The sequence below is a fragment of the Streptomyces sp. NPDC045678 genome (assembly GCF_056432085.1).
Genome location: NZ_JBWKJS010000008.1, coordinates 199844 through 254708, shown reverse-complemented (window position 1 = coordinate 254708; position 54865 = coordinate 199844). Strand labels below are relative to the sequence as shown.

General features: G+C 68.0%; 63 protein-coding genes and 2 pseudogenes (2 of these 65 cut by a window edge). 53 read left to right on the top strand and 12 right to left on the bottom strand.

The genetic code is table 11. From position 1 onward, the window contains the following. From AC07DO_RS27765 to AC07DO_RS27745, 5 genes are all read left to right on the top strand, one after another. Window positions 1–29: the 3' end of an SCO4651 family lipoprotein gene (locus AC07DO_RS27765; RefSeq protein WP_479063444.1), read on the top strand. It extends 961 nt beyond the left edge of the window; the window shows 29 of its 990 coding nt (coding positions 962–990); its start codon lies off the left edge, out of view; the stop codon is at window positions 27–29. A 261-nt stretch (window positions 30–290) separates the two neighbouring features. After that, the gene (gene rplJ / locus AC07DO_RS27760) at window positions 291–821 is read left to right on the top strand and encodes a 50S ribosomal protein L10 (protein WP_479063443.1); all 531 of its coding nucleotides are present in this window, start codon (window positions 291–293) and stop codon (window positions 819–821) included. 110 nt (window positions 822–931) lie between these two features. Next, complete coding sequence (rplL, locus tag AC07DO_RS27755) at window positions 932–1315, top strand: 50S ribosomal protein L7/L12 (protein ID WP_479063442.1); 384 nt, start codon at window positions 932–934, stop codon at window positions 1313–1315. Window positions 1316–1888: 573 nt separating this feature from the next. Then, complete coding sequence (rpoB, locus tag AC07DO_RS27750; RefSeq protein WP_369211178.1) at window positions 1889–5374, top strand: DNA-directed RNA polymerase subunit beta; 3486 nt, start codon at window positions 1889–1891, stop codon at window positions 5372–5374. 96 nt (window positions 5375–5470) lie between these two features. After that, a complete protein-coding gene (locus AC07DO_RS27745; protein WP_479063441.1) occupies window positions 5471–9385 on the top strand; it encodes a DNA-directed RNA polymerase subunit beta' in 3915 nt (1304 codons plus the stop codon). A 63-nt stretch (window positions 9386–9448) separates the two neighbouring features. Here the strand turns inward: AC07DO_RS27745 and AC07DO_RS27740 are convergent, their stop codons facing one another. The 6 genes from AC07DO_RS27740 to AC07DO_RS27715 all read right to left on the bottom strand — a co-directional run bounded on the left by AC07DO_RS27740 (window position 9449) and on the right by AC07DO_RS27715 (window position 16052). Then, the gene (locus tag AC07DO_RS27740; protein ID WP_479063440.1) at window positions 9449–10411 is read right to left on the bottom strand and encodes a M48 family metalloprotease; all 963 of its coding nucleotides are present in this window, start codon (window positions 10409–10411) and stop codon (window positions 9449–9451) included. Window positions 10412–10613: 202 nt separating this feature from the next. Further along, window positions 10614–11111 carry a Pycsar system effector family protein gene (locus tag AC07DO_RS27735; protein ID WP_479063439.1) on the bottom strand — a complete coding sequence of 166 codons (498 nt, stop codon included), beginning with the start codon at window positions 11109–11111 and terminating at the stop codon, window positions 10614–10616. Beyond that, window positions 11108–12286: a hypothetical protein gene (locus AC07DO_RS27730; protein WP_479063438.1), complete on the bottom strand. Its 1179-nt coding sequence runs from the start codon at window positions 12284–12286 to the stop codon at window positions 11108–11110. Before AC07DO_RS27730 ends, AC07DO_RS27735 begins: the two co-directional genes overlap by 4 nt. A gap of 18 nt (window positions 12287–12304) precedes the next feature. Next, window positions 12305–14449: a hypothetical protein gene (locus tag AC07DO_RS27725; RefSeq protein ID WP_479063437.1), complete on the bottom strand. Its 2145-nt coding sequence runs from the start codon at window positions 14447–14449 to the stop codon at window positions 12305–12307. Further along, window positions 14446–15195, bottom strand: coding sequence for a hypothetical protein (locus tag AC07DO_RS27720; protein ID WP_479063436.1), 750 nt, complete (start codon window positions 15193–15195; stop codon window positions 14446–14448). Before AC07DO_RS27720 ends, AC07DO_RS27725 begins: the two co-directional genes overlap by 4 nt. A gap of 125 nt (window positions 15196–15320) precedes the next feature. Further along, the gene (locus AC07DO_RS27715; protein WP_479063435.1) at window positions 15321–16052 is read right to left on the bottom strand and encodes a Crp/Fnr family transcriptional regulator; all 732 of its coding nucleotides are present in this window, start codon (window positions 16050–16052) and stop codon (window positions 15321–15323) included. 386 nt (window positions 16053–16438) lie between these two features. Between AC07DO_RS27715 and rpsL the strand changes: the two genes are divergently transcribed. From rpsL to AC07DO_RS27690, 5 genes are all read left to right on the top strand, one after another. Further along, the gene (gene rpsL / locus AC07DO_RS27710; protein WP_003948652.1) at window positions 16439–16810 is read left to right on the top strand and encodes a 30S ribosomal protein S12; all 372 of its coding nucleotides are present in this window, start codon (window positions 16439–16441) and stop codon (window positions 16808–16810) included. Between the two features lie 2 nt (window positions 16811–16812). Next, the gene (gene rpsG / locus AC07DO_RS27705; protein WP_003974303.1) at window positions 16813–17283 is read left to right on the top strand and encodes a 30S ribosomal protein S7; all 471 of its coding nucleotides are present in this window, start codon (window positions 16813–16815) and stop codon (window positions 17281–17283) included. A 39-nt stretch (window positions 17284–17322) separates the two neighbouring features. Further along, the gene (gene fusA / locus AC07DO_RS27700; RefSeq protein ID WP_479063434.1) at window positions 17323–19449 is read left to right on the top strand and encodes an elongation factor G; all 2127 of its coding nucleotides are present in this window, start codon (window positions 17323–17325) and stop codon (window positions 19447–19449) included. A gap of 144 nt (window positions 19450–19593) precedes the next feature. Next, window positions 19594–20787 carry an elongation factor Tu gene (tuf, locus tag AC07DO_RS27695; RefSeq protein WP_150171078.1) on the top strand — a complete coding sequence of 398 codons (1194 nt, stop codon included), beginning with the start codon at window positions 19594–19596 and terminating at the stop codon, window positions 20785–20787. A gap of 154 nt (window positions 20788–20941) precedes the next feature. Beyond that, window positions 20942–21346, top strand: coding sequence for a hypothetical protein (locus AC07DO_RS27690; protein WP_479063433.1), 405 nt, complete (start codon window positions 20942–20944; stop codon window positions 21344–21346). A 12-nt stretch (window positions 21347–21358) separates the two neighbouring features. Here AC07DO_RS27690 and AC07DO_RS27685 read toward each other — a convergent pair whose 3' ends face one another. The 3 genes and pseudogenes from AC07DO_RS27685 to AC07DO_RS27675 all read right to left on the bottom strand — a co-directional run bounded on the left by AC07DO_RS27685 (window position 21359) and on the right by AC07DO_RS27675 (window position 23007). Then, window positions 21359–21616, bottom strand: coding sequence for a hypothetical protein (locus AC07DO_RS27685; protein ID WP_479063432.1), 258 nt, complete (start codon window positions 21614–21616; stop codon window positions 21359–21361). Next, a complete protein-coding gene (locus tag AC07DO_RS27680; RefSeq protein WP_479063431.1) occupies window positions 21613–21960 on the bottom strand; it encodes a hypothetical protein in 348 nt (115 codons plus the stop codon). Before AC07DO_RS27680 ends, AC07DO_RS27685 begins: the two co-directional genes overlap by 4 nt. Window positions 21961–22048: 88 nt before the next feature. Then, a pseudogene (locus AC07DO_RS27675) lies at window positions 22049–23007 on the bottom strand (helix-turn-helix domain-containing protein). A gap of 486 nt (window positions 23008–23493) precedes the next feature. Between AC07DO_RS27675 and AC07DO_RS27670 the strand changes: the two are divergent. The 33 genes and pseudogenes from AC07DO_RS27670 to truA all read left to right on the top strand — a co-directional run bounded on the left by AC07DO_RS27670 (window position 23494) and on the right by truA (window position 42168). After that, window positions 23494–24360: pseudogene (locus tag AC07DO_RS27670) on the top strand (helix-turn-helix domain-containing protein). Continuing rightward, window positions 24357–24566, top strand: a complete 210-nt coding sequence (locus AC07DO_RS27665; RefSeq protein ID WP_479063430.1) for a DUF397 domain-containing protein — start codon at window positions 24357–24359, stop codon at window positions 24564–24566. Before AC07DO_RS27670 ends, AC07DO_RS27665 begins: the two are co-directional and overlap by 4 nt. A 466-nt stretch (window positions 24567–25032) precedes the next feature. Further along, entirely contained in the window at window positions 25033–25341 is a 309-nt protein-coding gene (gene rpsJ, locus AC07DO_RS27660; protein WP_003948644.1) for a 30S ribosomal protein S10, read from the top strand. 14 nt (window positions 25342–25355) lie between these two features. Beyond that, window positions 25356–26000, top strand: coding sequence for a 50S ribosomal protein L3 (gene rplC, locus AC07DO_RS27655; RefSeq protein WP_030782583.1), 645 nt, complete (start codon window positions 25356–25358; stop codon window positions 25998–26000). A gap of 8 nt (window positions 26001–26008) precedes the next feature. After that, window positions 26009–26662: a 50S ribosomal protein L4 gene (gene rplD / locus AC07DO_RS27650; RefSeq protein WP_150171088.1), complete on the top strand. Its 654-nt coding sequence runs from the start codon at window positions 26009–26011 to the stop codon at window positions 26660–26662. Beyond that, window positions 26662–27081, top strand: coding sequence for a 50S ribosomal protein L23 (gene rplW, locus AC07DO_RS27645; protein ID WP_055564827.1), 420 nt, complete (start codon window positions 26662–26664; stop codon window positions 27079–27081). The genes rplD and rplW overlap by 1 nt, the downstream gene beginning before the upstream one ends. Before the next feature lie 39 nt (window positions 27082–27120). Beyond that, window positions 27121–27957, top strand: coding sequence for a 50S ribosomal protein L2 (rplB, locus tag AC07DO_RS27640; RefSeq protein WP_055698225.1), 837 nt, complete (start codon window positions 27121–27123; stop codon window positions 27955–27957). Between the two features lie 12 nt (window positions 27958–27969). Continuing rightward, entirely contained in the window at window positions 27970–28251 is a 282-nt protein-coding gene (gene rpsS, locus AC07DO_RS27635) for a 30S ribosomal protein S19 (RefSeq protein ID WP_125514475.1), read from the top strand. A 41-nt stretch (window positions 28252–28292) separates the two neighbouring features. Then, window positions 28293–28640: a 50S ribosomal protein L22 gene (gene rplV / locus AC07DO_RS27630; protein ID WP_004571827.1), complete on the top strand. Its 348-nt coding sequence runs from the start codon at window positions 28293–28295 to the stop codon at window positions 28638–28640. Beyond that, on the top strand, window positions 28640–29473 hold the full coding sequence (rpsC, locus tag AC07DO_RS27625; protein WP_055564829.1) for a 30S ribosomal protein S3: 834 nt from the start codon (window positions 28640–28642) through the stop codon (window positions 29471–29473). The genes rplV and rpsC overlap by 1 nt, the downstream gene beginning before the upstream one ends. A gap of 5 nt (window positions 29474–29478) precedes the next feature. Then, window positions 29479–29898: a 50S ribosomal protein L16 gene (gene rplP, locus AC07DO_RS27620; protein ID WP_055698227.1), complete on the top strand. Its 420-nt coding sequence runs from the start codon at window positions 29479–29481 to the stop codon at window positions 29896–29898. Next, a complete protein-coding gene (rpmC, locus tag AC07DO_RS27615; protein WP_006347226.1) occupies window positions 29898–30122 on the top strand; it encodes a 50S ribosomal protein L29 in 225 nt (74 codons plus the stop codon). Before rplP ends, rpmC begins: the two co-directional genes overlap by 1 nt. Next, window positions 30122–30409, top strand: coding sequence for a 30S ribosomal protein S17 (rpsQ, locus tag AC07DO_RS27610; RefSeq protein ID WP_150171090.1), 288 nt, complete (start codon window positions 30122–30124; stop codon window positions 30407–30409). The genes rpmC and rpsQ overlap by 1 nt, the downstream gene beginning before the upstream one ends. Window positions 30410–30515: 106 nt before the next feature. Next, the gene (gene rplN / locus AC07DO_RS27605) at window positions 30516–30884 is read left to right on the top strand and encodes a 50S ribosomal protein L14 (RefSeq protein ID WP_003974257.1); all 369 of its coding nucleotides are present in this window, start codon (window positions 30516–30518) and stop codon (window positions 30882–30884) included. Between the two features lie 2 nt (window positions 30885–30886). Then, a complete protein-coding gene (gene rplX / locus AC07DO_RS27600; protein ID WP_016645174.1) occupies window positions 30887–31210 on the top strand; it encodes a 50S ribosomal protein L24 in 324 nt (107 codons plus the stop codon). Then, window positions 31210–31767, top strand: a complete 558-nt coding sequence (gene rplE, locus AC07DO_RS27595; protein ID WP_055564831.1) for a 50S ribosomal protein L5 — start codon at window positions 31210–31212, stop codon at window positions 31765–31767. The genes rplX and rplE overlap by 1 nt, the downstream gene beginning before the upstream one ends. Window positions 31768–31772: 5 nt before the next feature. Then, on the top strand, window positions 31773–31958 hold the full coding sequence (locus AC07DO_RS27590; protein ID WP_003956452.1) for a type Z 30S ribosomal protein S14: 186 nt from the start codon (window positions 31773–31775) through the stop codon (window positions 31956–31958). 211 nt (window positions 31959–32169) lie between these two features. After that, the gene (gene rpsH / locus AC07DO_RS27585) at window positions 32170–32568 is read left to right on the top strand and encodes a 30S ribosomal protein S8 (protein ID WP_018528360.1); all 399 of its coding nucleotides are present in this window, start codon (window positions 32170–32172) and stop codon (window positions 32566–32568) included. Window positions 32569–32589: 21 nt separating this feature from the next. After that, window positions 32590–33129, top strand: coding sequence for a 50S ribosomal protein L6 (gene rplF / locus AC07DO_RS27580; RefSeq protein ID WP_055527119.1), 540 nt, complete (start codon window positions 32590–32592; stop codon window positions 33127–33129). 3 nt (window positions 33130–33132) lie between these two features. After that, window positions 33133–33516 (top strand): 50S ribosomal protein L18, encoded by a 384-nt coding sequence (rplR, locus tag AC07DO_RS27575; protein ID WP_055564833.1) that lies wholly within the window; start codon window positions 33133–33135, stop codon window positions 33514–33516. 41 nt (window positions 33517–33557) lie between these two features. Beyond that, window positions 33558–34163, top strand: coding sequence for a 30S ribosomal protein S5 (gene rpsE / locus AC07DO_RS27570; protein ID WP_055564834.1), 606 nt, complete (start codon window positions 33558–33560; stop codon window positions 34161–34163). Further along, entirely contained in the window at window positions 34163–34345 is a 183-nt protein-coding gene (rpmD, locus tag AC07DO_RS27565; protein WP_005481207.1) for a 50S ribosomal protein L30, read from the top strand. Before rpsE ends, rpmD begins: the two co-directional genes overlap by 1 nt. A 1-nt stretch (window position 34346) precedes the next feature. After that, window positions 34347–34802, top strand: a complete 456-nt coding sequence (rplO, locus tag AC07DO_RS27560) for a 50S ribosomal protein L15 (RefSeq protein ID WP_055564835.1) — start codon at window positions 34347–34349, stop codon at window positions 34800–34802. A 224-nt stretch (window positions 34803–35026) separates the two neighbouring features. Continuing rightward, window positions 35027–36340: a preprotein translocase subunit SecY gene (gene secY / locus AC07DO_RS27555; protein WP_479063429.1), complete on the top strand. Its 1314-nt coding sequence runs from the start codon at window positions 35027–35029 to the stop codon at window positions 36338–36340. Next, on the top strand, window positions 36340–36993 hold the full coding sequence (locus AC07DO_RS27550) for an adenylate kinase (protein ID WP_479063428.1): 654 nt from the start codon (window positions 36340–36342) through the stop codon (window positions 36991–36993). Before secY ends, AC07DO_RS27550 begins: the two co-directional genes overlap by 1 nt. Before the next feature lie 98 nt (window positions 36994–37091). Next, a complete protein-coding gene (map, locus tag AC07DO_RS27545; protein WP_479063427.1) occupies window positions 37092–37928 on the top strand; it encodes a type I methionyl aminopeptidase in 837 nt (278 codons plus the stop codon). A 161-nt stretch (window positions 37929–38089) separates the two neighbouring features. Next, window positions 38090–38311, top strand: a complete 222-nt coding sequence (gene infA, locus AC07DO_RS27540) for a translation initiation factor IF-1 (protein ID WP_003948620.1) — start codon at window positions 38090–38092, stop codon at window positions 38309–38311. A 58-nt stretch (window positions 38312–38369) separates the two neighbouring features. After that, entirely contained in the window at window positions 38370–38483 is a 114-nt protein-coding gene (gene rpmJ / locus AC07DO_RS27535; RefSeq protein ID WP_003948619.1) for a 50S ribosomal protein L36, read from the top strand. Between the two features lie 190 nt (window positions 38484–38673). Continuing rightward, window positions 38674–39054 carry a 30S ribosomal protein S13 gene (gene rpsM, locus AC07DO_RS27530; protein WP_127912744.1) on the top strand — a complete coding sequence of 127 codons (381 nt, stop codon included), beginning with the start codon at window positions 38674–38676 and terminating at the stop codon, window positions 39052–39054. 65 nt (window positions 39055–39119) lie between these two features. After that, complete coding sequence (rpsK, locus tag AC07DO_RS27525; protein ID WP_003948617.1) at window positions 39120–39524, top strand: 30S ribosomal protein S11; 405 nt, start codon at window positions 39120–39122, stop codon at window positions 39522–39524. A 120-nt stretch (window positions 39525–39644) separates the two neighbouring features. Beyond that, a complete protein-coding gene (locus tag AC07DO_RS27520; RefSeq protein WP_016645160.1) occupies window positions 39645–40667 on the top strand; it encodes a DNA-directed RNA polymerase subunit alpha in 1023 nt (340 codons plus the stop codon). 81 nt (window positions 40668–40748) lie between these two features. Further along, on the top strand, window positions 40749–41237 hold the full coding sequence (gene rplQ, locus AC07DO_RS27515; protein WP_479063426.1) for a 50S ribosomal protein L17: 489 nt from the start codon (window positions 40749–40751) through the stop codon (window positions 41235–41237). Window positions 41238–41313: 76 nt separating this feature from the next. Beyond that, complete coding sequence (gene truA, locus AC07DO_RS27510) at window positions 41314–42168, top strand: tRNA pseudouridine(38-40) synthase TruA (protein ID WP_479063425.1); 855 nt, start codon at window positions 41314–41316, stop codon at window positions 42166–42168. Between the two features lie 16 nt (window positions 42169–42184). On the opposite strand, the gene AC07DO_RS27505 is transcribed toward truA, so the two are convergent. After that, window positions 42185–43051, bottom strand: a complete 867-nt coding sequence (locus AC07DO_RS27505; protein ID WP_479063424.1) for a hypothetical protein — start codon at window positions 43049–43051, stop codon at window positions 42185–42187. 74 nt (window positions 43052–43125) lie between these two features. Between AC07DO_RS27505 and AC07DO_RS27500 the strand changes: the two genes are divergently transcribed. From AC07DO_RS27500 to glmM, 4 genes are all read left to right on the top strand, one after another. Further along, the gene (locus AC07DO_RS27500) at window positions 43126–44331 is read left to right on the top strand and encodes a glycosyltransferase 87 family protein (protein ID WP_479063423.1); all 1206 of its coding nucleotides are present in this window, start codon (window positions 43126–43128) and stop codon (window positions 44329–44331) included. A gap of 210 nt (window positions 44332–44541) precedes the next feature. Then, window positions 44542–44985, top strand: coding sequence for a 50S ribosomal protein L13 (rplM, locus tag AC07DO_RS27495; protein WP_150171106.1), 444 nt, complete (start codon window positions 44542–44544; stop codon window positions 44983–44985). A gap of 42 nt (window positions 44986–45027) precedes the next feature. Continuing rightward, window positions 45028–45549, top strand: coding sequence for a 30S ribosomal protein S9 (rpsI, locus tag AC07DO_RS27490; protein ID WP_306332666.1), 522 nt, complete (start codon window positions 45028–45030; stop codon window positions 45547–45549). 132 nt (window positions 45550–45681) lie between these two features. Next, window positions 45682–47040 (top strand): phosphoglucosamine mutase, encoded by a 1359-nt coding sequence (gene glmM / locus AC07DO_RS27485; protein WP_479063422.1) that lies wholly within the window; start codon window positions 45682–45684, stop codon window positions 47038–47040. On the opposite strand, the gene AC07DO_RS27480 is transcribed toward glmM, so the two are convergent. Together AC07DO_RS27480 and coaA are read right to left on the bottom strand one after the other, a co-directional pair. After that, window positions 47037–47984: a DUF389 domain-containing protein gene (locus AC07DO_RS27480; protein ID WP_479063421.1), complete on the bottom strand. Its 948-nt coding sequence runs from the start codon at window positions 47982–47984 to the stop codon at window positions 47037–47039. The genes glmM and AC07DO_RS27480 overlap by 4 nt on opposite strands. A gap of 27 nt (window positions 47985–48011) precedes the next feature. Next, window positions 48012–48992: a type I pantothenate kinase gene (gene coaA, locus AC07DO_RS27475; RefSeq protein WP_150188386.1), complete on the bottom strand. Its 981-nt coding sequence runs from the start codon at window positions 48990–48992 to the stop codon at window positions 48012–48014. An 88-nt stretch (window positions 48993–49080) separates the two neighbouring features. Here coaA and AC07DO_RS27470 point away from each other — a divergent pair, with 88 nt between their 5' ends. The 6 genes from AC07DO_RS27470 to tsaE form a co-directional block, all read left to right on the top strand. Beyond that, window positions 49081–49449 carry a holo-ACP synthase gene (locus AC07DO_RS27470; RefSeq protein ID WP_479063420.1) on the top strand — a complete coding sequence of 123 codons (369 nt, stop codon included), beginning with the start codon at window positions 49081–49083 and terminating at the stop codon, window positions 49447–49449. 48 nt (window positions 49450–49497) lie between these two features. Continuing rightward, entirely contained in the window at window positions 49498–50934 is a 1437-nt protein-coding gene (locus tag AC07DO_RS27465; protein WP_479063419.1) for an NAD(P)H-hydrate dehydratase, read from the top strand. Between the two features lie 114 nt (window positions 50935–51048). Next, the gene (locus AC07DO_RS27460) at window positions 51049–51945 is read left to right on the top strand and encodes a L,D-transpeptidase family protein (protein WP_479063418.1); all 897 of its coding nucleotides are present in this window, start codon (window positions 51049–51051) and stop codon (window positions 51943–51945) included. 76 nt (window positions 51946–52021) lie between these two features. Continuing rightward, window positions 52022–53173: an alanine racemase gene (gene alr / locus AC07DO_RS27455; protein WP_479063417.1), complete on the top strand. Its 1152-nt coding sequence runs from the start codon at window positions 52022–52024 to the stop codon at window positions 53171–53173. A 68-nt stretch (window positions 53174–53241) separates the two neighbouring features. Further along, on the top strand, window positions 53242–54468 hold the full coding sequence (locus AC07DO_RS27450; protein ID WP_479063416.1) for an alpha/beta fold hydrolase: 1227 nt from the start codon (window positions 53242–53244) through the stop codon (window positions 54466–54468). Window positions 54469–54557: 89 nt separating this feature from the next. Further along, window positions 54558–54865, top strand: the 5' portion of a protein-coding gene (gene tsaE / locus AC07DO_RS27445; RefSeq protein WP_479063415.1) for a tRNA (adenosine(37)-N6)-threonylcarbamoyltransferase complex ATPase subunit type 1 TsaE. Its footprint extends 244 nt past the window's final position; 308 of the gene's 552 nt are visible here — the first part of the coding sequence; it begins with the start codon at window positions 54558–54560; the stop codon falls past the right edge of the window.

Genomic DNA, 54865 nt, shown 5'->3' with positions numbered 1-54865 from the left:
CGGGCGCCGGTTCGGACAGCGCCTTCTGACCGGATTTGCTTGACGCGGACCCGTTCGCGTACTCTTCCACAGAAGCCAAAGACCGCTGGTCGTTGCCGTGTTCTCGCAAGAGGGTGCGGTGGCCGAAGGATCCGCTGAAACGGCGGACGACCCGCGCAGGTGACTGTGGATGTGCTCCTGAATCGCATGCGATTCGGTTGAGCTCACGCCCCGTGCGCCTGCGCCGGGGCGTTTCGTTTTGTCGGCCCCTTCTGAGCGGTCCTCATCACCCGGAAGGAGGCCGACGCTCTATGCCGACGCCCGACAAGGCTGCCGCGGTAGCCGAGCTCACGGACAAGTTCCGCAGCTCGAACGCCGCCGTGCTGACCGAGTACCGGGGTCTCACCGTGGCCCAGCTCAAGCAGCTGCGCCGTTCCCTCGGTGAGAACTCCGAGTACGCCGTGGTGAAGAACACGCTGACCAAGATCGCGGCCAACGAGGCCGGGATCAACACGCTGGACGACCTTTTCACGGGTCCGACGGCGGTTGCCTTCGTCACCGGTGACCCGGTGGAGTCGGCGAAGGGTCTTCGTGACTTCGCCAAGGACAACCCGAACCTCGTCATCAAGGGCGGTGTCCTTGATGGCAAGGCGCTGTCCGCCGATGAGTTCAAGAAGCTCGCGGACCTCGAGTCCCGCGAGGTTCTGCTCGCCAAGCTGGCGGGCGCCATGAAGGGCAAGCAGTCGCAGACTGCCGCGCTCTTCCAGGCGCTTCCCTCGAAGTTCGTCCGCACCGCGGAGGCGCTTCGTGCCAAGAAGGCCGAGCAGGGCGGTGCCGAGTAATTCGGCTCGCACATTGATCGCCGCCTGAGGCGACGGTCACAGCGGGCCCAACGTACGCCCGCCTTCATATACACCCGGCACCAGCCGAATTAGTGGAAGGATCGCCCATCATGGCGAAGCTCAGCCAGGAAGACCTGCTTGCCCAGTTCGAGGAGCTCACGCTCATCGAGCTCGCCGAGTTCGTGAAGGCCTTCGAGGAGAAGTTCGACGTCACCGCTGCCGCTCCGGCCGCCGTTGCCGTCCAGGGTGGCGCTGCCGCTCCGGCCGAGGCCGAGGCCGAGCAGGACGAGTTCGACGTCATCCTCACGGGCGCCGGCGAGAAGAAGATCCAGGTCATCAAGGTCGTGCGTGAGCTGACCTCCCTGGGCCTGAAGGAGGCCAAGGACCTCGTCGACGGCACCCCGAAGCCGGTCCTCGAGAAGGTCGCCAAGGACGCCGCTGAGAAGGCCGCCGAGGCCCTCAAGGGCGCCGGCGCCTCCGTCGAGGTCAAGTGACCTCACGAGTCGTCTGACTCTCTTTCCCGTCCGTACGGCTGAGGCTGTAACGCACGGGTCGCCAAAGGCGATCACCCATGTGGGTGGTCGCCTTTCGGCGTTCACGGGCGCCCCGCGGAGGGTGCCTTGCGATGTCGGTCCCGGCGAGTATGGTGATCTTCGTTGTGCCTCGGGACGGCCCGTGACGGTGACGATCTCTGAGTGATGTCGGGGCAGGGGGGCCTTGACGAACCGCACGCAGCGCGCAATTCTCAGGACGCGTCGTCACAACGATCCGGATCCGAGGCATGGATCGGCGGCGAAGAGGGCAGTATCGATGTGCATCGAGGGCGTGGCTTGCAGCAGGGGTTGAGAACAACGAGGGTCTTCAAACACCCGCACTGGACATCAGTGGGCCGAGTGGCTACACTGACCCTTTGCGCTGCCTGTTAGCTGCCTCCTGCCCGTCACCAGGGGCATGCCCATGCTTGAGCACTGTGGAACCGACTCTCCCTGACCAGGGATGTCTGTCTCCGTGTCCAGCCTGGGACCGGTACGCGCGTAGTGAGTCCGAGCCCTCGGAAGGACCCCCTCTTGGCCGCCTCGCGCACTGCCTCGACCGCGAATACGAACAACGGCGCCAGCACCGCCCCGCTGCGCATTTCCTTTGCAAAGATCAAGGAGCCCCTCGAGGTTCCGAACCTTCTTGCGCTGCAGACCGAGAGCTTTGACTGGCTGCTCGGCAATGACGCGTGGAAGGCTCGTGTCGAGGCGGCTCTGGACAGCGGACAGGACGTCCCCACCAAGTCCGGTCTGGAGGAGATCTTCGAGGAGATCTCTCCGATCGAGGACTTCTCCGGGTCGATGTCCCTGACGTTCCGCGACCACCGTTTCGAGCCTCCGAAGAACTCGATCGACGAGTGCAAGGAGCGCGACTTCACGTTCGCCGCCCCGCTCTTCGTCACCGCCGAGTTCACCAACAACGAGACCGGCGAGATCAAGTCCCAGACGGTCTTCATGGGCGACTTCCCGCTCATGACCAACAAGGGCACCTTCGTCATCAACGGCACCGAGCGTGTCGTCGTGTCGCAGCTGGTCCGTTCGCCGGGTGTCTACTTCGATTCCTCGATCGACAAGACGTCCGACAAGGACATCTTCTCCGCCAAGATCATCCCGTCCCGGGGTGCCTGGCTGGAGATGGAGATCGACAAGCGCGACATGGTCGGTGTCCGCATCGACCGCAAGCGCAAGCAGTCGGTCACCGTTCTGCTCAAGGCTCTCGGTTGGACGACCGAGCAGATCCTCGAGGAGTTCGGCGAGTACGAGTCCATGCGCGCCACCCTGGAGAAGGACCACACCCAGGGCCAGGACGACGCGCTGCTCGACATCTACCGCAAGCTCCGTCCGGGCGAGCCGCCGACCCGTGAGGCCGCTCAGACGCTGCTCGAGAACCTCTACTTCAACCCCAAGCGCTACGACCTCGCGAAGGTCGGCCGCTACAAGGTCAACAAGAAGCTGGGTGCGGACGCTCCGCTCGACGCGGGCATCCTCACGGTCGAGGACATCATCGCCTCGATCAAGTACCTGGTGAAGCTGCACGCCGGTGAGACCGAGACCGTGGGCGACAGCGGCACGTCGATCGTCGTCGAGACCGACGACATCGACCACTTCGGCAACCGTCGTCTGCGCAACGTCGGCGAGCTCATCCAGAACCAGGTCCGCACGGGTCTGGCTCGTATGGAGCGCGTCGTCCGCGAGCGCATGACGACCCAGGACGTCGAGGCGATCACACCGCAGACCCTGATCAACATTCGCCCGGTCGTGGCGTCGATCAAGGAATTCTTCGGCACCTCGCAGCTGTCGCAGTTCATGGACCAGAACAACCCGCTGTCGGGTCTCACCCACAAGCGCCGTCTGTCGGCGCTTGGCCCGGGTGGTCTCTCCCGTGAGCGGGCCGGCTTCGAGGTCCGTGACGTGCACCCGTCTCACTACGGCCGCATGTGCCCCATTGAGACGCCCGAAGGCCCCAACATCGGTCTGATCGGTTCGCTCGCCTCGTACGGCCGCGTCAACGCGTTCGGCTTCGTCGAGACGCCGTACCGCAAGGTCGTCGAGGGCCAGGTCACCGACGACGTCGACTACCTGACGGCCGACGAGGAGGACCGCTTCGTCATCGCGCAGGCCAACGCGCCGCTGACGGACGACCTCCACTTCGCCGAGGCCCGTGTCCTGATCCGCCGCCGTGGCGGAGAGATCGACTACGTGCCCGGCACGGACGTCGACTACATGGACGTCTCGCCGCGCCAGATGGTGTCGGTCGCGACCGCGATGATCCCCTTCCTCGAGCACGACGACGCCAACCGTGCCCTCATGGGCGCGAACATGATGCGTCAGGCCGTGCCGCTGATCACCGCCGAGGCCCCCCTCGTCGGCACCGGCATGGAGTACCGCTGCGCGGTCGACGCCGGTGACGTGATCAAGGCCGAGAAGGCCGGTGTGGTCCAGGAGGTCTCCGCGGACTACGTCACGGTGACCAACGACGACGGTACGTACACCACGTACCGCATCGCCAAGTTCTCCCGGTCGAACCAGGGCACCTCCGTCAACCAGAAGGTTGTCGTCGACGAGGGCGCCCGCGTGATCGAGGGCCAGGTCCTGGCCGACGGTCCCGCGACCGAAGAGGGCGAGATGGCCCTCGGCAAGAACCTGCTCGTGGCGTTCATGCCGTGGGAGGGCCACAACTACGAGGACGCGATCATCCTGTCGCAGCGCCTCGTGCAGGACGACGTCCTCTCCTCGATCCACATCGAGGAGCACGAGGTCGACGCCCGTGACACCAAGCTCGGCCCGGAGGAGATCACCCGGGACATCCCGAACGTCTCCGAAGAGGTCCTCGCCGACCTCGACGAGCGCGGCATCATCCGTATCGGTGCCGAGGTCGTCGCCGGCGACATCCTCGTCGGCAAGGTCACGCCCAAGGGCGAGACCGAGCTGACGCCGGAGGAGCGCCTGCTCCGCGCGATCTTCGGTGAGAAGGCGCGCGAGGTCCGTGACACCTCCCTGAAGGTGCCGCACGGCGAGATCGGCAAGGTCATCGGCGTCCGCGTCTTCGACCGTGAAGAGGGCGACGAGCTGCCGCCGGGCGTGAACCAGCTGGTTCGTGTCTACGTGGCGCAGAAGCGCAAGATCACGGACGGTGACAAGCTCGCAGGACGCCACGGCAACAAGGGTGTTATCTCGAAGATCCTTCCGATCGAGGACATGCCGTTCCTCGAGGACGGAACTCCGGTCGACATCATCCTGAACCCGCTGGGTGTGCCGTCCCGAATGAACCCGGGACAGGTTCTGGAGATCCACCTCGGCTGGCTCGCCAGCCGCGGCTGGGACGTCTCCGGCCTCGCGGACGAGTGGGCGCAGCGCCTGCAGGCCATCGGTGCCGACCAGGTCGACCCCGGTACGAACGTCGCCACCCCCGTCTTCGACGGTGCGCGTGAGGATGAGCTCGCCGGTCTGCTGCAGCACACCATCCCGAACCGCGACGGCGAGCGCATGGTGCTCCCGTCCGGCAAGGCGCAGCTGTTCGACGGCCGCTCCGGCGAGCCGTTCCCGGACCCGATCTCGGTCGGGTACATGTACATCCTCAAGCTGCACCACCTGGTCGACGACAAGCTCCACGCGCGTTCGACCGGTCCGTACTCGATGATCACCCAGCAGCCGCTGGGTGGTAAGGCACAGTTCGGTGGCCAGCGCTTCGGTGAGATGGAGGTGTGGGCGCTGGAGGCATACGGCGCCGCGTACGCCCTCCAGGAGCTGCTGACGATCAAGTCCGACGACGTGACCGGCCGCGTGAAGGTCTACGAGGCCATCGTCAAGGGCGAGAACATCCCCGAGCCCGGCATTCCCGAGTCCTTCAAGGTGCTCATCAAGGAAATGCAGTCCCTGTGCCTCAACGTGGAGGTGCTGTCCTCGGACGGCATGTCCATCGAGATGCGCGACACCGACGAGGACGTCTTCCGCGCGGCGGAGGAGCTCGGTATCGACCTGTCCCGGCGCGAGCCGAGCAGCGTCGAAGAGGTCTGACGGGTTGGCCGGCCGGATCGCGTATCCGGCCGGCTCTCCCCGGACCCGTTCAGACCATGATTGAGACTCGACCCCGAAAGAGGGATTGACGACAAAGTGCTCGACGTCAACTTCTTCGACGAGCTGCGGATCGGCCTTGCCACCGCGGACGACATCCGACAGTGGTCCCACGGCGAGGTCAAGAAGCCGGAGACCATCAACTACCGCACGCTCAAGCCCGAAAAGGACGGACTCTTCTGCGAGAAGATCTTCGGTCCGACCCGGGACTGGGAGTGCTACTGCGGTAAGTACAAGCGTGTCCGCTTCAAGGGCATCATCTGTGAGCGCTGTGGCGTAGAGGTCACTCGCGCCAAGGTGCGCCGTGAGCGGATGGGCCACATTGAGCTGGCCGCCCCCGTCACGCACATCTGGTACTTCAAGGGCGTCCCGTCGCGCCTCGGCTACCTGCTGGACCTCGCCCCGAAGGACCTCGAGAAGGTCATCTACTTCGCGGCGTACATGATCACGTTCGTGGACGAGGAGCGTCGCACCCGCGACCTGCCGTCCCTGGAGGCGCACGTCTCCGTCGAGCGTCAGCAGATCGAGAACCGTCGCGACTCCGACCTGGAGGCCCGCGCCAAGAAGCTCGAGACCGACCTGGCCGAGCTCGAGGCCGAGGGTGCCAAGGCCGACGTGCGCCGCAAGGTGCGCGAGGGCGCCGAGCGTGAGATGAAGCAGCTGCGCGACCGTGCGCAGCGCGAGATCGACCGTCTCGACGAGGTGTGGAACCGCTTCAAGAACCTCAAGGTCCAGGACCTCGAGGGCGACGAGCTGCTCTACCGCGAGCTGCGTGACCGCTTCGGCACGTACTTCGACGGTTCAATGGGTGCCGCGGCGCTGCAGAAGCGCCTGGAGTCCTTCGACCTCGACGAGGAGGCCGAGCGCCTCCGCGAGATCATCCGTACCGGCAAGGGCCAGAAGAAGACCCGTGCGCTCAAGCGCCTCAAGGTCGTCTCCGCGTTCCTGCAGACCAGCAACAGCCCCAAGGGCATGGTTCTGGACTGCGTGCCGGTCATCCCGCCGGACCTGCGTCCGATGGTGCAGCTGGACGGTGGCCGCTTCGCGACCTCCGACCTGAACGACCTGTACCGCCGCGTGATCAACCGCAACAACCGCCTGAAGCGCCTTCTCGACCTCGGTGCGCCCGAGATCATCGTGAACAACGAGAAGCGCATGCTCCAGGAGGCCGTGGACGCCCTCTTCGACAACGGTCGTCGTGGTCGCCCGGTCACCGGTCCCGGTAACCGCCCGCTGAAGTCCCTGAGCGACATGCTCAAGGGCAAGCAGGGTCGTTTCCGTCAGAACCTGCTCGGTAAGCGTGTGGACTACTCCGCGCGTTCCGTGATCGTCGTCGGTCCGCAGCTGAAGCTGCACCAGTGTGGTCTGCCGAAGGCCATGGCGCTGGAGCTCTTCAAGCCGTTCGTGATGAAGCGCTTGGTCGACCTGAACCACGCGCAGAACATCAAGAGCGCCAAGCGGATGGTCGAGCGCGGCCGCACGGTCGTGTACGACGTCCTCGAAGAGGTCATCGCCGAGCACCCGGTTCTGCTGAACCGTGCGCCCACGCTGCACCGCCTCGGCATCCAGGCCTTCGAGCCGCAGCTGGTCGAGGGCAAGGCCATTCAGATTCACCCGCTCGTCTGCACCGCGTTCAACGCGGACTTCGACGGTGACCAGATGGCCGTGCACCTGCCGCTCTCCGCGGAGGCGCAGGCCGAGGCCCGCATCCTGATGCTGTCCTCGAACAACATCCTCAAGCCCGCCGACGGCCGTCCGGTCACGATGCCGACCCAGGACATGGTCCTCGGTCTGTTCTTCCTGACCACCGACGGTGAGCTCCGTGACACCAAGGGCGAGGGCCGCGCGTTCGGTTCCACGGCCGAGGCGATCATGGCGTTCGACGCCGGCGAGCTCGCGCTCCAGTCGACCGTCGACATCCGCTTCCCGGTGGGCACCATCCCGCCGCGCGGCTGGACCCCGCCGGTCTCCGAGGCCGGGGACGACGGCGTCGAGGAGAGGCCGTACCAGCAGGGCGACAGCTTCCGGCTGCGTACGTCCCTGGGCCGTGCGCTCTTCAACGAGCTGCTGCCCGAGGACTACCCCTTCGTCGACTACTCGGTCGGCAAGAAGCAGCTCTCCGAGATCGTCAACGACCTCGCCGAGCGCTACCCCAAGGTCATCGTGGCGGCGACGCTCGACAACCTGAAGGCGGCGGGCTTCTACTGGGCGACCCGTTCCGGCGTCACCGTGGCCATCTCCGACGTCGTGGTCCCCGCGGCCAAGAAGGAGATCGTCGCGGGCTACGAGGCCCAGGACGAGAAGGTCCAGAAGCAGTACGAGCGCGGTCTGATCACCAAGGACGAGCGCACGCAGGAGCTCATCGCGATCTGGACCAAGGCGACCAACGAGGTTGCCGAGGCTATGAACGCGAACTTCCCGAAGACGAACCCCATCTTCATGATGGTTGACTCGGGTGCCCGAGGAAACATGATGCAGATGCGTCAGATCGCGGGTATGCGTGGTCTGGTGTCGAACGCGAAGAACGAGACCATCCCGCGTCCGATCAAGGCCTCGTTCCGTGAGGGCCTGACCGTTCTCGAGTACTTCATCTCCACGCACGGTGCCCGTAAGGGTCTGGCGGACACGGCTCTCCGTACCGCCGACTCCGGTTACCTCACCCGTCGTCTGGTCGACGTCTCGCAGGACGTCATCATTCGCGAGGAGGACTGTGGCACCGAGCGCGGTCTGAAGCTGAAGATCGCGGTCAAGGGCGAGGACGGTGTGCTCCGCAAGACGGAGAACGTCGAGACCTCGGTCTACGCCCGCATGCTGGCCGAGGACGTCGTCATCGACGGCAAGGTCATCGCGCCGGCCAACGTCGACCTCGGTGACGTCCTCATCGACGCCCTGGTCGCCAACGGCGTCGAGGAGGTCAAGACCCGCTCGGTCCTGACCTGTGAGTCCGCGGTCGGCACCTGTGCCTTCTGCTACGGCCGCTCGCTCGCCACCGGCAAGCTGGTCGACATCGGTGAGGCGGTCGGCATCATCGCCGCCCAGTCCATCGGTGAGCCCGGCACGCAGCTGACGATGCGTACCTTCCACACCGGTGGTGTGGCCGGTGACGACATCACCCAGGGTCTGCCCCGTGTCGTCGAGCTCTTCGAGGCTCGTACGCCCAAGGGTGTCGCCCCGATCTCGGAGGCGGCAGGCCGCGTCCGTATCGAGGAGACCGAGAAGACCAAGAAGATCGTCGTCACGCCGGACGACGGCAGCGACGAGACTCCCTTCCCGATCTCGAAGCGCGCCAAGGTCCTCGTGCGTGAGGGTGACCACGTCGAGGTGGGCCAGAAGCTCACCTTCGGTGCCACCAACCCGCACGACGTGCTGCGGATCCTCGGTCAGCGCGCGGTCCAGGTCCACCTGGTCGGCGAAGTCCAGAAGGTCTACAACAGCCAGGGCGTGTCGATCCACGACAAGCACATCGAGATCATCATCCGGCAGATGCTGCGCCGCGTGACGATCATCGAGTCCGGCGACGCGGAGCTGCTGCCGGGCGAGCTCGTCGAGCGCTCGAAGTTCGAGACCGAGAACCGTCGTGTGGTCACGGAAGGCGGCCACCCGGCCTCCGGCCGTCCGCAGCTGATGGGTATCACCAAGGCCTCGCTGGCGACGGAATCCTGGCTGTCGGCCGCCTCCTTCCAGGAGACGACCCGAGTCCTGACGGATGCGGCGATCAACGCCAAGTCCGACAGCCTCATCGGCCTCAAGGAGAACGTCATCATCGGTAAGCTCATCCCGGCCGGTACGGGTCTCTCCCGCTACCGCAACATCCGGGTCGAGCCGACCGAGGAGGCCAAGGCCGCGATGTACTCGGCCGTCGGCTACGACGACATCGACTACTCGCCCTTCGGGACGGGTTCGGGTCAGGCCGTGCCGCTGGAGGACTACGACTACGGGCCGTACAACCAGTAAGGCCTACGTCTGTTGAAGGGCGGCCACTCCGTTTCGTACGGGGTGGCCGCCCTTTGGCGTTCCTCAGTGACCGGGTTGCTGGAGCAGCCGCTGGAGCCGCTGCAGCCGGGTGTGGTGATCCGGCTGGGAGGAGAGCAGTGAAGGCGCCGGGAGGAGGCGGTCGTGGCGGTGGACCGGACTGGGCGGTTTCGAGGCTTCCTCGTCGGTGATGAAGCGCTGCAGCACCGCGACCAGCTGAGGGCCGAAGCCGCGCAGGGCCGCGGCCCGGTCGGCACGCAGCTCGGCCCGCCTGTTCACTGCGGCGAGCAGCCATGGGGTGAGTGCCGGAAGGAGTAGCCAGGGGAACAGATAGAGCAGCACAAGGCCGACCACGACCGCCAGCAGGATGAGCCGACGATTGGCTTCCTTGGCCTCGATGTGCCGATGCGGAAGCGTGAGCCGGTGCAGGGTTCGCAGCGCCCGCCAGAGGAGCCTCCCGGGCAGGGCGTACCAGTTGCTCAGGAGCGCGGACCAGGAGTGCCCCGCGACATGGTGGCTGAGTTCATGGGCGAGCACTGCCGCGAGCTGGCCGGGCGGGAGCCGTAGCGCTGCCGAGGTGACGGTCACAATGTGTCCTGCTGCGGCCTCCGCGTTGAGTTCCTCACTCTCGGCGATCCAGAGTTGGTACGTGGCCGGGTCCGCTCCGAAGCGGGCCGTGACGTCGCGCCAGAGCGGCTTCAGTTGATCACCCTCGACGAGGGACGGTGGCCTGTGGCCGAAGACATGGTGGGCCAGGAACGCCTCTGTCGGGCGGTGGAAGATCAGAGCACCGCTGAGCAGCCACCCGCCGCCCGTGGCCCACAGGGGAATGCCGGTCGCGCTCTCCAGCACGTAGGCCAGGCAGGTCACGACCAAGAGGCTGGCTGCCGCGTGCGGCAGGTGGAGCGCCAGCGATCCGATGGCGAGGGCGTCGGCGCCCCTGCGACGGGCCGCTATGTGGACGCGTCCGGTGTGCGGGACGTGGGCCTCGGGGTCCTGGCCGCTCACGGTCGCCGGTGTCTCGGTGGCATCGAATAATCGGGGCGCCTGCGGTGCCGCATCCGCTGCCGGCTTCCGCGAGGCATCGGGTGGGCGTGGCCGTGGGGTGGAGCCAGGCTCGGGGTAGCGGGGTGACACCGACGGATCGTGTTCGGGGTACTCAGGTTCGTACGGCTGGGACATGGTGTTCCTTTCTTCGGTACGGGCTTCCTCAGCCGAGCAGCAGGGCCGCGGGCAGCAACAGGGACGCCGTCGCGAGGGCCAGGAGTCCGATGCGTACCCACAGGTGCTTGTCCGCGGCGATCCGACTGGTCGCCGCAAGCGCAGCCACAAGAAGGGGTGTCGGGTCGCGGTCGGCCTCCGTCAGCGCTCGTGTCAGGGCGCCTGATTCGGCGGCGCGTCGGATGTCGCCGAAGTAGCCGAGTGGCCGCCCCGGTTCCCAGTCGCTCTTGCGGTAGCGAGGCATGACCGCGAAGAGCATCGAGACCAGGGAGGCCGCGAGTGCGCAGATTCCGGTCCACCAGACGACGGCCCAGGAAAGGGTGAGCCGGGACGGGTCCCAGCCGCGGCTCACGACGAGGCCGCCGAGCAGCCCCACCACCATCGCGATGGCGCCGACCGCTACGGCCGCCTTGTTGTCGGCGCGGCTGATCTCGGCCCGGATCTCGGCGAGCAGCCGGGCACCGGATGGCGATTCCTCGGCGGTCATACGGGTTCGGCCCGGTTGTCGGGATGCTGGGCGGCGCGATCGGGCGGCTTGTGCAGCGGGTCTTCCTGCTGTGCGTCGGCCGAGCCGCCGACTGCTTGGGCGAACATCGACCTGAACAGCGCGAGGACCAGTTGCTGAGGCTCCTCCAGCTGGTACTTCTCCAGGGTCCCCTCCGGTAGGACGCGGTCGATGAGACCGAGCTGGTTCTCGATCGTCCGCACCTCGTCGGCGCGCAGGTTCTCCACGACGAGGCTGGTGTCCTGCGCGTGCTCGGCCAGGTGGAGGAGGAGGGCGGCGACTCCGCCCTTGGCCAGGTGGTGACGGTAGAACTCGATCTTCCGCGCCTTGAGCTGTTGCTCCTGTTCCAGTCGCATCAGCTCCACGTCGTGTTCGGACAGCGCGGCCTCGGCGTCGTACCGGGCCGCGCGCAGGCGCCCCTGCTGGGCGCGCTCCTCGGGATCGCGCCGCAGCCGCGCGGTGCCGCCGAGTCGGAGCCCTTGCCGTGCCGCGTGGTCACCGGAGGCATCGAGGATCTGTTGCACGGCGACCTCGGCGTGCGCGCTCGCGGAGATGGTGAACTTCCTGGTCACAGGACGCAGTAGACGGTGCAGTACGCGGGTCAGCAGGGCCGGGATGTCGCGTTCCTGGCTGACGACGAAGCGCTCCGGGTCGGTCACCTGCCAGGTGAGATCGAAGATGGTGTCGAACTCGAAGCTGTCGATGTCGCTGGGCAGACGAGTGCACAGGCGCAGGGGGTGGACGCCCAGGTCGACCTCGTACACGGCGGTTCGGCCACGGAGGCTCATCGGGCGCCGTGGTGGCAGATACGTCTCATACGAGTCACCGGCCCCGGCGACCACGAGAGCGCAGTCGGCGCGGCCCAGATAGCGGCGGCCCGGGATCTCGTAGCGCGACAGCTGGCGTACGGCGAGAACGGGATCCGTCAGACCAGTGGGCCGACGGCCGTGCGCCGGGAGGGTGTCCTCGGCGTCCGGATCATGAGGACTGCCGGAGGCGCGGGGATTGTTCGAGCGGATCAGATCGGTCAGCTCGTCCAAGCTGGTCGGGCCCATCAGGTCGGGCCGGTCACGGTTGTCGAGTGCCTCAGGTGCCGTCTGTGCCTCTCGCGAGAACTGTCGGGTCCGGCTTTCAGGGTGTTCCTGACCTGTCGCCACGGCGGGCTCCTCTCAGGCTCATGAGTGCGCTGCGACGGCCATGCGCAGGCGGTGTGTGACGCGCAGGGGGCTGCCGTCTGCGGCGTGCGCCGTGCGCAGGAGGTGGTCGATCCGCTGCCGGTCGGCTTCGGTGTCGGCGAGTGCGGCCAGCAGCGGGGTCAAGGACCGCTCGGTATAGGGGTCCCGCTCCGCCACACGGACCCATTGCTGCAAGGTCTCCCGCGCAGTGTCGGTGTGCGCGCGGTCGCGCAGCCCGGCACGCCAGAGGCCGGTGACGAGTTCGTCCTCGTCGCATTCGGGAGAGGTGCGGGCATCGGCGAACCACTTCAGGACGAGAGGGCGGTCAGTGCCCTCCTCGGACTCACGGCAGGCGAGACCGAAGGCGCGCAACGCGTGGTTGTACAGCGCCTCGTCGTGTGGCGTCTGTTCGTCCTTGACCAGTGGGGCGAGACGCGGAAGCACCGGCTCATGGGCGGCGAGCAGCAACAGCTGGGTGGCTTCGGCGAGTTGGTTCACCTCCTCTTCCTCGTCGTTCTCCAGACGTACCGTGTCGAGCAGCGCGTCCAGCGCCTCCACCGGCTCCATCGGGCCGAGGAGCCCGTAGACGCGGATCGCGGTCCATCGGCGGCTGGGGTGCTCGCCGGTGCACCAGGCGTGCAGGATTCGGGACACGCCCCGTACCTGGAGAAGGCTGGCCAGGCTGAGCGTGTTCGCGGCGGTCAGCCAGTCGTTGTAGGACCTGCCACCGGCCCAGGGCTCGACCAGGTGGGCCATGGCGGACGGCAGGTCTGCCTCGGCGAGGAGCGCCGTGGCTGCGGCGGCCCGAGTGCGGACCAGCGGGCGGCCGTCCTTCGCGAGCTGCTGGAGCCAGCGCACCAGGGCGGTGCGCGCGGAGGGATGCACGGTCCAGACCTCGCGCAGCAGCATGCTTGCGGTGTGCTTGTCCTGGAACTCGGCCCGGTACTGGGAGACCGGGCCCCATTCGGTGACCTCGTCCTGCGTACTGCCGACGGCATGGGCGAAGGCGAGGCGCGATGCCGTGGAGCTGCCGAAGATCGGGATCACGGGTGGCTTATCGGGGTTGGCCGTCGTCTGGAGTTCGACGAAGAGACTGTCGCCGAGTTCCGCCGCGATCGCGTACGGGGCCTTGTCGAAGACGGCGAGGGCGATGAGGAACGCCTTGTCGCGCAGTTCGTCCCCGCCTTCCTTCTCGGGCGACGTGAGCCACCCGGAGACCCGGTCGGCCAAGGCCGACTGCGCGAAGTCGGCCAGTTGCTCCTCGTCGAGTTCGCCCCGGTGGTGGGCGGCGAGCTGATCGGCGAACTTCTCGGTCTCGCCGGGCCGGTGCGTACGGTCGAGGAATTCCTCGACCGACGTGAGCCGGCGCAGCCGCTCCCACGCCTCGTGTCCCACCCGGGCCGTCGTATGGGCGCGCAGGACGTCCTCGGCCGGTGGCGGTTCCCACAGCACGAAGGGGATCTCGCCCAGCATCGCCGACGAATCCACAGTGATCACGAGCCGTCCGCCGCGCAGCCGCAATTTCTCCCGCATGCTCAGCAGGTGGGGTCCCAGGAGCGGACGGCTGCGGCTGGTCGACAACTCGTGCAGGAGAAAGCCGGGGGAGTCCTCCAGAGCGTCCGGCAGAGCCGCCGGGGCCGTGCCCGGATCGAAGGACTGGATCGGGTGGGCACCGAGCCGGTGCAACAGCATGAGCCCGGCGGACTCGCGCCCGGTGCCGCGGCTGCCCTTGAGTACGACGACATGGTCGTCCCGGAGCCGCTCCAGTGCCGCGTCGAAGTTCGGGCAGGTCCGGAAGACGGTCGCCAGCCGCTCGACGTCCCCGCGGCGGACCTGGCCGGATACCGAACGTGAGCCGGCGCCGAAGCCTCGTGGACCGAGGTTGATGTTGACGTTGCCCGCGACATGGCCGCCGGTGACTCCTAGCTGGTCGCCACGGATCAGGCTGCCGACGAAGTCGGGGGCGTGGTCGATCAGGTCACGGCGGGCGGCCCAGGCAGGCTGTCGTGCTTCGGGTTCCTGTTCCGGCTCCTTGCCGCCATCGGGAGCCTCGTCTGGATTGGCGGCGTCCGTGTCCGGCTTCTCGCTCTTCTCGGGTCGCTCTCCCTTCGGCGGCTTCTCCGGCTTGGCTTCCTCCTGGCTCACTTCCGGTCACCCCGCTCTCCGCCTCGCAAGTCAAAGTTGACGTCGCCGGCGACGTGGCCGCCGGTGACCCCGTACTGCGAGCCCATGATCTGGGTGCCCGCGGGGGAGGGAGTGGCGGAGGGGGAGCCAGTGGGGGATGAGCCGATGGGCCCGGAGCCTCCGCTGCCACCTCGCTCGGGCGTCACCACATGGTGCAGCCAGGCGCTGCTCGGCCCTTCCTTGGTCTGCACGGCAACCTCGTGGAACTCCTCCGGGCGCACACCGTGGTGACCATGGCGTACGACGCCTCGGTAGACAGTGTCCGACACGCAGAGGACGCTGTTGTCGGAGCCGGCCCGCAGGGCCTCGCGCAGCGGCTCGGCATCCAAAAGGCGGAAAGCATGATTCAAATCCCCGCCGACCCAGCCCTTCTCGTCCACGGCGACGTATCCGGCCGCCAGGACAATGCGCAGTCGCATGCGGGTGCTGCCCGCCATCAGCCGGTTCTTGGCATGCAGCAACATCGGGGTCTCGGTGAGCAGAGCCTTCAGCAGCCCGGACACCGGCACGTTCGCGTCGATGAGTTCGACGACGGAGTCCCCTCGGTCGGTGCGGAGCCGAGCCGTTTCGCTGACGTCGGCCGCGGCGAGGGTAGCGTCAGCGACGTCGTAGAGCATGCGTCGGAGAAAGGCCTGTTCGACATCGTCTCTGGTGCCGAACTGCTCGATGTCGAACAGCAAAATCGTGCGGTTCAGGAAGTCGGTCATGTCTGCCTCTCGCCGGATCGGCCCGTTGGACCAGAACGATGGCGGACCACGGCGAGTCGGCAGAGGGACGATGACGCGGAGGAAGTGTGACCACGTGCACAGAGCGACGTTCGGTTACCAATGCGTCACTTAGTGCTTGCGCTTCCGTCGCCGGCCCCGGCTATGCGGCGCAGGACGTCAGGCCGTACGACGAGGACGCGGCGGCGGCTCGTGACGACGACCCGGCGGTCGCGTAACTCCTTCAGGAGCCGGGCCACCGCCTCCCGCGAGGAACCCACCGAGCCCGCGAACTCCTGCTGGCTGAGCGGGACGGTGAGCTCGATGCCCTCCTCGGTCCGCGTGCCGTGGGTGCGCACGAGGTCGAGCAGCAGGACGGCGAGCCGCTCGCGCACCGTGAGCGCCGCCCACTCCAGCCGGCGTCGGTCGGTCGAACGCTGCCGGTCGGTGGCCAGGCCGAGGAGCTTGAGCGCCACCTCGGGGCTGCCGGCGAGGAACCTGGTGAAGCGCCCCTGGTCGATGGCGGCCGTCTCGACCTTCTCCAGCGCGGTCACGGTGGCCGAGCGGCCCCGGCCACTGAGTGCGGCGCCTTCGCCGACGATGTCGCCGGGGCCACGCAGGGCGAGCAGTGCCTCGTATCCGTTCGCCGCGGTGGCCGTGACCTTGGTCCAGCCCTGCAAGAGCAGCAGGACATGCGTTGACGGCTCGTCCTGGCGCATAATGATGCTTCGCGCGGGATAGCTCAGGGGGCGACCGATGGCGAGCAGCGCCCTGCGGTCCTCCCGCTCCAGGCGAGCGAGGAAGGGCACCCGGTCGTCCAGGCCGTCGTCGTCCCACGCGTGCGCTTGCCCCCCGGCCATGCCGTTGCCCCCGTGTTCACGTGCGCCGATGCCTTCGATCTCGCAACCAGTCAACGTACTTGAGGCAACCGTGCGGGGAACGGGCGACAACCGGCCTCTCTGGCCGACACCAGTCACGGCGAAGCCGAAAAGCCCGGCGTGTCGCCCCCCATCGCATTTGTTTTGACCAGACTCGATGAGGTAGGTACGCTCAGACCTTGTGCCTGGGGTGTGCCTGGGCTCGCGCGCGTGTCATCAACCGCTGCGGGAGTCCGAGAACGGCCACCGTAATCTGCGCCTCTTTCCGCCTTGCGGCGGGAGTCTGCAGGATTCGACACACCCGACCGCGTGGGTCGGCGACGTTCCAGGTTAGCTTTACTATTCGGCACACAGAAACCGGAGAAGTAGTGCCTACGATCCAGCAGCTGGTCCGTAAGGGCCGGCAGGACAAGGTCGAGAAGAACAAGACGCCCGCACTCGAGGGTTCGCCCCAGCGTCGTGGCGTCTGCACGCGTGTGTTCACGACCACCCCGAAGAAGCCGAACTCGGCCCTCCGTAAGGTCGCGCGTGTGCGTCTGACCTCCGGGATCGAGGTCACGGCCTACATTCCGGGTGAGGGACACAACCTGCAGGAGCACTCCATCGTGCTCGTGCGTGGTGGCCGTGTGAAGGACCTGCCTGGTGTTCGCTACAAGATCATCCGCGGTTCCCTCGACACCCAGGGTGTCAAGAACCGCAAGCAGGCCCGCAGCCGCTACGGCGCCAAGAAGGAGAAGTAAGAATGCCTCGTAAGGGCCCCGCCCCGAAGCGCCCGGTCATCATCGACCCGGTCTACGGTTCTCCTCTGGTGACCTCCCTCATCAACAAGGTGCTGCTGAACGGCAAGCGCTCCACCGCCGAGCGCATCGTGTACGGCGCCATGGAGGGCCTGCGCGAGAAGACCGGTAACGACCCGGTCATCACGCTGAAGCGCGCGCTCGAGAACATCAAGCCGACCCTCGAGGTCAAGTCCCGCCGTGTCGGTGGCGCGACCTACCAGGTCCCGATCGAGGTCAAGCCGGGCCGTGCGAACACGCTCGCCCTGCGCTGGCTCGTCGGTTACTCCCGCGCCCGTCGCGAGAAGACCATGACCGAGCGTCTGCTCAACGAGCTCCTCGACGCCTCCAACGGCCTCGGCGCCGCTGTGAAGAAGCGCGAGGACACCCACAAGATGGCCGAGTCCAACAAGGCCTTCGCGCACTACCGCTGGTAGTCGCTACCCCCATCGAGACCGAGAGAAGACTGAGCCGACATGGCTACCACTTCACTTGACCTGGCCAAGGTGCGCAACATCGGCATCATGGCCCACATCGACGCGGGCAAGACGACGACCACCGAGCGGATCCTGTTCTACACCGGTGTGTCGTACAAGATCGGTGAGGTCCACGACGGCGCCGCCACGATGGACTGGATGGAGCAGGAGCAGGAGCGTGGCATCACGATCACCTCTGCTGCCACCACCTGTCACTGGCCGCTGAACGACGTCGATCACACGATCAACATCATCGACACCCCGGGCCACGTCGACTTCACCGTCGAGGTGGAGCGTTCGCTCCGCGTGCTCGACGGTGCCGTGACGGTGTTCGACGGCGTCGCCGGCGTCGAGCCCCAGTCCGAGACCGTGTGGCGTCAGGCGGACCGCTACGGCGTCCCGCGCATCTGCTTCGTCAACAAGCTCGACCGCACCGGTGCCGAGTTCCACCGTTGTGTCGACATGATCGTCGACCGTCTCGGTGCGACCCCGATCGTCATGCAGCTGCCCATCGGCGCAGAGGCTGACTTCCAGGGCGTCGTCGACCTCGTCACCATGAAGGCCTTCGTCTGGTCCGCAGAGACCAAGATGGGCGAGGCCTACGACATCGTCGACATCCCCGCCACGCACACCGAGGCTGCCGAGGAGTACCGCGGCAAGCTCCTCGAGGCCGTCGCGGAGAACGACGAAGAGATGATGGAGCTGTACCTCGAGGGCCAGGAGCCCACCGAGGAGCAGCTGTACGCGGCGATCCGTCGCATCACCATCGCCTCCGGCAAGGGCGGCGACACCACCGTCACCCCCGTCTTCTGCGGTACCGCGTTCAAGAACAAGGGCGTCCAGCCCCTGCTCGACGCGGTCGTGCGCTACCTTCCCTCCCCCCTGGACGTCGAGGCCATCGAGGGTCACGACGTCAAGGACCCGGAGCTGGTCGTCAAGCGCAAGCCGTCCGACGACGAGCCGCTGTCGGCCCTCGCGTTCAAGATCGCGAGCGACCCGCACCTCGGCAAGCTCACCTTCGTCCGGATCTACTCCGGTCGCCTGGACTCCGGCACCGCGGTGCTGAACTCCGTCAAGGGCAAGAAGGAGCGCATCGGCAAGATCTACCGCATGCACGCGAACAAGCGTGAGGAGATCGAGTCGGTGGGCGCCGGTGACATCGTCGCCGTCATGGGCCTGAAGCAGACCACCACGGGTGAGACGCTCTCCGACGACAAGTCCCCGGTCATCCTGGAGTCCATGGACTTCCCGGCGCCGGTGATCGAGGTCGCCATCGAGCCGAAGTCCAAGGGCGACCAGGAGAAGCTGGGTGTCGCCATCCAGCGTCTCTCGGAGGAGGACCCCTCCTTCCGCGTCCACTCGGACGAGGAGACCGGCCAGACCATCATCGGTGGTATGGGTGAGCTCCACCTCGAGGTGCTCGTCGACCGCATGAAGCGCGAGTTCCGCGTCGAGGCGAACGTCGGCAAGCCGCAGGTCGCGTACCGCGAGACGATCCGCAAGACCGTCGAGCGCGTCGACTTCACGCACAAGAAGCAGACCGGTGGTACCGGTCAGTTCGCCAAGGTGCAGATCGCGATCGAGCCGATCACGGACGGCGACGCGTCGTACGAGTTCGTCAACAAGGTCACCGGTGGCCGCATCCCGCGGGAGTACATCCCGTCGGTGGACGCCGGTGCGCAGGAGGCCATGCAGTTCGGCATCCTCGCGGGCTACGAGATGACGGGCGTCCGCGTCACGCTTCTCGACGGTGCCTACCACGAGGTCGACTCCTCGGAGCTCGCCTTCAAGATCGCCGGTTCGCAGGCCTTCAAGGAGGCCGCGCGCAAGGCGTCCCCCGTGCTGCTCGAGCCGATGATGGCCGTCGAGGTCACCACGCCCGAGGACTACATGGGCGACGTCATCGGCGACATCAACTCCCGCCGTGGCCAGATCCAGGCCATGGAGGAGCGCAGCGGCGCTCGCGTCGTGAAGGGCCTCGTGCCCCTCTCGGAGATGTTCGGCTACGTCGGAGACCTCCGCAGCAAGACGTCGGGTCGCGCAAGCTACTCAATGCAGTTCGACTCCTACGCCGAGGTTCCGCGGAACGTCGCCGAGGAGATCATCGCGAAGGCCAAGGGCGAGTAACTCACCCGAGTTCACGCTTTAGGCTTGACACCATCCGCCGGGGTTCGACCCCGCAGGGCAAGAACCCCGGCGGCTGGCTTCCCAGCAAAGATCACCTGGCGCCGATGAAGCAAGGCGTACAGAACCACTCCACAGGAGGACCCAGTGGCGAAGGCGAAGTTCGAGCGGACTAAGCCGCACGTCAACATCGGCACCATCGGTCACATTGACCACGGTAAGACGACCCTCACGGCCGCCATTACCAAGGTGCTGCACGACGCGTACCCCGACCTGAACGAGGCCTCGGCCTTCGACCAGATCGACAAGGCTCCCGAGGAGCGCCAGCGCGGTATCACGATCTCGATCGCGCACGTCGAGTACCAGACCGAGGCGCGTCACTACGCCCACGTCGACTGCCCCGGTCACGCGGACTACATCAAGAACATGATCACGGGTGCCGCGCAGATGGACGGCGCGATCCTCGTGGTCGCCGCCACCGACGGCCCGATGCCGCAGACCAAGGAGCACGTGCTCCTGGCCCGCCAGGTCGGCGTTCCGTACATCGTTGTCGCCCTGAACAAGGCCGACATGGTGGACGACGAGGAGATCCTGGAGCTCGTCGAGCTCGAGGTCCGTGAGCTCCTCTCCGAGTACGAGTTCCCGGGCGACGACCTTCCGGTCGTCAAGGTGTCCGCTCTGAAGGCCCTCGAGGGCGACAAGGAGTGGGGCAACACCGTCCTCGAGCTCATGAAGGCCGTGGACGAGTCCATCCCGGAGCCCGAGCGCGACGTCGACAAGCCGTTCCTGATGCCGATCGAGGACGTCTTCACGATCACCGGTCGTGGCACGGTCGTCACCGGTCGTATCGAGCGTGGTGTCCTCAAGGTCAACGAGACCGTCGACATCATCGGCATCAAGACCGAGAAGACCACCACCACGGTCACCGGCATCGAGATGTTCCGCAAGCTGCTCGATGAGGGCCAGGCCGGTGAGAACGTCGGTCTGCTCCTCCGTGGCATCAAGCGCGAGGACGTCGAGCGCGGCCAGGTCATCATCAAGCCCGGTTCGGTCACGCCGCACACCGAGTTCGAGGCCCAGGCCTACATCCTGTCGAAGGACGAGGGTGGCCGTCACACCCCGTTCTTCAACAACTACCGCCCGCAGTTCTACTTCCGCACGACGGACGTGACCGGCGTTGTGACCCTCCCCGAGGGCACCGAGATGGTCATGCCGGGTGACAACACCGAGATGTCGGTGGAGCTCATCCAGCCCGTCGCCATGGAAGAGGGCCTGAAGTTCGCCATCCGTGAGGGTGGCCGGACCGTCGGCGCCGGCCAGGTCACCAAGATCAACAAGTAAGTCCCTGACTTGCTTGCGGATCGGGGTAACCCGGTTGCTCTGAACTGAGCGCATCGCAGTACACGCAGTAACGGAAGGGCCCGTACGACTTCGGTCGTACGGGCCCTTTTGTTGTTCCGGGTGTGCGCTTCCCCGGTGGTGACGAGGAGAACTGTTGAAGGTCACTCGTGGTACCAGTACCTGCTTCGCTGCGGCACTGATGGCTGTCGGCTTCTTCTCCGCCTGCTCCGTCCCGGACGCGGATGATCGGCCGGTGACCGAAGGACGTGACTGGCGCTGGGACGAGGAGGCAGGAGCGGACGATGCTTCAGCCTTCATGGAGGTGGCAGTCCCCAAGGGAGCGGCCGGCGTCAAAGCCGCGGAAGGGGACGCGGTGCCGGAGGCCAAGCTCTTCAGGCATCTTGGGCTGGCCGAGCCACAGACCCTGAAGAGAACGCGTTGGGCCGGTGTGTGCCCGCCGTGCGTGGGCGACGGGCGCCGTAAGAAGGTTCAGTGGGGCGAGATCTACGTTCAGACCCTTGAGCCGGGGCGGGCGCGGGTCTATCTGCGGGCGTTCTGAGCCCTTCAGGACTCAGAAGCCCAGGTACGTCAGCTGGACGACGTAGACGCATTCGCTACGTACGACGGTCTGGTACCGGAACATTCCGCCGGGGACGGCGATGTCGCCGCCCTTTGGGTCGACGTCTTGGTGACCGCGGCCGTGGATGTACAGCGCCTCGGCTGCCCTGACCAGTTCCGCGGCCTTGCGCTCGACTTCGGTGAGAAAGGCTGGTGACGCGGTGCGGGCGGCTTCCTCTGCCGCGAAGGCGTACTCCCAGCTCCAGCTCAAGTCCGTACTGCCTTCATGGCCTCGTCCAGGACGGCGCTCAGCTCGCGCAGGGCTTCGTGGGCGACGGCAGCGTCCTCGTGTTCGAGTTCCCGCGTGGCGCGGGCGTGCCGGCTGGACAGGTCGGGGCGGCGGGCGATCTCGATGTCCCGGGCCCAGGTGAGGACCCAGCCCTGCACGGGGCTGAGGGACTGCCATGCGACAGCCTTGGCGAAGGCTTCGTCCTTGGTTCGCTGCATCTCCGGTAGACGTGCGGGGGCGACGACGGCGAGGGCGGCGCGCAGGGCGTCCGGGGTCTGCTCGGGGCGGGGAACCAGCTCGTGTCCGTGGTCGGCCTGCGTGCTCATGGTGTCCTCCCGAGAGTGCCCTGGCCAGGTTAGTCGGCCGGGGTGCACGGGGTGTGGAGACGCGAACATTGCCGAGTGTTTCCCCTGGTCAATCAGCGTATGGAGGGACGTGGCAGGCGCGGCAGTGGCCTGGTTCGGGGGCGCGGAAGGCGCGGTCGCAGGCGTCGCAGTTCTGGAGCGGGTGCCGGACGGACTGCGGAGTCGGGAACGGGGGTGGGGGCGGGAGCAGCACTGTCAGGCGGTGCGCCAGGAGCGCGGCGGGGCGGCGTGGGCCCTCGGGAGGCAGGTCGTGGGTGAGGGCGTGGCGTACGGAAGCGGGGTCGGCGCCGCGCTCCAGCCAGGCGGCGACTCCGAGGGCGAGGTGGGCGGTATCGCGGTCGGTGAGGAGCAGGCGGGGGTCGTGATGGCGCAGGTCGGCGAGCAGGTCGGTGGCCTGCTGGAGGAGGGCCGGGGCGGGGCAGGTGGGGTGCGGTACGGCGACGAGGGGCCGAGGGTGATTGCGGGGCGGGTGCGCGAGTGGGTTCTCGTTGGGGTCTGCTGGGGCTGAGGCAGCAGCGGGGGTGAGGGGAGCCGCGGGACTGGCAGGCGGCCTCGGTGTCGTGGCGGGCGCGAGCGGCTGGATCGTGTGCGGCTGGTTGCAGGAGATCGTGCGGGTGATGATGCGGCCTGCGGGGGTGCGTTCGCGGTCGCGGCGCAGGTAGCCGTGGGCCTCCAGCTCGCGCAGGGCGGCGGCGATACGGTCGACCCCTCGGGGAAGCGGGCCGCGAGGGTCTTGATGTCCGCGCGAGCCCCGGCCGGCAGCGACTGGATGTGGCAGGCCAGGCCGATCGCCAGGAGGGAGAGCTCCTGGTGTTGCGCGAGGTGGTTGCCGACCACCGTGAAGCGGGTGGTGTGGCGGGTGTTCTCGTGGGCGATCCCGGAGGCCTGCGGCCGGGCAGCGGCGGGGTGTGCTCGGCCCCGGGGGAGCGCGGTCGCCCTTGAGGGGGGTTTGTCGCCGCCAATGGCGGACCGGGCGCGCGTGGACGCGCTAGGGTTTTGGGTGTCCATCGGGAAGTGCCTCTTCCTCGGTGGTCAGGCCCTCGCTCTGGGATTCGCAGTCCCGGCGGGGGCCGTCGCATGTCTGGAGTTGTTCTCGTCTGCTGGGGCTGAGAGTAGGGCCATTGGGGGGCCGGAAAGCCAGCTGAGCCGGTGATGTCACCCGGGGGAGTGAGCGGGGCGGGGCGGGACCCTGCGGGTGGGCAGCGGGGTCCTGGCGCCGGGGTTGGTGGGGCTTGGTGGGGTTCTTTGTCTCTCTCAGGTTTCTTGGGAAGGCGCCTCTGTCGCCGGAGCGCGGGGGAGTGGGTTCCGGTGGGGTGAAGCCCGTGAATCACGTCACGCAGAGTGGCCCTCACTTCTACGCTCGTAGTGACTCGGTGGCTGCGTACCGTGACCTTGTACAGGCTTTGTCCAGCGGTGTACCGCCTGGCCGGAAGGTCACGCGGGTACGGCGTCGACCGTACGTGGCGGAGGCTCGACAAAGCGGGAGGCGGTCGCATGGAACGGTCGACGGAGGGTGATCGGGAGCCGGAGGAGCCGGAGTGGGAGGTCGACCCGGAGGATGAGCACGGTGCGGCGATCGTCGCCTTCATCGGGCGGCAGTTGCGGGTCCGCCGGGAGGCCGCCGGGATGCGAGCCGCCGAGTTCGCAGCGGCCATGGGGTACGGGGAGGGTCTCGTCTACAAGGTCGAGGGCGGCAAGCGGATTCCTCGGCCGGAGTACCTCGACAAGGCGGACGAGGTCCTGGGTGCGGATGGCGCTGTCGCGGCGATGAAGGACGACGTGGCGGAGGCGAGGTAACCGAAGAAGGTTCGGGATCTGGCGCGGTTGGAGGCCAGGGCGGTCGACCTTCAGTGGTACGGCGCCCATGACATCCATGGCGTCCTGCAGACCGAGGAATATATGCGGGCGCTGTTCGAGATGCGGCAGCCTGTGTACACGTCCGGCGAGGTGAATCGCGTGACGTCCGCGCGGTTGGCGCGGCAATCGATCTTCGAGAGGGAACCCGCTCCGGCACTCAGTTTTGTGCTGGAGGAATTGGCGCTGCGGCGTCCGCTCGGGGGCAGAATGGTTCTGCGTGGACAGCTCGAACGACTGCTGGAAGTCGGGCAGTTGCGCAACGTATCCCTTCAGGTGATGCCGATCGACCTGGAGGAGCACGCTGGAGTGGACGGAAGTATCACGATGCTGAAGTTCGGGGATGGCACCGCTGTGGGCCGTTCCCCAGGGGTCGCCGCGGGGCGGCCGGTCGACGATCCCAAGCAGTTTCGAGTCCTGGAACTGCGGTACGGCATGGTCCGGGCCCAGGATCTCACCCCGAAAGAGTCGCTGGCCTTCATTGAGCAACTGCTGGGAGAAAGATGAACCGCATGGTCTCCGCTGGAGGCGGCGCCGAGCTGGAATGGCGCAAGAGCAGCTACAGCAGCAACGGCAGTGAGGGCGACTGCGTCGAGGTCGCCCACGCCCCCGGCGCCGTCCACGTCCGTGATTCCAAGAACGCGCGCGGGCCCCGGCTCGCCGTGGGCGACACAGCGTGGGCGGACTTCGTGACGTACGCCTCTGGGAGCTGATTCCCCGCCGGGACGGCACGGCACAGTACGCACGGCGCGCCGACCCCGCCCCGGGTTTGATCTCCGTCACCCAGCGGGTACTCTCTTCGGCCCGATTGGCACCACAGGTGCCCCGTATGGCAGACTGTCATGGTTGCTCGGTTGAGTGCCGATGCTGCGCGCCTCCCGCCGGGAGGACCGGAAGCGAGTCCCACAGTACTCGTCGCCTTATCTGTCGCTAGCGGCAGCGCTTTGGCGGACGTACGGGAATCTTTCGGGAAGTGCAGTGCGGTTGCTCGGCCAGGCGCCCGGTGGGTTTCTTCCCCCGGACCCGCGGTCATCGAGGGCCGCAGCCCCTAGCAGGGAACTCCTTCGGGAGAACTGTGTGAGCGGGACTGCGACACGCCCGACCGCGTGGGTCGGAGGAGGTAGAAAAAAGGGCCTCCCGGGAGCCAGAGCGTTCGAGACGAAGGACTACTAAGTAGCCATGGCGGGACAGAAGATCCGCATCCGGCTCAAGGCCTACGACCACGAGGTCATCGACTCTTCGGCGAAGAAGATCGTCGAGACGGTGACCCGCACTGGTGCGTCGGTCGCGGGCCCGGTGCCGCTGCCCACTGAGAAGAACGTGTACTGCGTCATCAAGTCGCCGCACAAGTACAAGGACTCTCGCGAGCACTTCGAGATGCGCACGCACAAGCGCCTGATCGACATCCTCGACCCGACCCCCAAGACCGTTGACTCGCTGATGCGCCTGGACCTTCCGGCCGGCGTTGACATCGAGATCAAGCTCTGAAGGGCGCGAAGAAGATGACCAAGCAGATCAAGGGCATCCTGGGCGAGAAGCTCGGCATGACCCAGGTCTGGGACGAGAACAACCGTGTCGTCCCGGTGACCGTGGTCAAGGCCGGGCCCTGCGTCGTTACCCAGGTCCGTACGAATGACAGCGACGGCTACGAGTCGGTCCAGATCGCCTTCGGCGAGATCGACCCGCGCAAGGTGAACAAGCCCCTCAAGGGCCACTTCGCCAAGGCCGACGTGACCCCCCGTCGCCACCTCGTCGAGATCCGTACCGCTGGTGCCAGCGAGTACACCCTCGGCCAGGAGCTGACTGCCGAGACGTTCGAGGCCGGTATCAAGGTCGACGTCACCGGCAAGAGCAAGGGCAAGGGCTTCGCCGGTGTGATGAAGCGTCACAACTTCCACGGCGGCAAGGCCTCCCACGGTGCCCACCGCGTGCACCGCAAGCCCGGTTCCATCGGTGGCTGTGCCACCCCCGGCCGTGTCTTCAAGGGCATGCGCATGGCGGGTCGCATGGGCAACGAGCGGGTCACCACCCAGAACCTGACCGTCCACGCCGTTGACGCGGAGAAGGGTCTGCTGCTCATCAAGGGCGCGGTTCCTGGTCCGAACGGCGGCCTCGTCCTGGTCCGTACCGCGGCCAAGGGGGCCTGAGGTAACCCATGAGCACCATTGACATCCTTTCGCCGGCAGGCGACAAGACCGGGACGGTCGAGCTCCCCGCGGAGATCTTCGACGTCGAGAAGATCAGCATCCCGCTGATCCACCAGGTCGTCGTCGCGCAGCTGGCCGCGGCCCGTCAGGGCACGCACAAGACCAAGACCCGCGGTGAAGTCCGTGGTGGTGGCAAGAAGCCTTACCGCCAGAAGGGCACCGGCCGCGCGCGCCAGGGTTCGACCCGTGCGCCGCAGTTCGCCGGCGGTGGCGTCGTCCACGGCCCCGTGCCGCGTGACTACTCCCAGCGCACCCCCAAGAAGATGAAGGCTGCCGCTCTGCGTCACGCCCTCACCGACCGGGCGCGCAACTCCCGCATCCACGTCGTCTCCGGCGTGGTCGAGGGCGAGATCTCGACGAAGGCCGCGAAGAGCCTGCTCGGCAAGGTCAGCGAGCGCAAGAACGTGCTCCTGGTCATCGAGCGCTCGGACGAGCTGTCGCTGCTCTCCGCCCGCAACCTGCCCCAGGTCCACATCCTGGAGCCGGGCCAGCTGAACACGTACGACGTGCTCGTCTCGGACGACGTGGTCTTCACCAAGGCCGCGTTCGAGTCCTTCGTGTCCGGCCCGAAGGCCACTGACACCGAAGGGAGCGAAGCCTGATGGCCATCCGTCACCAGAGCATCGCGTCCAAGGCCGCGAAGGCCGCCAAGGCCGCGCGCGTCGCCAAGGCGAAGCGCATCGCGACCGAGGGCAAGATCGCCGTTGAGCCCACCCCGCTGAGCAAGTCCTTCTCGGACCCGCGCGACGTCCTCGTCAAGCCGGTCGTCTCCGAGAAGTCGTACGCGCTGCTCGACGAGGGCAAGTACACGTTCATCGTGGCTCCGGGCGCCAACAAGACCCAGATCAAGCAGGCCGTCGAGGCGGTCTTCTCGGTCAAGGTCACCGGCGTCAACACGATCAACCGTCAGGGCAAGCGGAAGCGTACGCGCACCGGGTTCGGCAAGCGTGCCGACACCAAGCGCGCCATCGTGACCCTTGCTGAGGGCGACCGTATCGACATCTTCGGCCAGGCCTCCTAACGGAGTGCCCTGGTCCGAATATCGGACGAGGACTGAGAAATGGGAATCCGCAAGTACAAGCCGACTACGCCGGGCCGTCGTGGCTCCAGCGTCGCCGACTTCGTCGAGGTAACGCGGTCCACGCCGGAGAAGTCGCTGGTTCGCCCGCTGCACAGCAAGGGCGGCCGTAACAACGCCGGTCGGATCACCGTTCGTCACCAGGGTGGCGGACACAAGCGCGCCTACCGCGTGATCGACTTCCGTCGTCACGACAAGGACGGCGTGCCGGCCAAGGTCGCGCACATCGAGTACGACCCCAACCGCACGGCGCGCATCGCGCTGCTGCACTACGCGGACGGCGAGAAGCGCTACATCCTCGCCCCGCGCGGCACGCAGCAGGGTGACCGGATTGAGAGCGGCCCCGGTGCCGACATCAAGCCCGGCAACAACATGGCGCTGCGCAACATCCCCGTGGGTACGACGATCCACGCCATCGAGCTGCGGCCCGGCGGCGGCGCGAAGTTCGCCCGCTCCGCGGGTGCCTCCGTGCAGCTGCTCGCGAAGGAAGGCGCCATGGCGCACCTTCGCATGCCGTCCGGTGAGATCCGCCTGGTCGACGTCCGCTGCCGCGCCACCATCGGCGAGGTCGGCAACGCCGAGCAGTCGAACATCAACTGGGGCAAGGCCGGCCGTATGCGCTGGAAGGGCGTCCGCCCGACCGTGCGTGGTGTCGTGATGAACCCGGTCGACCACCCGCACGGTGGTGGTGAAGGCAAGACCTCCGGTGGACGTCACCCGGTCTCGCCGTGGGGCAAGAAGGAGGGTCGTACTCGTGATCGCAACAAGGCGAGCAACAAGTACATCGTCCGTCGCCGCAAGTCGAACAAGAAGCGCTAGGAGCGGGTTTAGATGCCGCGCAGTCTCAAGAAGGGGCCCTTCGTCGACGACCACCTCGTAAAGAAGGTGGACGTCCAGAACGAAGCAGGCACCAAGAACGTCATCAAGACCTGGTCCCGGCGCTCGATGATCATTCCCAGCATGCTGGGTCACACGATCGCGGTGCACAACGGCAAGACCCACATCCCGGTGTTCGTCACCGAGTCGATGGTCGGCCACAAGCTCGGCGAGTTCTCGCCGACTCGCACCTTCCGCGGCCACGTCAAGGACGACCGGAAGTCGAAGCGCCGCTAGCGCGGGGTGGAACGACTATGACTAACACCGAAGGGACAACCATGGAAGCCAGGGCCCAGGCGCGGTACATCCGCGTCACGCCCATGAAGGCCCGCCGCGTGGTGGACCTCATCCGTGGCATGGATGCCACGGAGGCTCAGGCGGTCCTGCGTTTCGCCCCGCAGGCCGCGAGCGTGCCGGTCGGCAAGGTGCTGGACAGCGCCATTGCCAACGCCGCGCACAACTACGACCACACCGACGCCTCTTCGCTGGTCATCAGCGAGGCGTACGTGGATGAGGGCCCGACCCTGAAGCGGTTCCGTCCGCGTGCTCAGGGCCGTGCCTACCGGATCCGTAAGCGGACCAGCCACATCACCGTGGTCGTCAGCAGCAAGGAAGGAACCCGGTAATGGGCCAGAAGGTAAACCCGCACGGGTTCCGGCTCGGTGTCACGACCGACTTCAAGTCGCGTTGGTACGCCGACAAGCTGTACAAGGACTACGTCAAGGAAGACGTCGCCATCCGTCGGATGATGACGTCCGGCATGGAGCGCGCCGGCATCTCGAAGGTTGAGATCGAGCGCACCCGTGACCGCGTGCGTGTGGACATCCACACCGCTCGTCCCGGCATCGTCATCGGCCGCCGTGGCGCCGAGGCCGACCGCATCCGCGGTGACCTCGAGAAGCTCACGGGCAAGCAGGTCCAGCTGAACATCCTCGAGGTCAAGAACCCCGAGGTCGACGCTCAGCTCGTGGCCCAGGCCGTCGCGGAGCAGCTGTCCTCCCGCGTCTCCTTCCGTCGCGCCATGCGTAAGAGCATGCAGTCGGCGATGAAGGCGGGCGCCAAGGGCATCAAGATCCAGTGTGGTGGCCGCCTCGGTGGCGCCGAGATGTCGCGCTCGGAGTTCTACCGCGAGGGCCGTGTGCCCCTGCACACGCTCCGCGCCAACGTGGACTACGGCTTCTTCGAGGCCAAGACGACCTTCGGCCGCATCGGCGTGAAGGTCTGGATCTACAAGGGCGACGTCAAGAACATCGCCGAGGTCCGCGCCGAGAACGCCGCTGCCCGCGCCGGCAACCGCCCGGCCCGTGGTGGCAACGACCGCCCGGCCCGTGGTGGCCGCGGTGGCGAGCGTGGCGGTCGCGGTCGCAAGCCGCAGCAGTCGGCTCCGGCCGCCGAGGCCCCCAAGGCCGAGGCGCCCGCCGCTGCTCCGGCTGCTGAGAGCACCGGAACGGAGGCCTGACCGAAATGCTGATCCCCCGTAGGGTCAAGCACCGCAAGCAGCACCACCCGAAGCGCAGCGGTATGTCCAAGGGTGGCACGCAGGTTGCGTTCGGCGAGTACGGCATCCAGGCGCTGACCCCGGCGTACGTGACGAACCGTCAGATCGAGGCCGCTCGTATCGCCATGACGCGTCACATCAAGCGTGGCGGCAAGGTCTGGATCAACATCTACCCGGACCGCCCCCTCACCAAGAAGCCTGCCGAGACCCGCATGGGTTCCGGTAAGGGTTCGCCGGAGTGGTGGGTCGCCAACGTCAAGCCCGGACGCGTGATGTTCGAGCTGTCGTACCCGAACGAGAAGATTGCTCGTGAGGCGCTCACCCGCGCTGCTCACAAGCTTCCGATGAAGTGCCGCATCGTCCGGCGCGAGGCAGGTGAGTCGTGATGTCGGCCGGTACCAAGGCGTCCGAGCTGCGCGAGCTGGGCAACGAGGAGCTTGTCAACAAGCTTCGCGAGGCCAAGGAAGAGCTGTTCAACCTCCGCTTCCAGGCGGCGACGGGCCAGCTCGAGAACCACGGCCGGCTCAAGGCCGTCCGTAAGGACATCGCGCGGATCTACACCCTCATGCGTGAGCGCGAGCTGGGCATCGAGACGGTGGAGAGCGCCTGATGAGCGAGAGCAACGTGACTGAAGAGACGAAGGCCGCCCGCGGCTTCCGCAAGACCCGTCAGGGTCTGGTCGTCAGCGACAAGATGGACAAGACCGTCGTCGTCGCTGTCGAGGACCGCGTGACCCACGCGCTGTACGGCAAGGTCATCCGCCGTACGAACAAGCTCAAGGCGCACGACGAGCAGAACGCTGCCGGCGTCGGCGACCGCGTCCTCCTGATGGAGACGCGTCCGCTGTCCGCCACCAAGCGCTGGCGCATCGTCGAGATCCTCGAGAAGGCCAAGTAATTCTCTGAGGGGTATCCCTCAGGGTTCGTTCCGCCAGGCTCGGCAGGGGCCCATCTCGTAAGAGAGAAGCCCCTGCCGGGAACCGGCAGACAAACAGGAGATAGACGTGATCCAGCAGGAGTCGCGACTGCGCGTCGCCGACAACACGGGTGCGAAGGAAATTCTCACCATCCGTGTTCTCGGTGGCTCGGGTCGCCGCTACGCGGGCATCGGTGACGTCATCGTCGCCACCGTGAAGGACGCGATCCCCGGTGGCAACGTGAAGAAGGGTGACGTCGTCAAGGCGGTCATCGTTCGCACCGTCAAGGAGCGCCGCCGTCCGGACGGCTCGTACATCCGCTTCGACGAGAACGCCGCCGTCATTCTGAAGAACGACGGCGACCCTCGCGGCACCCGTATCTTCGGCCCCGTCGGCCGTGAGCTGCGCGAGAAGAAGTTCATGAAGATCATCTCGCTCGCGCCGGAGGTGCTGTAAGCATGAAGATCAAGAAGGGCGACCTGGTCCAGGTCATCACCGGTAAGGACAAGGGCAAGCAGGGCAAGGTCATTGCCGCTTACCCGCGCGACGAGCGCGTCCTGGTCGAGGGTGTCAACCGGGTCAAGAAGCACACGAAGGCCGGCCCGACCGCCAGCGGCTCGCAGGCCGGCGGCATCGTGACCACCGAGGCCCCCGTCCACGTCTCCAACGTCCAGCTGGTCGTGGAGAAGGACGGCAACAAGGTCGTCACGCGCGTCGGTTACCGCTTCGACGACGAGGGCAACAAGATCCGCGTTGCCAAGCGGACGGGTGAGGACATCTGATGACGACCACCACCACTCCGCGTCTCAAGACGAAGTACCGCGAGGAGATCACGGGCAAGCTGCGTGAGGAGTTCTCGTACGAGAACGTCATGCAGATCCCCGGCCTGGTCAAGATCGTGGTCAACATGGGTGTCGGCGACGCCGCCCGTGACTCGAAGCTGATCGACGGCGCCATCCGCGACCTCACCACGATCACCGGTCAGAAGCCGGCCGTGACGAAGGCCCGGAAGTCCATCGCGCAGTTCAAGCTGCGCGAGGGCCAGCCGATCGGCTGCCACGTCACGCTCCGTGGCGACCGCATGTGGGAGTTCCTGGACCGCACCCTGTCGCTCGCGCTGCCGCGCATCCGCGACTTCCGTGGTCTGTCCCCCAAGCAGTTCGACGGCCGTGGCAACTACACCTTCGGTCTCACGGAGCAGGTCATGTTCCACGAGATCGACCAGGACAAGATCGACCGCGTCCGGGGTATGGACATCACCGTGGTGACCACGGCGACCAACGACGCTGAGGGCCGTGCGCTCCTTCGTCACCTCGGCTTCCCGTTCAAGGAGGCGTAAGCGAGATGGCGAAGAAGGCTCTGATTGCCAAGGCTGCTCGTAAGCCCAAGTTCGGTGTGCGTGCGTACACCCGCTGCCAGCGCTGCGGCCGCCCGCACTCCGTCTACCGCAAGTTCGGCCTCTGCCGCGTGTGCCTTCGTGAGATGGCTCACCGTGGCGAGCTCCCGGGCGTGACCAAGAGCTCCTGGTAGTCCCCGCTTTTTGGGACTGCCTGGATCTCTCGGTAAGTAAAGGGCTGGCAGCCGCCCTCCTCCAGATGGCTTAGGCTAGGAGGGTTGGGCGTCTGCCGCCCTGACCGACTTACTACGCCGTAGGTCCCCGCGCCGCACCCGTCCCGCCTCTGAGTGGGGAGAGGGATGGCGCAGATAGGAAACCCCGGCGAGAGAGGCCGAAGGCCAATTCATGACCATGACTGATCCGATCGCGGACATGCTGACTCGTCTGCGTAACGCGAACTCGGCGTACCACGACACCGTGGCGATGCCGCACAGCAAGATCAAGTCTCACATCGCGGAGATCCTCCAGCAGGAGGGCTTCATCACGGGCTGGAAGGTCGAGGACGCCGAGGTTGGCAAGAACCTCGTTCTCGAGCTGAAGTTCGGCCCGAACCGTGAGCGCTCCATCGCGGGCATCAAGCGGATCTCCAAGCCCGGTCTCCGGGTTTACGCGAAGTCCACCAACCTGCCGAAGGTCCTCGGCGGCCTCGGCGTGGCGATCATCTCCACGTCGCACGGTCTCCTGACCGGCCAGCAGGCAGGCAAGAAGGGCGTAGGTGGGGAAGTCCTCGCCTACGTCTGGTAGTCGGGAACGGAGGAATAGCTAATGTCGCGTATTGGCAAGCTCCCCATCACGGTTCCCGCCGGCGTGGACGTCACCATCGACGGCCAGACGGTCGCGGTCAAGGGTCCCAAGGGCACCCTGAGCCACACCATCGTCGCGCCGATCGAGATCGCTAAGGGTGAGGACGGCGTCCTGAACGTCACCCGCCCGAACGACGAGCGTCAGAACAAGGCCCTCCACGGCCTGTCCCGCACGCTGGTGGCGAACATGATCACCGGCGTGACCCAGGGTTACGTGAAGAAGCTCGAAATCAGCGGTGTCGGTTACCGCGTCCTGGCGAAGGGCTCCAACCTGGAGTTCTCGCTCGGCTACAGCCACCCGATCCTGATCGAGGCGCCCGAGGGCATCTCCTTCAAGGTCGAATCGGCGACCAAGTTCTCGGTCGAGGGCATCGACAAGCAGAAGGTCGGCGAGGTTGCGGCCAACATCCGCAAGCTGCGCAAGCCCGACCCGTACAAGGCCAAGGGCGTCAAGTACGAAGGCGAAGTCATCCGCCGCAAGGTCGGAAAGGCGGGTAAGTAAGCCATGGCATACGGTGTCAAGATTGCTAAGGGCGACGCTTACAAGCGTGCTGCCATCAAGCGTCGTCACATCCGCATCCGTAAGCACATCTCGGGTACGGCTGAGCGTCCGCGCCTGGTCGTGACGCGCTCGAACCGCCACATCGTGGCCCAGGTCATCGACGACATCAAGGGTCACACCCTTGCGTCGGCCTCGACCCTGGACACCACGATCCGCGGCGCCGAGGGCGACAAGTCCGCGGCCGCCAAGTCGGTCGGCGCCCTGGTCGCCGAGCGCGCCAAGGCCGCCGGTGTCGAGACTGTCGTGTTCGACCGTGGTGGTAACCAGTACGCCGGGCGCATCGCCGCCCTGGCGGACGCCGCCCGCGAAGCCGGACTCAAGTTCTGAGTCGGTTCCGTAGCTAGCGGAAACAGAGAGAGGTAATTCCAATGGCTGGACCCCAGCGCCGCGGTGGCGGTGCCGGTGGCGGCGAGCGGCGGGACCGGAAGGGTCGCGACGGTGGCAACGCCGCCGCCGAGAAGACCGCGTACGTTGAGCGCGTTGTCGCGATCAACCGCGTCGCCAAGGTTGTGAAGGGTGGTCGTCGCTTCAGCTTCACTGCGCTCGTCGTAGTGGGCGACGGTGACGGCACCGTGGGTGTCGGTTACGGCAAGGCCAAGGAGGTGCCGGCCGCCATCGCCAAGGGTGTTGAGGAGGCCAAGAAGCACTTCTTCAAGGTCCCCCGTATCCAGGGCACCATCCCGCACCCGATCCAGGGCGAGAAGGCCGCGGGCGTCGTCCTGCTCAAGCCTGCTTCCCCCGGTACCGGTGTTATCGCCGGTGGCCCGGTGCGAGCCGTGCTCGAGTGCGCCGGCGTGCACGACATCCTGTCGAAGTCCCTGGGCTCCGACAACGCGATCAACATCGTGCACGCGACCGTGGCGGCCCTCAAGGGCCTGCAGCGTCCCGAGGAGATCGCGGCTCGCCGTGGTCTGCCCCTCGAGGACGTCGCCCCCGCGGCTCTGCTTCGTGCGCGTGCGGGAGCGGGTGCGTAATGGCACAGCTCAAGATCACGCAGACGAAGTCGTACATCGGCAGCAAGCAGAACCACCGCGACACCCTGCGTTCCCTTGGTCTCAAGGGCATCAACACGCAGGTCGTCAAGGAGGACCGCCCCGAGTTCCGCGGCATGGTGCACACCGTCCGCCACCTCGTGACGGTTGAGGAGGTCGACTGACATGGCGGAGCAGAACCCGCTGAAGGTCCACAACCTCCGGCCCGCCCCGGGCGCCAAGACCGCCAAGACCCGTGTGGGTCGTGGTGAGGCGTCCAAGGGTAAGACCGCTGGTCGTGGTACCAAGGGCACCAAGGCCCGTTACCAGGTTCCGGAGCGCTTCGAGGGTGGCCAGATGCCCCTCCACATGCGTCTCCCGAAGCTCAAGGGCTTCAAGAACCCGTTCAAGACCGAGTTCCAGGTCGTGAACCTCGACAAGCTGAGCGCGCTGTACCCGGAGGGTGGCGAGGTCACCGTCGAGGGTCTCGTCGCCAAGGGTGCCGTTCGCAAGAACAGCCTCGTCAAGGTGCTCGGCCAGGGTGAGGTCACCGTGGCGCTGCAGGTGACGGTCGACGCCGTCTCCGGCTCCGCCAAGGAGAAGATCACCGCCGCCGGCGGTACCGTCACCGAGCTCGTCTGATTCATCCAGACGTGTCGATGACATGAGCGATTCCCAGCCGGGGATGCCCCACAAAAGGGGCATCCCCGGTTGGTCGTTCCTAGGGGGGCACGGTCGCCGGTAAGGTGGCGTGCACTGTCTAAGCTCCGTGCGGTCTGCCCGCACGGTTTTCTTGACTGATACGTATTCGTCGAACCTCAGACCACCACCTCTGGCGCACGCGCGCGGGGGTCGCAGGAGGCACCGTGCTCACCGCGTTCGCCCGGGCGTTCAAGACGCCCGACCTGCGCAAGAAGCTGCTCTTCACACTCGGCATCATCGTGATCTATCGGGTGGGTACGCATGTGCCGATTCCCGGTGTCGACTACCGGAACGTCCAGACCTGTATCGACAACGCCAATGCGAACCAGGGCCTGTTCGGTCTCGTCAACATGTTCAGCGGTGGCGCGCTGCTGCAGATCACGATCTTCGCGCTCGGCATCATGCCGTACATCACGGCGAGCATCATTCTGCAGCTGCTGACCGTGGTGATCCCGCGACTCGAGGCCCTCAAGAAGGAGGGCCAGGCCGGCACCGCGAAGATCACGCAGTACACGCGCTATCTGACCATCGCGCTCGCGATCCTCCAGGGCACCGGCCTCGTGGCCACCGCCCGCACCGGCACGCTCTTCCAGGGCTGCCCCGTGGCCAGCGAGATCGTGCCCGACCAGTCGATCTTCGTCACCATCACGATGGTCATCACGATGACGGCCGGTACGGCCTGCGTCATGTGGCTCGGTGAGCTCATCACCGACCGCGGCATCGGCAACGGCATGTCGATCCTGATGTTCATCTCGATCGCCGCGACCTTCCCGAGCGCCCTGTGGGCCATCAAGCAGCAGGGTGACCTGGCGGGCGGCTGGATCGAGTTCGGCACCGTCATCGCGGTCGGTCTCGTGATGGTCGGCCTGGTGGTCTTCGTCGAGCAGGCGCAGCGTCGCATTCCGGTCCAGTACGCGAAGCGAATGATCGGCCGCCGGTCCTACGGCGGAACGTCGACGTACATTCCGCTGAAGGTCAACCAGGCGGGAATCATCCCTGTGATCTTCGCCTCCTCGCTGCTCTACATTCCGGCGCTGGTTGCCCAGTTCGCGGGCGGCAACTCGGGATGGAAGACGTGGATCGAGGCGAACCTGACCAAGGGTGACCATCCGATTTACATCGCCACGTACTTCGTCCTGATCGTCTTCTTCGCCTTCTTCTACGTCGCGATCTCCTTCAACCCCGAGGAAGTCGCCGACAACATGAAGAAGTATGGTGGCTTCATCCCGGGCATCCGGGCTGGCCGTCCGACCGCTGAGTACCTGAGTTACGTACTCAACCGGATCACCTGGCCGGGTTCGCTGTATCTGGGTCTGATCGCTCTTGTGCCGACGATGGCGTTGGTGGGCTTCCAGGCGAACCAGAACTTCCCGTTCGGCGGGACGAGCATCCTCATCATCGTGGGTGTGGGTCTGGAAACCGTGAAGCAGATCGAGAGCCAGCTCCAGCAGCGCAATTACGAAGGGTTCCTCCGCTGATGCGAATCGTCCTCGTCGGGCCGCCCGGTGCGGGCAAGGGAACGCAGGCCGCGTTCCTCGCCAAGAACCTGTCGATCCCGCACATCTCCACGGGCGACCTCTTCCGTGCCAACATCAGCCAGGGCACGGACCTGGGCAAGCAGGCGAAGGCGTACATGGACGCCGGGAACCTCGTCCCCGACGAGGTGACCATCGGTATGGCGAAGGACCGGATGGCGCAGCCGGACGCCGAGAACGGCTTCCTGCTCGACGGGTTCCCGCGCAACGTGTCGCAGGCGGAGGCGCTGGACGTGGCGCTCAAGGCCGATGACGTGAAGCTGGACGCCGTCCTGGACCTCGAGGTCCCCGAGGACGAGGTCGTCAAGCGGATCGCGGGCCGGCGGATCTGCCGCAAGGACTCCAGCCACGTCTTCCACGTGACGTACAGCAAGCCGAAGGCCGAGGGCGTCTGCGACGTCTGCGGCGGCGAGCTCTACCAGCGCGAGGACGACAGCGAGGACACCGTCCGCAAGCGCCTCGAGGTCTACCACACGCAGACCGAGCCGATCATCGACTACTACCGGACCCAGGGTCTGGTCGTGACGATCTCGGCGCTCGGCAAGGTGGACGAGGTCACCGAGCGCGCGATGGACGCGCTCAAGGGCGACAAGTAGTTCAGTACGCTGTTTCCGGCCGCGGTGCCCCTCGGGGGACCGCGGCCGTAGTGTTGTATACGTCGGTTGTCGGACGGAAGACGGAGAGCGGAAGCCCCATGGTGCAGATCAAGACCCCCGAGCAGATCGCGAAGATGCGTGAGGCGGGCCTTGTCGTCGCCGCGATCCACGCCGCGACCCGTGAGGCGGCGGTCCCCGGCGCCACCACGAAGGATCTGGACGAGGTCGCCCGCAAGGTGATCGCCGAGCACGGGGCGAAGTCGAACTTCCTCGGGTACGGCGGGTTCCCCGCCACGATCTGCACCTCGGTCAACGAGGTCGTCGTGCACGGCATCCCCGACGACAAGACCGTCCTGAAGGACGGCGACATCATCTCCATCGACGCGGGCGCCATCGTCGACGGCTGGCACGGCGACGCGGCCTACACCGCGTTCGTGGGCACCGGTCACGCTCCGGAGCTGATCGAGCTCTCCCGGGTGACCGAGGAGTCGATGTGGGCCGGTCTCGCGGCCATGAAGCAGGGCAACCGGCTCGTCGACATCTCCCGCGCCATCGAGACGTACATCCGCCGGCAGCCGAAGCCGGGCGGCGGCAAGTACGGGATCGTCGAGGACTACGGCGGCCACGGCATCGGCACCGAGATGCACATGGACCCGCACCTCCTGAACTACGTCGAGCGCCGCCGCGGCAAGGGCCCCAAGCTGGTCCCCGGCTTCTGCCTCGCCATCGAGCCCATGGTCTCCCTCGGCACCCCCCGCACGGAGGTCCTGGAGGACGACTGGACGGTCATCACGACGGACGGCACGTGGTCCTCGCACTGGGAGCACACGATCGCCCTCACGGAGGAGGGGCCGATCGTTCTCACGTCCCCGGACTGCGGCAAGGCGAAGCTGGCGGAGTACGGCGTGACGGTGGCCCCGGACCCGCTGGGCTGAGGCCCGTACCCGCTTGCTTAAGGATCTTCGTCGTGGGGCAGACTTTCTCGATTCGTCTTTCCGAGTGCACTGACGTAGACTGACGCGTCGGCTCTCGTGCATCCGTGTGTCTGCATACGGAGCATGTAGTCGATCAAGGTAGTCGATTCGAAGGGCGAAGCGTGGCCAAGAAGCAAGGTGCCATCGAGATCGAAGGCACTGTCGTCGAGTCTCTTCCGAACGCCATGTTCAAGGTGGAGCTCCAGAACGGCCACCAGGTCCTGGCACACATCAGTGGCAAGATGCGCATGCACTACATCCGCATCCTCCCTGACGACCGGGTCGTGGTGGAGCTGTCTCCGTACGACCTGACGCGTGGCCGGATCGTCTACCGGTACAAGTAGATCTTGCCCGCATCCCGCTCGCGCGGGGTGGTGGCACTGACCCGGAGAACCTCACCCAATGAAGGTCAAGCCGAGCGTCAAGAAGATCTGCGACAAGTGCAGGGTGATCCGCCGTCACGGCCGGGTCATGATCATCTGCGACAACCCGCGCCACAAGCAGCGCCAGGGCTGACGCACGACTGCAGTTCGCAGATTTTCGCGCGACGCACGTAAGTAGATACGCAGGACCCGTCCCTCTTCAGTTCCATTCAGGTAATGGAGGGCGACACCCCCGGTCGGAGGCCGGGGACCCAGCAGGTACCTCATACGGCCGCTGGGAGTGGTTCTGCTGAAGACCTCCGAAGAATCAACAGGAGCCATGAATGGCACGCGTTGAAGGCGTTGACCTCCCGCGCGACAAGCGCATCGAGGTCGCCCTCACCTACGTGTTCGGCATCGGCCGCACGCTGGCCCAGCAGACGCTGGACGCCACCGAGGTGGACCGCAACACCCGCGTTCGCGACCTGACCGAGGAAGACCTCGTCAAGATCCGCGAGTACGTGGACGCCAACATCAAGACCGAGGGTGACCTCCGTCGCGAGATCCAGGCCGACATCCGCCGCAAGGTCGAGATCGGTTGCTACCAGGGTCTCCGTCACCGTCGTGGTCTGCCCGTCCGCGGTCAGCGCACCAGCACGAACGCCCGCACCCGCAAGGGCCCGCGTCGCGCCATCGCCGGTAAGAAGAAGCCGGGCAAGAAGTAGTCCTCGCTCAGCGGTCTATCGACAGCTGACGCTGCAGGACCGACCACCTCCCGTAGGAGTTATAGATGCCCCCCAAGGGTCGTCAGGGCGCTGCCAAGAAGGTGCGCCGCAAGGAAAAGAAGAACGTCGCCCACGGGCACGCTCACATCAAGAGCACGTTCAACAACACGATCGTGTCCATCACGGACCCGACCGGCAACGTGATCTCGTGGGCCTCCGCCGGCCACGTCGGCTTCAAGGGCTCGCGCAAGTCCACGCCGTTCGCCGCGCAGATGGCTGCCGAGTCGGCTGCCCGTCGCGCCCAGGAGCACGGCATGCGCAAGGTCGACGTGTTCGTCAAGGGCCCGGGTTCCGGTCGTGAGACCGCCATCCGTTCGCTCCAGGCGACCGGCCTCGAGGTCGGCTCGATCCAGGACGTGACGCCCACGCCGCACAACGGCTGCCGTCCGCCCAAGCGCCGCCGCGTCTGACGCAGGCTGCTGCTTGATCTGAGGGTTCGGGCGGTACGGCTCTTCGGGGCCGTATCGCCCGTACCCTTGTCATGAATCAGGGCATCAAATAGTGGGTGCCCCTGACTGAAGGATTCCTTCATGCTTATTGCACAGCGCCCGTCGCTGACCGAAGAGGTCGTCGACGAATTCCGCTCCCGGTTCGTGATCGAGCCGCTGGAGCCGGGCTTCGGCTACACCCTCGGCAACTCCCTCCGCCGCACCCTGCTCTCGTCGATCCCCGGCGCTGCTGTCACCAGCATCCGCATCGACGGTGTCCTGCACGAGTTCACCACCGTGCCGGGTGTCAAGGAGGACGTCACCGACCTCATCCTCAACATCAAGCAGCTGGTCGTGTCCAGCGAGCACGACGAGCCCGTCGTGATGTACCTGCGCAAGCAGGGCCCGGGCCTCGTGACCGCCGCTGACATCGCCCCGCCGGCCGGTGTCGAGGTGCACAACCCCGACCTGGTCCTCGCCACGCTCAACGGCAAGGGCAAGCTGGAGATGGAGCTGACCGTCGAGCGCGGTCGCGGCTACGTCTCCGCCGTGCAGAACAAGCAGGTCGGCCAGGAGATCGGCCGCATCCCGGTCGACTCGATCTACTCGCCAGTCCTCAAGGTCACGTACAAGGTCGAGGCGACCCGTGTCGAGCAGCGCACCGACTTCGACAAGCTGATCGTCGACGTCGAGACCAAGCAGGCCATGCGCCCGCGTGACGCCATGGCGTCCGCCGGCAAGACCCTGGTCGAGCTGTTCGGTCTGGCGCGCGAGCTCAACATCGACGCCGAGGGCATCGACATGGGCCCGTCCCCCACGGACGCCGCCCTTGCCGCCGATCTGGCGCTGCCGATCGAGGAGCTCGAGCTCACCGTTCGGTCGTACAACTGCCTCAAGCGCGAGGGCATCCACTCCGTGGGTGAGCTCGTCGCCCGCTCCGAGGCCGACCTGCTCGACATCCGCAACTTCGGTGCGAAGTCGATCGACGAGGTCAAGATGAAGCTCAACGGCATGGGTCTCGCGCTGAAGGACTCGCCTCCCGGCTTCGACCCGACCGCCGCCGCGGACGCCTTCGGCGCCGACGACGACGCGGACGCGGGCTTCGTGGAGACCGAGCAGTACTGATGAACTGCCCGAGGGCGTCCGCCCTCGGGGCCCTGTCCCCGGTACCTGATACGGCCGGGGCAGATCACTAGGAGAAACACCATGCCGAAGCCCACCAAGGGTGCCCGTCTGGGCGGCAGCGCCGCGCACGAGAAGCTTCTGCTGGCGAACCTCGCCAAGCAGCTCTTCGAGTACGGCCGCATCACCACCACCGAGGCGAAGGCCCGTCGCCTGCGTCCGTACGCGGAGCGTCTGGTCACCAAGGCGAAGAAGGGTGACCTTCACAACCACCGCCAGGTGCTGTCCGTCATCACCGACAAGAGCATCGTGCACACGCTCTTCACGGAGATCGGCCCGCGCTACGAGAACCGCCCGGGTGGCTACACCCGCATCACCAAGATCGGTAACCGTCGTGGCGACAACGCGCCCATGGCGATCATCGAGCTGGTGGAGGCCCTGACCGTGGCCCAGGAGGCCACTGGTGAGGCCGAGGCCGCGACGAAGCGCGCCGCCAAGGACGCCGAGGCCACCGACGCCAAGGTCGACACGGCCAAGGCCGACGAGGCTGCCGAGGAGTCGAAGGACGCGTAAGCGTTCTGACCGGTGTACGGGCGGGCCCGCATCCCTTCGGGGGTGCGGGCCCGTTCCGCTTGAGAGGATCTTCTTCGTGAGCGATGAAGCAGAGCCCGGGTTCGTGCGGGTGCGGCTGGATCTTTCGTACGACGGCAGGGATTTTTCCGGCTGGGCCAAGCAGAAGCAGGGGCAGCGGACCGTCCAGGGCGAGATCGAGGCCGCGCTGCGGACGGTGACGCGGTCGCAGGAGACGTACGAGCTGACCGTCGCGGGGCGGACCGACAGCGGTGTGCACGCCCGGGGGCAGGTCGCCCATGTCGACCTGCCGGAGAGCGTGTGGGCCGAACACAGCGACAAGCTGCTGCGCAGGCTCGCCGGGCGGCTGCCGCACGACGTGCGCGTGTGGCAGGTCGCCGAGGCGCCCGCCGGGTTCAACGCCCGGTTCGCGGCCGTGTGGCGGCGGTACGCCTACCGCGTGACCGACCACCCCGGTGGCGTCGACCCGCTGCTGCGGGGGCATGTGCTCTGGCACGACTGGCCGCTGGACATCGACGCGATGAACGCCGCCGCCGAGCGGCTCGTCGGTGAGCACGACTTCGCCGCGTACTGCAAGCGGCGCGAGGGTGCCACGACCATCCGTACGCTCCAGGAACTGCGGTGGGAGCGGCGGCCCGACGGGATCTTCGAGGCGACCGTGCGGGCGGACGCGTTCTGCCACAACATGGTGCGGTCGCTGGTCGGCGCCATGCTGTTCGTGGGGGACGGGCACCGGCCCGTGGAGTGGCCGGAGAAGGTGCTCCGCGCGGGCGTGCGGGACTCCGCCGTGCACGTCGTGCGGCCGCACGGGCTGACGCTCGAGGAGGTCGGCTACCCCGCCGACGACCTGCTCGCCGCGCGCAGCAAGGAGGCGCGCAACAAGCGGACGCTGCCCGGGGCCGGGTGCTGCTGAGCCCCGCCCGGCCGGACTACTGCGGGGCTTCGGCGGCGGCCGAAGCCTGGGCCGCGCCCCGCTGGTGGATCCGCTGGAACGCGAAGCGGGAGAGGTCGTCGCCGACGCCGTACGCCTTGCGGTCGCCCGTCGTCACGTCCTTGCCGCTGGTGTAGCCGGTGGTGGTGAAGTACGCGTAGCGGCCGTAGGCGTTGTAGGTGCCGCGGCACACGCCCGTGCGGCAGAAGGCGGGCACGCCCTTGCCGGACAGCGAGTTCACGAGGCCCTTCTCCGCCTGCTCCTTGACCTTCTTCGCGTCGGCCGCGGTGTCGAACACGGCGACGCCGATCGTGACCGCGACGCCGTTCCTGAGGTAGCTGGCGCGGATCAGGCGCGTGCAGTCGTTCCTGGCGAGGACCGAGGCGAGGGCGGGCTGCGTGACCGACGTGCACTTCGTGGTGGAGTCGGTCGCGCCCTTCTTGTAGAGGCGCTCGCCGGTCCGCCACGACGTGCCGGGGAACATGCCCTCGGGGGTGAGCGGCGCCTTGTCCTTCTTGGCGCTGGAGATGAAGTCCTTGGGGTCCGGCGGGGGCGGCGGCGTGGTCGCCTCGAAGGACGGTCCCGCGTCCTTGCTCGCGCCGGGGATGTCCGCGGCCGTCGGCAGCTCACTGGCCGGCTTGTTCGACGCGGAGGACTCGTCGCCGTTCGCGGTGACGACGGTGATGGCGACGGCGGCGGCGATGCCGACCGTCGCGAACACACCGCCGCCGATCAGCAGCCACTTGCGGCGGCGGGTGCGCGCCTCGGAGGCCTCGGCGAGTGCCGCCCAGTCGGGCGTGGGCCCGCCGCCGGGTCCGCCCGTTCCGCCCGGACCCCACTGAGGTCCCCCTTGCCCAAAGCTCATGGGGCGCATCTTAGACGGGCTTCCCGGGATGTTGAGCGGGGGTTGCGTGGGGTGCCAGGCCTAGCCTGAGGCGTATGAATACGGGCAAATCGGCGGTTTGCGGGTGGTTGGAACGTCCGGCCGAGTCGTACGTCCGGTGGGTGCTCGGAGTGGTGCTCGTCGCCGCGGTCGTCCGGGTGGGCCTCGCCTCTCCGCAGGGCGGGATGGACAACGCCATCGTGGTGCGGGCCGCCGAGGCCTGGCTCGACGGGCGCTCGCCCTACGCCGACCGGCACTTCCTCTATCTCCCCGGTGCCGTGCTCGCGGCGGTGCCGCAGGCGCTGCTGCCCGCGGACGTGGTGCGGTTCCTGGTGCCCGCGGGGGTGACGGCGGGGCTCGTCGGGGGGTGGGTGTGTGCGCTGCGTGTGTACGGGGTGCCCTTGAGGAGTCGGTTCGCCGTGTACGGGCTGCTCGGGCTCGCGCTCGGCTTCGCACCTTTCGGGCACCTCGTCCAGCTCGGCAACTGGACGGTGGGCTCCGCGCTCGCGCTGCCGTGCGGGCTGCTCCTCGTGTGCCGCGGCCGGTGGATCGCGGCCGGGCTCGTCATCGGAGCGGCCGTCGCCGTGAAGCCGCTGCTCGCCCCCGTTGTCCTTCTCTTCGTGTTCGCGCGCAGATGGCGGGCGCTCGCGGCGGCGGTGGGCGTGCCCGCGCTGGTGTCGGCGGCCGCGGCCCTCGCCATGCCGGACCCGGCCGGGTTCTTCACGCGGACGCTGCCCTTCCTGCTGCGCGGTGAGGACTCGTTCGTACGTCTCTATGAGGCATCCCCCGCGGCGGTGCTCGCGCGGCTCGGGGTGCCGGAGTCGGGCGCCACGCTGCTGGCCGGGAGCGCGGCCGCGGCCGGGGTGTGGGGTGCGTGGCGACGGTGGGGGAGGGGAGGGGGCGGGGACGCCGCGCCGGCGAGGGTCGTGGAATGCGCCGTGATGCTGATGCTTTCGGCCTTTCTCGTCTCGCGTCCTTCGTACGACCACTACCTTCTGGTCGTGCTCCCGCTGCTCCTCGCGGGGGCCCTGACGCCGGGGGCGGCCGCGCGCGGTCCGTGGTTCTGGGTGGCGCTGGTGCCGCAGGTGCCGGGGTTCTCGTGGCCGTGGCTCGAGCCGGGGACGCGGCGGGCCTTCAAGGACGCGGTGACGCTGTGCGTGCTGGCGGGCACGGTCGGGTGGGCGTGCGTGCGGGGAGCTATGCTGGAAAGCGCAGACCCGCCTGGGGAGACGCCGGTGCCGGCCTCCAGAGCCGCGTTTTGACCGGTACGGGGCGGCGCGGGTACTCTCGGGGATTGATACGTATTGGTGTCCTCGATCTCACGCGAAAGGGCCCTTACGTAGGTTCCCTGGAGCAGTTACCAGTGGCTCGCATACGGGCAGCGTCCCCGGCATTGTGAGCCCCAGCTGCATGATCGCTTCCTGGGTGCCGTGTGTCTGGACCCCATCCACTGAAGAAGCGAAGGCTACTAAGTGCGTACGTACAGCCCCAAGCCCGGCGATGTGACCCGCCAGTGGCACGTCATCGACGCCCAGGACATCGTCCTGGGTCGTCTGGCGACCACCGCTGCCACCCTCCTGCGTGGCAAGCACAAGGCGATCTACGCCCCCCACGTTGACACCGGTGACTTCGTCATCATCATCAACGCGGAGAAGGTGCACCTCTCCGGCAACAAGAAGACCCAGAAGATGGCGTACCGCCACTCCGGTTACCCGGGTGGTCTGCGTTCCGTCCGTTACGACGAGCTGCTCGAGAAGAGCCCCGAGAAGGCTGTCGAGAAGGCCGTCAAGGGCATGCTCCCCAAGAACACCCTGGGCCGTCAGATGCTCTCGAAGCTGAAGGTCTACGCGGGCGACCAGCACCCGCACGGCGCTCAGCAGCCGGTCCCGTTCGAGATCACCCAGGTCGCGCAGTAGTTCCGGCCACCCCCAAAGACGTAAAGAAATCTGAGGAGAATCGTGGCCGAGACCACCGTTGAGCAGCCGGTCGAAGAGACCGAGGTTGTTGACGTCGAGCAGTACACCACCGAGTCCGAGGCGCCTGTCGAGGGCGAGTACACCTCGGAGTCGAACGCCGCGCGCTTCGGCGACCCGCAGCCGGCCGCCGGCCTGGGCCGTCGCAAGAACGCCATCGCCCGCGTCCGGATCGTCCCGGGCACCGGCAAGTGGAAGGTCAACGGGCGCACGCTCGAGGACTACTTCCCGAACAAGGTCCACCAGCAGGAAGTCAACGAGCCCTTCAAGGTGCTCGAGCTCGACGGCCGCTACGACGTCATCGCCCGCATCTCGGGTGGCGGCGTCTCCGGTCAGGCCGGTGCGCTCCGTCTCGGTGTCGCCCGTGCGCTGAACGAGGCCGACGTCGACAACAACCGTGGCGCCCTCAAGAAGGCCGGTTACCTCAAGCGTGACGACCGTGCGGTCGAGCGCAAGAAGGCCGGTCTCAAGAAGGCCCGCAAGGCCCCGCAGTACAGCAAGCGCTAATCGCTGCCTGCTCGTACTTTCGTTCGCCCCGGCGGCACTCACCGTGCTGCCGGGGCGTTCGTCTATTCAGGAACCCCCTGATCAGGAACCCCCTGAGGCAATTCGTTTTTCTTGAATGTTCGGAGGACAGCAGTGGGACGACTCTTCGGCACGGACGGCGTGCGCGGTGTCGCCAACGCGGATCTGACGGCCGAGCTCGCGCTCGGTCTCTCCGTTGCGGCGGCGCACGTACTGGCCGAGGCGGGCACCTTTGAAGGCCATCGCCCGGTGGCGGTGGTCGGGCGTGATCCGCGCGCGTCCGGGGAGTTCCTGGAGGCCGCGGTGGTCGCGGGTCTCGCGAGCGCGGGCGTGGACGTCCTGCGCGTCGGTGTGCTGCCCACCCCCGCGGTGGCGCATCTCACCGGTGCGCTGGGCGCCGACCTCGGTGTGATGCTCTCCGCCAGCCACAACGCGATGCCCGACAACGGCATCAAGTTCTTCGCCCGCGGCGGCCACAAGCTCGCCGACGAGCTGGAGGACCGCATCGAGTCCGTCTACGAGGAGCACTGCACGGGTGCCCCGTGGCAGCGGCCCACCGGTTCGGGCGTCGGCCGCGTGAAGTCGTACGACCAGGGGCTCGACCAGTACGTCGCCCACCTCATCGGGGTCCTCCCGAACCGCCTCGACGGGCTGAAGATCGTCCTCGACGAGGCGCACGGCGCCGCCGCGCGCGTCTCGCCCGAGGCCTTCGCGCGGGCCGGTGCCGAGGTCATCACGATCGGCGCCCAGCCCGACGGCCTGAACATCAACGACGGGTGCGGGTCCACGCACCTCGACCTGCTCAAGGCCGCCGTCGTCGAGCACAAGGCCGACTTCGGCGTCGCGCACGACGGGGACGCCGACCGGTGCCTCGCCGTGGACCACACGGGTGCCGAGGTCGACGGCGACCAGATCCTCGCCGTGCTCGCCCTCGCCATGCGGGAGCACGGCACGCTGCGCCACGACACGGTCGTCGCCACGGTCATGTCCAACCTCGGCTTCAAGCTCGCCATGGAGGGCCAGGGACTCTCCCTGGTGCAGACCTCCGTGGGCGACCGCTACGTGCTGGAGTCGATGAAGGAGCACGGCTTCGCCCTCGGCGGCGAGCAGTCCGGGCACGTGATCGTCCTCGACCACGCGACGACCGGCGACGGCACGCTGACCGGGCTGCTGCTCGCGGCGCGCGTCGCCGAGACGGGCCGTTCGCTCGCGGAGCTCGCGAGCGTCATGGAGCGGCTCCCGCAGGTCCTCATCAACGTGCCCGACGTCGACAAGTCGCGCGTGAAGACCTCCGCCGAGCTGAGTGCCGCGGTCGTCGAGGCCGAGCGTGAGCTCGGCTCCACCGGCCGGGTGCTGCTGCGTCCCTCCGGGACCGAGCCGCTGGTGCGGGTCATGGTCGAGGCCGCGGACATCGAGCAGGCCCGGTCCGTGGCCGGCCGTCTCGCCGACGTCGTGAAGTCCGCCCTGGGCTAGGCGCGCGCCGACTTCGCGGTGCGCTCGCGCTGCGTCGCCCAGAAGAACTTCTGGGCGAGCAGCGTGAGCGTGCCCGCGAGGACGATGCCGAGCAGGTTCAGGAGGAGCTGCTCCGTGGAGCCCCAGGCCTGCCTGTACTCGTCGTAGCTGAAGGCGACCGCCGCGTTCGCGGCGGCGGGGACCGTCGTCACCGAGATCGCCACGCCCACCAGCGCGCCCGACTTCGCCGAGGTGAGGGAGAGCGTGCCCGCGGCGCCCGCGAGGACGGCCACCACGAACGAGAACCAGTCGGGGCGGTAGATGAAGTTCGTGTTAGGGCGCTCCGACTTCAGGGCGTCGTGCGTGAACAGGCCCATCCCGTCCATGAAGTAGCTGAACCCGACCGTCACCACCATCGCCGCCGCGAAACCGACGAGCAGCGCGATCAGCGAGCGCAGGGCCAGCCGGGGCGCGCGGCGGACCAGGGCCGTGCAGAAGCCGGCCAGCGGGCCGAACTCCGGGCCCACCGCCATCGCGCCCACGACCAGGATCGCGTTGTCGAGGACCACACCGCACGCGGCGATCATCGTGGCGAGCGTGATGAACGCGACGTACGTGACCGAGAGCGTCGACTCCTCGTGGGTCGCGTCGGCCAGCTGCTCCCACAGGACCGCGTCCGCGCCCTCGCCGGGTGCGTCGTCCTCCGCCTCGTCCGCGCGCCGGGACAGCGAGAGGTCGATGGTCTCCACGGCGATCGAGCCCGACTCGTCGATGCCGAGTCCGCGCAGGCCGCCGATCAGTTCGTCGCCCGCCTCACGGGCCACGTCGCACATGACGACGTCGCCCGCGGGGTTGCGGGCCGCGCCCGGGAGCACCGCGAGGTGGGTGGTGCCGACCGTTCCCTCGATCAGGTCGACCACGTCGTCGGTTCTGTCCGGGGGTGTGATCAGGCGCAGGTGCAGCATGGACGCAGGGTAGCCGGGCTACGGCGCCTACAGTTTGCGCAGGCTGAGGCGTTGCACCTTGTGGTCGGGGCCCTTGCGGACGACCAGGGTGGCGCGGCTTCGGGTGGGGGCCACGTTCTCCACGAGGTTCAGCTTGTTGATCGTCCGCCAGGTGGTGCGGGCGTAGTCGAGCGCTTCCTCCTCCGACACCTGCGTGTACTTGCGGAAGTACGACGACGGGTTCTGGAACGCCGTCTGGCGCAGCTTCTTGAAGCGGTTCAGGTACCAGCGCTCGATGTCGTCCGCGCGGGCGTCGACGTACACGCTGAAGTCGAAGTAGTCCGCGAGGCCCACGCGGGTGCGGCCGTCCTTGCCGGGGAGCGCGGGCTGCAGGACGTTGAGGCCCTCGACGATGAGGATGTCCGGGCGGCGGACCGTGAGGCGCCGGTCCGGGACGATGTCGTAGATCAGGTGCGAGTAGACGGGCGCCGTCACCTCGTCCTTGCCCGCCTTGATGTCCGCGACGAAACGGGTGAGCGCACGGCGGTCGTACGACTCCGGGAAACCCTTGCGGGACATCAGGCCGCGGGCTTCGAGCTCCTTCGTGGGCAGGAGGAACCCGTCCGTCGTGACGCGCTCCACGCGCGGGTGCTCCGGCCAGCGGGAGAGCAGCGCCTGGAGGAGACGGGCGACGGTGGACTTGCCGACCGCCACGGAACCGGCGACCCCTATGACGAAGGGGGTGCCGGACTGGGACCCCTTCTCGCCGAGGAAGGTGTTGAGGGCTCCGCGCAGACCGTCCGTCGCGCCCACGTACAGGTTCAGCAGGCGCGAGAGCGGCAGGTAGATGTCGCGGACCTCGTCCAGGTCGATGACGTCGCCGAGGCCGCGGAGCTGTTCCACCTCTTCCGCTGTCAGGGGGAGCGGCGTCTTCTCGCGAAGCGCGCTCCACTCGGTGCGGGTGAGGTCGACGTAGGGAGTCGCCTCCGGCTTGGGCCGGTGGGCGCTCCGGGGTGCCGTCGGGGGCACGGAGACCGAAGAGATCACAGTCCATTGTTACGGCTGTTTGAACAGGACGGGGGGTGGGGTGGGGGGTGGGGTGTGTCACGCTGATCCGGTGATTATTGGGGTTGGCATCGATGTCGCGGAGATCGAGCGGTTCGGCGCCGCGCTGGAGCGGACGCCCGGGATGGCGGAGCGGCTCTTCGTGGAGAGCGAGTTGCTGCTGCCGGGCGGGGAGCGGCGGGGGATCGCCTCGCTGGCGGCGCGGTTCGCGGCGAAGGAGGCGCTGGCCAAGGCGTTGGGGGCGCCGGCGGGGCTGCGGTGGACCGATGCCGAGGTGTACGTCGAGGAGAGCGGGCAGCCCCGGGTCCGGGTGCAGGGGACGGTGGCCGAGCGGGCTTCGCTGCTCGGGGTCCGGTCCTGGCACGTGTCGCTCAGTCATGACGCGGGGGTCGCTTCCGCGGTGGTGGTGGCGGAGGGCTAGGCGGGCTTCGTTCGGCGGGGGCGCCCCGTGCGGGGGCAGACTGGGCGTATGCGTACTGCGTACAGCGTGGAGAGCGTCAGGTCGGGCGAGCGGGCCGTCATGGCCCGGGGGCCCGAAGGGATGTTGATGCAGCGTGCGGCGGCGGGGCTCGCCGCCGAGTGCGTCCGGCTGCTCGGCAAGGTGTACGGGGCGAGAGTCACGCTGCTGGTGGGCAGCGGGGACAACGGGGGCGACGCCCTGTACGCGGGGGCCCGGCTCGCTCGGCGTGGTGCCGGGGTCAGTGCCGTGCTGCTGGCGCCCGAGCGCGCGCATTCCGGGGGGCTCGCCGCGCTGCGGGCCGCCGGGGGCGTGGTGGTGGGCGCCGATGAGGAGCGGGCCGAGGATGTGGTCGCGCGGGCCGGGCTCGTCGTGGACGGGATCGTGGGGATCGGGGGCCGGGGCGGGCTGCGGGAGGACGCCGAGCGGCTCGTGGCGGCGGTGCGGGACGCCGTGGTCGTCGCCGTGGACCTGCCGAGCGGCGTCGACGCCGACACGGGTGAGGTGCACGGGGACGCGGTGCGGGCGGATGTGACGGTGACGTTCGGCGCGTACAAGCCGGGGCTGTTCATCGATCCGGGCCGGGAGCACGCCGGTGTCGTGCGGCTCGTCGACATCGGACTCGAACCGGAGGAACTGGGGGCGGGAGCGGCCGAGGCGCTGCAATTCGCGGACGTCGAACGGCTGTTGCCCGTGCCCGGCGGCGAGAGCGACAAGTACCGGCGCGGAGTCGTGGGGATCGTCGCGGGTTCCGAGCGGTATCCCGGCGCCGCGGTGCTCGCCGTCGCGGGCGCCCTGCGCGGGGGTGCGGGGGCCGTTCGGTACGTGGGTCCCGCCGCGGACGCCGTCATCGCGCGGTTCCCCGAGACCCTGGTGTCCGCGGGGCCGCCGTCCAAGGCGGGCCGTGTGCAGGCGTGGGTCGTCGGGCCCGGGCTCGGGGAGGACGGGGAACGGCTGGGAGAGGTGCTCGCCGCGGATGTGCCCGTGCTGATCGACGCCGACGGGCTGCGGCTCGCCGGGGAGCGTGACGTACGGGAGCGGCGGGCGCCGACGCTCCTCACACCGCACGCCGGGGAGGCCGCCGCGCTGCTCGGCGTGGCCAGGGAAGAGGTCGAGGCGGGACGCCTCGCCGCCGTACGGGAGCTGGCCCGGCGGTACGGGGCGACGGTGCTCCTGAAGGGGTCGACGACGCTCGTGGCCTCGGACGAGGGCCCGGTGCGGGTCAATCCGACCGGGACGCCCTGGCTCGCCACGGCGGGCAGCGGCGACGTGCTCTCCGGGCTCGCCGGGTCACTCCTGGCGGCGGGGCTCGACGCGCGGGACGCGGGGTCCGTCGGCGCGTACCTCCACGGGCTCGCCGGGCGGCACGCGTCGGACGGGGCGCCCGTGGGGGCGCAGGACGTGGCGAACGCGATTCCCGCGGTGTGGCGGGAGGTGGGGAGGCCCTGACGCCTGTGCCGGAAGGCAGGGGGTCCGTGGCCGGTCGTGTTTTCGGACGGCCCTTCGAGTGACGTACCCGCGCGGCTGACGGGCGGGTGGCGGTCGAGCGGGTTCGCTCATCACATGATCAGTAAGCCAGTCCGGCGCGGGCTTCCCGTGCTGCTCGCCGTTGCCGCGGTCCTGCCTGCCGTCCCCGCGTCCGCCGACCCCGTGCCGCCCCGGCCCGCGGCCCCCGGCACCTCCCCGCTCGTCCCCGGCATCCCGGCCGCGCCGCGCCACCCGTACCAGCTGGACACCCGCGACCAGGCCCTGGCGCCGCACGTGTACCGGCCGAGCCCCGCCGAGAACGCCGTGGAGCCCATGGCGGCGCCGACCGGCACCGACGCCCTCGTCGAGTACGTGCCGCCGAGCGAGATCGCCGCCGGGGCCGCGCCCGCGTGCACCAAGCGCACCGGGCCCTATCAGCGGCAGGTCGAGCGCTGGCTCCGGCGGAAGGTGGACGGCAAGCAGTCCGCCGGGGACTGCCGGGCCGTCCGCGCGTTCCAGCGCAAGCAGGGCATCCGGCCCGCGATCGGGTTCGCGGGGCCCGTGACCTGGTCCCGGATGCGGCTGATCACCGCCCGCAAGAACCCGAACGTCAGGAAGAAGTGCCCCACGCGCGCGTACCGCGTCGCCTGTGTCGATCTGACCCGTCAGCTGATGTGGGTGCAGAAGGGCAGGAAGGTGCTGCTCGGCCCCGTTCCCGTCCGTACCGGACGAGCCGGCCACCGGACCCGCACGGGCTTGCACAAGGTCTACTGGAGGCACAAGAACCACTGGTCGTCGCTGTACCGGACCCCCATGCCGTACAGCCAGTTCTTCAACGGCGGCCAGGCGTTCCACGCCATCTACGGCAGCGTGTACAGCCCGCCGGGATCACGCGGCTGTGTGAACATGCGGGTCGCCGACGCCCGCGCGCTGTGGAAGACGCTGTCCAAGGGAGACCGCGTCCGAGTGTGGGGGCGCAAGCCGGGCACGTGAGCGGACCGGGCCCTATCCGGCGGCCAAGGCCTGCGGGAGCAGGGGGTGTCGGCGGGCTCTGAGACACTTGTCCGCGATGAACGAGACAGCACCTTTCCGTGTCCGGGCCGAGATCGACCTCGCCGCCCTCCGCGCCAACGTGCGCGCGCTGCGCGCCCACGCGCCGGACGCCGCGTTCATGGCCGTGGTGAAAGCGGACGGTTACGGCCACGGAATGGTGCCCTGCGCCAGGGCCGCACGCCAGGCGGGCGCCACCTGGATCGGCACCGCCACTCCCCAGGAGGCCCTGGAACTGCGTGCCGCGGGCCTGCCCGGCCGCATCATGTGCTGGCTGTGGACGCCCGGCGGCCCCTGGCGCGAGGGCGTCGAGGCCGACCTGGACATGTCGGTGAGCGCGCTGTGGGCGCTGGAGGAGGTGACGGCCGCCGCGCGCGAGGCGGGGCGGACCGCGCGCATCCAGCTCAAGGCCGACACGGGCCTGGGACGGAACGGCTGCATGCCCGCCGACTGGCCCGGCCTCGTCGACCGCGCCCTGCGCGCCGAGGCCGAAGGGCTTGTCACGGTCACCGGCCTCTGGTCGCACTTCGCGTGCGCCGACGAACCCGGGCATCCGTCGATCGCCGCGCAGCTCACGGTCTTCCGCGAGATGGTGGCGTACGCCGAGGACCGGGGGCTCCGCCCCGAGGTGCGGCACATCGCCAACTCCCCGGGCATGCTGACGCTGCCGGAGGCGCACTTCGACCTCGTACGTCCGGGCATCGCGATGTACGGCGTCTCACCGAGCCCCGAGGTGGGCACCTCCCAGGACTTCGGGCTGCGGCCCGTCATGACGCTCACCGCCTCGCTCGCCCACGTGAAGCGCGCCCCGGCCGGTCACGGCGTCAGCTACGGCCACCATTACGTCACGCCGGGCGAGACGACCCTCGGCCTCATCCCGGCGGGGTACGGCGACGGGATCCCGCGCCACGCCTCCGGCACGGCCCCCGTCCTCGTCGACGGCAAGCTGCGGACCGTCGCCGGCCGTATCGCGATGGACCAGTTCGTCGTGGACCTCGGCGGGGACGAGCCCGAAGTGGGCGCGGAAGCCGTGCTGTTCGGCCCCGGCGACCGCGGCGAGCCGACCGCCGAGGACTGGGCGCAGGCCGCGGGCACCATCGCGTACGAGATCGTCACCCGCATCGGATCGCGTGTCCCGCGCGTCCATGTGAACGAGCGGCCCGACGACTGACCGGCTGCCCGACAGGGAACTGACGGGTAACCGACCGGAACCGACCGGGAACTGACGAGGAGCGGCACGTGAGCGAGAGCAGCACGGGGGCGGCCGCGGCGGAAGCGGTGTCGGAGGCCGCCGCCGCGGCCGGGAACTGGCGCAGGGCAGGCGTCGCGGGTGCGGCGATAGGCGTCCTGGCCGCGGGTGCGGCCGCGGGCGTCGCCATAGAGCGGCTGACCGTCGGCCGCGGCATGCGCAAGAAGGCGCGGCTCGCGCTCGACGCGTCGGGGCCGTACGGCTCGCTGCGCGGCATGCCCGGCACGGCGTACGCGGACGACGGCACGGAGCTCTCGTACGAGGTCGAAGAGGTCGAGGAGACCACCGAGGCCGGAGGCGGCGGGGACGGCGACCGCGCCCCGCGGCGGCGCCGGCTCTTCGGGCGCAGGGCCCCCGCGCCCGTCACCGTCGTCTTCAGCCACGGCTACTGCCTGAGCCAGGACTCCTGGCACTTCCAGCGGGCCGCCCTGCGCGGTGTCGTCCGCGCCGTCTACTGGGACCAGCGCAGTCACGCCCGTTCGGCGCGCGGGGTCGACCAGCTCGAACACGACGTGCCGGTCTCCATCGACCAGCTGGGGCGCGACCTGAAGGCCGTCATCGACGCCGCCGCGCCCGAGGGGCCGCTCGTCCTCGTCGGGCACTCCATGGGCGGCATGACGACCATGGCGCTCGCCGACCAGTTTCCCGAGCTGATCCGCGACCGCGTGGTGGGCGTCGCCCTGATCGGCACGTCGTCCGGGCAGCTCGGCGAGGTGAACTTCGGCCTTCCGGTCGCCGGGATGAACGCGGTCCGGCGGGTGTTGCCCGGCCTGCTGCGGGCGCTCGGCTCGCAGGCCGAACTGGTGGAGCGGGGGCGGCGGGCCACCGCGGACCTCTTCGCGGGCGTCATCAAGCGGTACTCGTTCTCGCGCAAGGACGTGGACCCGGCGATCGCGCGGTTCGCGGAGCGGATGATCGAGTCGACGCCGATCGACGTGGTCGCGGAGTTCTACCCGGCCTTCGCCGAGCACGACAAGGCGGCGGCCCTCAAGCACTTCGCCGAGCTGCCGGTGCTCGTGCTGGCGGGGAACGAGGACCTGGTCACGCCGAGCGAGCACAGCGAGGCCATCGCCCACCTGCTGCCCGACGCCGAACTGGTCCTCGTCCCGGACGCCGGTCACCTGGTCATGCTGGAGCACCCGGAGGTGGTCATGGACCGCCTGGCGGACCTGCTGGTGCGGGTGGGCGCGGTGCAGGGGGCCGGGCAGCGGGGCTGAACACGGGCTCCGGGCCTCGGCGGACCTGAGCACGGGCTCCGGGCCTCGGCGGGCCCGAGCGCGCGCTCCCAGCCGCTACCGTGGGCGGTATGGAAGCACCGCACCACGAGGCTCCGGCCGTCACACTCAAGATCACTGTCAACTCCCCCGAACACATGGGCGAGTTGGGGCGTCGTCTGGCCAAGCTGCTGCGCCCGGGCGACCTCGTCATGCTCACCGGCGAGCTCGGCGCCGGCAAGACGACGCTGACCCGCGGCCTCGGCGAGGGCCTCGGCGTGCGCGGCGCCGTCACCTCCCCGACCTTCGTCATCGCCCGCGTGCACCCGCCGCTCGGCGAAGGCCCCTCGCTGGTCCACGTCGACGCGTACCGCCTCGGGGGCGGGCTCGACGAGATGGA

What these genes read in the sequence shown, in the direction of transcription:
- rplJ (WP_479063443.1), top strand. Translation starts at nt 291, where the DNA reads ATGCCGACGCCCGACAAGGCTGCCGCGGTAGCCGAGCTCACGGACAAG.
- rplL (WP_479063442.1), top strand. Translation starts at nt 932, where the DNA reads ATGGCGAAGCTCAGCCAGGAAGACCTGCTTGCCCAGTTCGAGGAGCTC.
- AC07DO_RS27735 (WP_479063439.1), bottom strand. Translation starts at nt 11,111, where the DNA reads ATGACCGCCGAGGAATCGCCATCCGGTGCCCGGCTGCTCGCCGAGATC.
- AC07DO_RS27720 (WP_479063436.1), bottom strand. Translation starts at nt 15,195, where the DNA reads ATGACCGACTTCCTGAACCGCACGATTTTGCTGTTCGACATCGAGCAG.
- AC07DO_RS27715 (WP_479063435.1), bottom strand. Translation starts at nt 16,052, where the DNA reads ATGGCCGGGGGGCAAGCGCACGCGTGGGACGACGACGGCCTGGACGAC.
- rpsG (WP_003974303.1), top strand. Translation starts at nt 16,813, where the DNA reads ATGCCTCGTAAGGGCCCCGCCCCGAAGCGCCCGGTCATCATCGACCCG.
- fusA (WP_479063434.1), top strand. Translation starts at nt 17,323, where the DNA reads ATGGCTACCACTTCACTTGACCTGGCCAAGGTGCGCAACATCGGCATC.
- AC07DO_RS27680 (WP_479063431.1), bottom strand. Translation starts at nt 21,960, where the DNA reads ATGAGCACGCAGGCCGACCACGGACACGAGCTGGTTCCCCGCCCCGAG.
- AC07DO_RS27665 (WP_479063430.1), top strand. Translation starts at nt 24,357, where the DNA reads ATGAACCGCATGGTCTCCGCTGGAGGCGGCGCCGAGCTGGAATGGCGC.
- rpsJ (WP_003948644.1), top strand. Translation starts at nt 25,033, where the DNA reads ATGGCGGGACAGAAGATCCGCATCCGGCTCAAGGCCTACGACCACGAG.
- rplC (WP_030782583.1), top strand. Translation starts at nt 25,356, where the DNA reads ATGACCAAGCAGATCAAGGGCATCCTGGGCGAGAAGCTCGGCATGACC.
- rplD (WP_150171088.1), top strand. Translation starts at nt 26,009, where the DNA reads ATGAGCACCATTGACATCCTTTCGCCGGCAGGCGACAAGACCGGGACG.
- rplW (WP_055564827.1), top strand. Translation starts at nt 26,662, where the DNA reads ATGGCCATCCGTCACCAGAGCATCGCGTCCAAGGCCGCGAAGGCCGCC.
- rplB (WP_055698225.1), top strand. Translation starts at nt 27,121, where the DNA reads ATGGGAATCCGCAAGTACAAGCCGACTACGCCGGGCCGTCGTGGCTCC.
- rpsS (WP_125514475.1), top strand. Translation starts at nt 27,970, where the DNA reads ATGCCGCGCAGTCTCAAGAAGGGGCCCTTCGTCGACGACCACCTCGTA.
- rplV (WP_004571827.1), top strand. Translation starts at nt 28,293, where the DNA reads ATGGAAGCCAGGGCCCAGGCGCGGTACATCCGCGTCACGCCCATGAAG.
- rpsC (WP_055564829.1), top strand. Translation starts at nt 28,640, where the DNA reads ATGGGCCAGAAGGTAAACCCGCACGGGTTCCGGCTCGGTGTCACGACC.
- rplP (WP_055698227.1), top strand. Translation starts at nt 29,479, where the DNA reads ATGCTGATCCCCCGTAGGGTCAAGCACCGCAAGCAGCACCACCCGAAG.
- rpmC (WP_006347226.1), top strand. Translation starts at nt 29,898, where the DNA reads ATGTCGGCCGGTACCAAGGCGTCCGAGCTGCGCGAGCTGGGCAACGAG.
- rpsQ (WP_150171090.1), top strand. Translation starts at nt 30,122, where the DNA reads ATGAGCGAGAGCAACGTGACTGAAGAGACGAAGGCCGCCCGCGGCTTC.
- rplX (WP_016645174.1), top strand. Translation starts at nt 30,887, where the DNA reads ATGAAGATCAAGAAGGGCGACCTGGTCCAGGTCATCACCGGTAAGGAC.
- rplE (WP_055564831.1), top strand. Translation starts at nt 31,210, where the DNA reads ATGACGACCACCACCACTCCGCGTCTCAAGACGAAGTACCGCGAGGAG.
- AC07DO_RS27590 (WP_003956452.1), top strand. Translation starts at nt 31,773, where the DNA reads ATGGCGAAGAAGGCTCTGATTGCCAAGGCTGCTCGTAAGCCCAAGTTC.
- rpsH (WP_018528360.1), top strand. Translation starts at nt 32,170, where the DNA reads ATGACCATGACTGATCCGATCGCGGACATGCTGACTCGTCTGCGTAAC.
- rplF (WP_055527119.1), top strand. Translation starts at nt 32,590, where the DNA reads ATGTCGCGTATTGGCAAGCTCCCCATCACGGTTCCCGCCGGCGTGGAC.
- rplR (WP_055564833.1), top strand. Translation starts at nt 33,133, where the DNA reads ATGGCATACGGTGTCAAGATTGCTAAGGGCGACGCTTACAAGCGTGCT.
- rpsE (WP_055564834.1), top strand. Translation starts at nt 33,558, where the DNA reads ATGGCTGGACCCCAGCGCCGCGGTGGCGGTGCCGGTGGCGGCGAGCGG.
- rpmD (WP_005481207.1), top strand. Translation starts at nt 34,163, where the DNA reads ATGGCACAGCTCAAGATCACGCAGACGAAGTCGTACATCGGCAGCAAG.
- rplO (WP_055564835.1), top strand. Translation starts at nt 34,347, where the DNA reads ATGGCGGAGCAGAACCCGCTGAAGGTCCACAACCTCCGGCCCGCCCCG.
- AC07DO_RS27550 (WP_479063428.1), top strand. Translation starts at nt 36,340, where the DNA reads ATGCGAATCGTCCTCGTCGGGCCGCCCGGTGCGGGCAAGGGAACGCAG.
- map (WP_479063427.1), top strand. Translation starts at nt 37,092, where the DNA reads ATGGTGCAGATCAAGACCCCCGAGCAGATCGCGAAGATGCGTGAGGCG.
- rpmJ (WP_003948619.1), top strand. Translation starts at nt 38,370, where the DNA reads ATGAAGGTCAAGCCGAGCGTCAAGAAGATCTGCGACAAGTGCAGGGTG.
- rpsM (WP_127912744.1), top strand. Translation starts at nt 38,674, where the DNA reads ATGGCACGCGTTGAAGGCGTTGACCTCCCGCGCGACAAGCGCATCGAG.
- rpsK (WP_003948617.1), top strand. Translation starts at nt 39,120, where the DNA reads ATGCCCCCCAAGGGTCGTCAGGGCGCTGCCAAGAAGGTGCGCCGCAAG.
- AC07DO_RS27520 (WP_016645160.1), top strand. Translation starts at nt 39,645, where the DNA reads ATGCTTATTGCACAGCGCCCGTCGCTGACCGAAGAGGTCGTCGACGAA.
- rplQ (WP_479063426.1), top strand. Translation starts at nt 40,749, where the DNA reads ATGCCGAAGCCCACCAAGGGTGCCCGTCTGGGCGGCAGCGCCGCGCAC.
- AC07DO_RS27505 (WP_479063424.1), bottom strand. Translation starts at nt 43,051, where the DNA reads ATGAGCTTTGGGCAAGGGGGACCTCAGTGGGGTCCGGGCGGAACGGGC.
- AC07DO_RS27500 (WP_479063423.1), top strand. Translation starts at nt 43,126, where the DNA reads ATGAATACGGGCAAATCGGCGGTTTGCGGGTGGTTGGAACGTCCGGCC.
- AC07DO_RS27480 (WP_479063421.1), bottom strand. Translation starts at nt 47,984, where the DNA reads ATGCTGCACCTGCGCCTGATCACACCCCCGGACAGAACCGACGACGTG.
- AC07DO_RS27465 (WP_479063419.1), top strand. Translation starts at nt 49,498, where the DNA reads ATGCGTACTGCGTACAGCGTGGAGAGCGTCAGGTCGGGCGAGCGGGCC.
- AC07DO_RS27460 (WP_479063418.1), top strand. Translation starts at nt 51,049, where the DNA reads ATGATCAGTAAGCCAGTCCGGCGCGGGCTTCCCGTGCTGCTCGCCGTT.
- alr (WP_479063417.1), top strand. Translation starts at nt 52,022, where the DNA reads ATGAACGAGACAGCACCTTTCCGTGTCCGGGCCGAGATCGACCTCGCC.